The organism is Microbispora sp. H10670 (assembly GCF_014161385.1).
Lineage (GTDB): Bacteria > Actinomycetota > Actinomycetes > Streptosporangiales > Streptosporangiaceae > Microbispora > Microbispora triticiradicis.
In genome coordinates, this window is record NZ_JABBWW010000001.1 from 506,791 (window position 1) to 562,990 (window position 56,200).

Consider the following 56,200-nt stretch of genomic DNA (forward strand, 5'->3'; position numbering starts at 1 on the left):
GAAAGTGCCCAGGCGAAGGGACACGTCAAGCCGGGCTTGCACCTCCGTCGCCGGCCCGTTGTCGCTCCGCGGTGGGGTCGACGGCAGGCAGACGGGATGGACGTAGGAGTGCTGCTATGCCGCAGGCCGCCCAGCTCCTTAGTGTCTCAACGCTGGTCGCTCTGATACTGCGGCGGCAGGACATCATCACCGGTCAGGTTGAGGTCATTGACGTTCCGCAGTGGTCGGCGCGATGCGGTCGGCCACCGTGAGAATATTGGCCACCGTGAAAATAAGCGATCGCGTTCACAATCGCCCGCCGGAGATGGCGAGCAAGGCGGCCGCCGCTTCGGGGAAGGAATCAGCGCCTCACATAACCCCCAGCCCGACCAGCTACCTAAACCGGACCACGGCGGACTGCCGTAGGTTCACACCGTGTCACAGAAAGTTCCGCTTGACGCAGTGATCATCATCGTGTTTTACTCCTTAGAGATACCGAGAAAGATAAGGGAGTAATATGCTCAACTATTCTATTCGTCGGGCACTCAAGGGTGCAGGCGTGCTGGCCAGCACTGCGGCCCTTAGCCTCATAGTCGGAGTTCCTGCCCATGCTGACCCCAGTGCCGACGGAGCGGAACAGGCGCCGTTCAAGAACCCGAAGGGGGCGTTCTGCGTAGCACGCCTAGACGCTAATACTTCAGGTTCCACCAAGCAGCAATTGCAGCCCACCTGCTATCAAACCGCAACAGAAGCGATCAAATTCGCTAGCGGCGGCGCGATTGCCGACGCCCCAGCCGACGGCAAGGGACTTGGCTCCTGAGAATTCCATGCCAAGATTCAAGCATACAACGATTCGGTAACACGCAATCGCATCGCTGGCGCTACTGCTTCCGAGTATTTCCTCGGCGCCGTATGGCAGCTCGAATATTATGAGGGAGAAGTACTATACCTAACCGGCCCAACTCTTTGTAGGGACGTATTTAGTTACAGTTACGACTTCACCGGCACCTGGTGGGACAATCGCACTTCATCCGCCCAGGTATGGCAAGACTGCGAGATGACCCTTTACCAGTACCAGTTCTATGGTCTTTCTTATTCACTTCCCCACTTGTGGGTCGCGCCTTACCTCGGTAGCTTCGACAACAGAACGACCAGCGTAACCCTACGGCAAGGCGTATGACTAGACAGCGCTCCGCTAGCGCCATCACCACGTTCAGAGCAGCTCTCCTGACTGCTTGCGTCACGTCATCGATCGCCGCTTGTGGAGGATTGGCAACGCAAGCGGCGACGACCGATGCGGCCCCTTCTTCTAGTTCTCAAGGGACACCAACCCCGCTTGAAAAGCGGTATTCCCAAGTGCGCTGTTACAGCGTGGCCGATCCCGAGGGGCACTTCGCTGAAGTCATGTTCGGCAGCGAGAGGACCAAGACGGCTGAAATGAAGGCGCCGCGACACAGTGCCGAGAGAGCAAAAGACGCATGCGCCGCACTATTCCAACAGGGTCGGCTTGTGGAAGGTGCTGCGCAGAACTACCCCGCCGACGGAAAGGCCCTGCACCAAGTTCCAGCACTCTATGTCTGTAGAATTAATTCTGCCCGTTTTGCCGTTTTCCCTTCTAAATCCTGCAAGCAGCTGAATCTCATCAAAGCGTAACCGTTTTCTCTATTGGCCTCTCTCCTGGGCAGTATCGATGGGTCCCCGCATCTAATACTCCAGCCGCACTTCATGATCAGGGTTTGATTGAGGGGGCTGTCGTCGACGTCGGGCCGACGCGCGACCCACCATGCCAGACGGTGGCGAGCAAGACCGTAACGTCGTCGTACTGCTTTGTGCAAGGGAATCGTGCGCCAGCCCCGTCGGCAGTCGAGGCACACAACCATGACTCACCTCGAGGCTGGGCGCACTTTCCGTACGTCTTCAAGCCGCCTTCGGCGGGGAGTGGCGCGGGGAGCAGGGAGGAGCCCGACCAAAGAGCAGGCAAGGGGAGAGAGCAGAAGGCGAACCAAAGGCCGGGATCACGACGGCCCGCACCGGAGCCCACGCGAGCACGAGCATCAACCGGCCGCGGGCCGCACGCCCCGCCGTCGGCGGGCTGCGGCTCTCCGGCCGGTCCCGCCTCGGCGGTCGCGCACCCCTGCCGGCAAGCGGCGCAACGTCGGCGAACCGGCGGCAAACGTTGGCACTGATGAAGATCTCTCCAAAGACGCAGGGACGACCTTGGGGCGCTGCCCCAAACCCCGGGGCACTCCGGCTCCGAGAGGGGGCCGCGCATAGCTCACGCCGTAGCTGGCTGGGGTGGAAGTCCTGATCGCTCGCCCGCCATCGACCCAGGTAGAGCCCAGCAACCCGGCTCCTCCAGGTCAAGCCCAGCCGTGCGGCCAGGACAACCAGCGGGCGAGGAAGCTCACTGGGAGCAGGTACACGCGAGGCAGGGCTTGACCCTCCGTCCCCGGCCCGCTGTCGCTTCGCGATGGGTCGACGGCAAACGAGAGATCAGGCCAGCGGATAATGTGCGGGTCCGCACGAACGTGGGAGAACCCGGTGGTTCGAATGCGAATTTCCGCGCAGGAGGCCGTCATAGGCCTGATGAGCTTGGCATTCATAGAGATCCGCACCATTAGTTACCGTCGCGATCTGACGCTCCTGGGGTGGATTGACGGCCCGGAGGATTACCACGAGCAGATACGAGTAATCGCGGACATATGCCACAACTTGCCCGGAAGTCTTAGCTCGCGCAGCAAGCGGCAACGGGAGCGAAGGGCTAGTGAGAGCCTGAGACTCCTTCTGCTGGGAGCAGACGACGCACATACTCAATGGGTCCGCACCCGTCTTGACGAGCTCGGATATGACTACCACTCGTTGCTCGGGAAGCCTGATCGAGAGGTCAGGGAAGAGCCAAAGGTATAAAGCTTATGCCACCCGCCACCTTTGACGATTACGCCTGGCAGAGCGATTGGGAGGAGATATACACGGTCACGTTCGTCTGCGGCCACGATGAGCGGGAGACGCTGCGCAGGTTCGGGGTCGCCCAGGCGGACATGCGGCCGTACAACTGGGAGGACGTCTGGGAGCGTGTCGAGGAGACCGACGGAGAATCCGACCTGGTCGTCGTGACCCACGTGAACGGGTGGACGATCGCCTTTGAGGCTTGCGGTTGGGAAGGCAACCGGCCGGAGACGTTGCGTGAGCTGTCCCGGGGAGGCGAGGCGGTTTCTGTCATGCGGCATGACTACGCCGCATCCCACCACTTCGCGCATGCGGTCGACGGTGAACTGCGCACAGCCTTCCGGCTGGAGTCGCCCCAGGAACGCTGGGGAGCCCGGCCCGACGCCCTGAACGCAGAAATGCGCGAGCTCGGACTCACGCCTTCAGGACCGCAGGAGAAGTCCCGGTACCGGCACGAGATCGTGGCGCTCGCGCTCGCGCTGGCCAGCCGCCTCTCCGGGGTCCTGTTCCACCGGGACATGGTCGAGAGTGACTCTCTGCTCGGCGGGGTTATCACCGCTCCCGTACCCGATGACCCGCAGTAAGCTCCCCGCGGATCCGCCCTGCGTGTCCAACTGCGTGACAACGCCCACGGACACCAGCGGACGCTAGCGGACGACGATGGAGCAGCCGTCGCAGGTCAGTCGGCAGGACGGATCAGATCTACGACTTGTGATCCCGTGGTGTGCGAGAGGATGAGCCTGTGCCCTCCGACTCCAGTTCTGCTTCGGCAAAGGCGCGAGGCCGAGAAGCTGTCGAGCGTATCCCTGGTCGCCCTCTGAGTCAGACATGGCCTGCCGGCGCGTTGCCGCCTGGAAGCCGGGTCACGGTCCTAGGCGACCCCGCCAGGGGCCGGCCATGGCAGGAGGAGTTCCTGGGAACGATCGACGACATGGGCGCGCCCGAGCCGGTTCAGCATCCGCACGCACACCCCGAAGAACTGGAGTACTGGGTTACGTTCGATGAGGCTCAGAAAGACAGCGATGGGTGTGGGCCTTATCGCAGAGCCCGGATTTGGGGCCGCCATCTGAGGCATGAGCCACCCGCCGATTGTCTCTAGCGGGCCGGGGCACCTTGGGGAAAAGCGTTGGCAGGCAATGGCGACGAACGGAAGTGTTCTCGCAGGTCGTATGTGGTGCGGGGCGATTCACCGCAGGTCGGGAGCGCGTGAAATTTGAACCCGACCTACAGGCTGACTACGCAGATCGACGTGGCGAACCGAGCGCGATGAGGCTGCCGGCCAGCACTCGCTCGTTCAACGTCCAACCAAGCGACTTACGAAGCCGGCAGCTACTAGCCGTTGGAAGGCCCCATCGACGCCATCCGGGTACGGCTGCTCGACGGCGAAGCCCTTCTTGGCATACTCGGTGATCCGCTAGGTGTCGCCGACCAGCATGTTGATTACGCGGTCTACATCCCCGTTTTCCTACGCGACGTAGGGGTTCCCTCCGGTTTCGCTCACCATCGGGCGTCCGGCGGCGGCCCAGGACATCATCCCGCCGTCCACGTTGACGGCCTCCCGACCGATGTGGTTGAGCCACATGGCGGCGTGCGCCGACCGCCCGCCCACCCGGCAGACGACGTACACCGGCCGGTCCGGCGGCACCTCGTCCACCCGCGCCTGCAACTCGCCGAGCGGGATGTGCACGGCCTCCGGGGCGTGTCCCGCCCGCCACTCCTCGTCCTCGCGGACGTCCAGCAGGTACGCGCCCTCGGGCAGGGCGTCGGGGGCGATTTCCGGCAATGTCATGCGCCCATTCTGGCGGCACACCACGCATGCCCGGGCCCGCGCCGGGAGCTGTGACCCACGGTGGTCCACGCGCCGCCCGCACGAGGGCCACCAGACTCCCCAAACTTCCCTATACATCCCTTTATGACGTATGTTTGAGGAGTGATGGTCTACAAATCCGAAGCAGGTCGACGGGAGATCCTCGACCACTACCGGCGGGTGCTGGACGCCTGGCCGGTTCCGGCCGAGCACGTACGGGTGCCGACGCGCGAGGGCGAGACGTTCGTCCTCGTCTCCGGCCCCCGCGACGCGCCGCCTCTCGTGCTGCTGCACGGCTCGGGCGCCAACGCGTCCATGTGGCGGGGCGACATCTCCACCTGGTCCCGTCACTTCCGCACGTACGCCGTGGACCTCGTCGGCGAGCCTGGCCTGAGCGCACCCTCGCGCCCCGCCCTGGACTCCGACGCCGTGGCGCTCTGGCTCGACGACGTGCTGGACGGGCTCGGGATCGCCGGCGCCGCGTTCGTCGCCACCTCCCTCGGCGGCTGGATGGCTCTGGACTACGCCGTCCGCCGCCCGGAACGGGTGACCCGCCTGGCCCTGATCTGCCCCGGCGGCGTGGGACGGCAGAAGGTCGGCTGGATCCTCAAGGCCCTGCTGACCCGCCCGTTCGGGGGTGGCGGGGTGCGCGAGTCGGCGATGGCCGTCGCGGGCCTGGACGGGGAGCGGGACCGGCAGGCGCTCGACGCCGTCGTCCTGACCTTCACGCACTTCAACCCGCGCAGGGAGAGGCTTCCGGTGTTCTCCGACGACGCGTTGGGCGGCCTCGCCATGCCGGTCCTCGTCATCGCGGGCGACCGCGACGCGATGATCGACTCCCGCCAGACGGCGCGACGGGTCCGTAAGTCGGTCCCGCATGCGACCGTCCGCCTGCTCCCCCAGGTCGGTCACGCCGTCTTCGGCCAGGCCGGGCCGATCGCCGAGTTCCTCCGGGCCTGACACCGGCCCTGGTGGAGCGGCTCCGCCGGGGCCGGCCCTCCTGGCGGGCCTACTTCAGCAGGCGCGACAGCCGCCGGTCGGCCAGCGGCTTGCCGCCCGTCTGGCAGGTCGGGCAGTACTGCAGCGACGAGTCGGCGAACGCCACCTCCCTGATCGTATCGCCGCACACCTCGCAGGGCTCGCCCGTGCGGCCGTGCACGCGCAGGCCCGACTTCTTCTCCGACTTGAGGTCCTTGGCCGCCAGGCCGCGGGCCCGCTCGACCGCGTCCCGCAGCGTGCTCACGATCGTGTCGTGCAGGTCGGCGATCTGGCCGTCGGTCAGCGTCCCGGCGACCTTGAACGGGGACATCCGCGCGACGTGCAGCACCTCGTCGGAGTACGCGTTGCCGATGCCCGCGATCACCTTCTGGTCGCGCAGCAACCCCTTGATCTGGGCCCGGCTCCCGCCGACGATCGTCTTGAGCAGGTCGGGCGTGAACTCCTCGGCGAGCGGGTCGGGCCCGAGCCCGGCCACCCCGGGGACGTCGCGGGGGTCCCGCACCACGTACACGGCCAGGCGCTTCTGCGTGCCCGCCTCGGTCAGCTCGAACCCGGGGGCGCGGCCGTCCTCGCCGGGCGACAGCCGTACCCGGACCGCGAGCGGGCCCTTCCCCGGCCGCACCGGTCTCGCGCCCGTGAGGTCGTCGCGCCAGCGCAGCCAGCCGCCGCGGGCGAGGTGGGTGACGAGGTGCAGGCCGTCGCAGTCGAGGTCCAGGAACTTGCCGTGCCTGGCCACGGCGGTGATCGGCAGTCCGCCGAGCGAGGTGACGGGCGGGTCGACGGTCTTGAGCGCCTGGAAGGCGGTCACGTCGACCCCGATGATCGCGTGGCCGACGGCGTGCTCGCGGAGGAACCCGGCGAGCGCCTCGACCTCGGGCAGCTCCGGCATGTCCCCACACTAATCGCAGCCGTCAGGGCACGTCCCAGAACGCGAGCTCGTGCTCCATGCCGCGTACGAACAGTGCCCGGGCGCGCGCCGGGTCCGGGGCCGCCTCGTCGATCATCTCGCCGATCCGGGCGGCGAGCGCGGCGAAGCCGGGGTCGGCGTAGGTGTCCACCCACGCCCGGTAACGCGGCTCGGCGGGCGGGTCCTCGGCGAGGAGCCGCCCGAGCGTCGAGTAGCCCCACATGCAGGGGTAGAGCGCCGCCAGCCCCTCGCCGTAGCCGGCCGCCGCATCCAGCAGGAACGACGTGTACGCCGCGCAGGCCGGGCCCTTCACCGCGCCGTCCAGGTCCGCGCCGAAACCCGCGGCCAGCGACCGGTGCAGGTCGAGTTCCTCGTGCCAGGTCGCGTGGGCCAGGTCGACCAGGTCGCCGAGGTGGCCGTCCGGCGCCTGCCAGGCCAGCCGGGAGAACACCCTGACGTAGTCGAGCAGGAACAGGTAGTCCTGTTCCAGCCACGACCGGAAGACCGGCTCGGGCAGGTCTCCCGCCGCGATGCCGCGCACGGTCGGGTGGGCGAGCTGGGCGTCGAGCATCGGCCGTCCGATGGCGTGCAGGTCCGCTGATATCCCCATAAGTACTCATTTTCGCGGTAAGGGAAGAGTTAGGCTCGATGCCGTGACTCTGACGATCGCCGAGGAAGTGCTGCTGCTGGCCTACCGGGAGGACACCGGGAAGCCGGTCATCGGGTCCGTGGAGCTCGACGCCGCCCTGGCGGGAGCCGTGGTCGCCGAACTCGCCGTGACCGGACGCGTCGATTTCGACGACAAGAAGCTGGTGGTCACGGACAACGCGTCGCTGGGGGACGAGGAGCTGGACCAGGCGCTGGCCCGGATCTCCGGTGAGTCCCGGCGGCACAAGGCGGACTGGTGGGTGGGCAAGCTCCGCATGGGCGGGCTGCGCAAGCGGCTGCTGACCCGACTCGCCGTACGCGGCGTGCTGAGCGAGCAGAAAGGCAAGATCCTCGGGATCTTCCCCACCACCCGTTATCCGGAGCTCGATCCGAGCCATGAGCAGGCGGTGCGGGACCGCGTCCGGAACGTGCTCGCCGGGGCGCGGCCCGACGAGCGGACCGCGGCGCTGATCGCGGTCGTCCACGCGGCGAAGCTCGACCGCGAGGCGTTCCCGGACGCGCCGAAGGGCCGCGTCAAGGAGATCGCCCAGGGCGAGTGGGCCGGCGAGGCCGTACGCAGGACGATCGCGTCCGTGCACGCGGCCGTCCTGGCGGCCACGACCGCGGCGACCACCGCCGCGACCACCGCGTCCATCAACTGACGCCGCGTTCAGGCCTCCGCCGGACCCGGCCGGGTGCCGGCGGGTGTCGGCCGCGCCTCGGCCGAGCCGCGCCGGGTCTCCACCGCTTTCGCCAAGCCTCCGCTGGGCCGCGCCGGAACCGGCGCCGAGGAACGGCGCCGGGGACGGCGCGGCGGCCGCGGCGTCACTTCGTGATGACGTCCTTGGGGACCTGCTTGTCGGCGGCGAGCGCCTCGAACAGGCGCAGCGCCTTCTGCGTGTCCCACTTCACGACGGCCTGACCGCCGATGGTCGGCAGCGAGCCGATCGGGACGGCCGTCGTGACGGGTCCGCCGCGCATGGCGAGGCCCACCGACAGCAGGTCGAACAGGCCGGTGCCGGGGTCGACGGCGACCGAGTCGGCCGCGTTCAGCGCCAGCGGCACCGAGGTGAAGGGGTTGAGCAGCGTGCCGGGGCTCGCCGCCTTCTGGACCACCGCGGAGAAGAACTCCCGCTGCCGCTGGGTGCGGTCGAAGTCGGGAATGGCGCCGGTCTTCCTGGTGCGCACGTAGCCGAGCGCGGTGCCGCCGTCCATGTCCTGGCAGCCCTTCTTGAGGTTGATCCCGGCCTTGTGGTCGTTGATGTCCTGCTTCACGCAGATGTTGACCCCGCCGATCGCGTCGACGATGCCCACGAACCCGCCGAAGCCGATCTCCATGTAGTGGTCGATCCGGATGCCGGTCACCCGCTCGACCGTCCTGGTCAGCAGCTTCGGCCCGCCGAAGGCGTAGGCCGCGTTCAGCTTGCCGCTGCCGTGCCCCTCGATGGGGACGTACGAGTCGCGGGGAAGGCTCACCAGCGTCGGCCGGCCGTCCTCCGGGATGTGGAGCAGCATCATCGTGTCGGTGCGCTTGCCGACCGCCTTGCCGGTGGCCAGCTTCCTGCGCTGCGCGGCCGTGAGGCCCGCCCGGCTGTCGGAGCCGACCAGCAGCCAGTCCTCGCCCGGCGTCTCGGCGGACCGCCCGTCGTAGTCGGTCATCGCCTCGACCGAGTGGAGCCTGGCACTGATCAGGAAATACCCGGCGACGGCGGCGACCAGCAGGAGCACCAGCAGCACCACGACGATCCGGACGACGGCCCTGCCGGTCACCCGGGGGCCACGTCTGCCGCCGGACCCACCGCCACGCCCGCCACCGGACCCGCCACCGAATCCGCCACCGAATCCGCCCCCGGACCCGCCGCCGTCCCTGTGCGGGGCGTCCTCCGGGCCCCTGGGCGTCCGCCCGCTCCCCCCGATAGGGCGGACCGGCGCGCTGCCCGAGCGCGGCTTGCCGTACACCTTGGAACGGGCGCGGGGGACCGTGTCGTCCCTGCCGGACCCCTTCCCGGACGCTCCGCCCGGCCCCTCGGCCCGGTTCCCGGACCCGGGTGCCCCGAGCGGGGCAGCCTGGGGCTCCGCCGGGCGGCGGATCGCCCGGGTCGCCTCGTTCTCGTCGGCCACGTGAAATCCCCAGCCCCTCAGCGTCCTGACCACCGCTTTGACCTCACCGGCGGAACTCTTTGCCGATGGGCCCCCTCCTTCACGGTACTCAGGCGGCTTCTAAGCAGCCAGTAAACGCCGCCGGGAAACACAGGAGAGATTCCAGCCGTTACGGTGGTATACGAACCACGCGAAAGGATCGACGTGTCCGTTCCGGACCCCTGGAGTACCGGCCCGTGCCTCGGCACGGGCTCTCATGATCATACGGCGGCCGCCCGATGAGCGCCGCCCTCGGTCTTCTTGCCGTTCTCGTCCTGACCCTCGCCACCGGATTCTTCGTCGCGCAGGAGTTCGCCTTCGTCGCCGCCGACCGCGGCGCGCTGCGCGAACAGGCGGCGGCCGGCGACGACGCCGCCCGCCGTGCCCTCGACGTCACCGGACGGCTGTCGTTCATGCTCTCCGGCGCGCAGCTGGGGATCACCGTCACCACCCTGCTGGTGGGCTTCATCGCCCAGCCCGCGACGTCGGGCGTGCTGCGCGGCCCCCTGGAGGCGGCCGGGCTGCCCGGCGCGGCCGTGCCCGGGGTCGCCGTGGCGCTCGGCGTCGTGATCGCCACCGTCGTCCAGATGATCATCGGCGAGCTCGCCCCCAAGAATCTCGGCATCGCCCGGCCCGAGGAGGTCGCCAAGGCCCTCGGCCGGCCGACGGAGATCTACCTGGCGGTCGCCGGGCCTGTCATCCGCCTGTTCGACACGGCGGCGACCAGACTGGTCCGCCTGTTCGGCATCGAGCCGGTGGAGGAGCTCGAACACGGCGCGACCCCCGAGGAGCTCTCGCGCATCGTGTCGGAGTCCGCCGCCTCCGGGGAGCTGCCGCCCCGGCTGGCCGAGACGCTGGAGCGGGCGCTGGAGTTCGGTGACCGCACCGCGGAGGACGTGATGGTCCCCCGCCCGCGCGTGGTCTCGCTGCGCGCCGAGTGGCCGGTGTCCGACCTTCTCGACGCCCTGCGGACCCAGGGTCACTCCCGCTACCCCGTCCTCGGCACCGACGCCGACGACGTCGTCGGCGTGACCGGGCTGACCGAGTATCTGAAGGCCGGATCCCCGGCCGACGGGCTCGTCGGCGGCATCACCCGCGCGCCGGTCCTCGTCCCCGCGACGCTGCCGCTGCCCGAACTGCTGCGCCGGATCACCTCCGCCGGCGAGACGTTCGCCTGTGTGATCGACGAGTACGGCGGGCTCGCCGGCGTGGTCACGATGGAGGACCTCGCCGAGGAGCTGGTCGGCGAACTGGTGGACGAGAACGACCCCGAACCCCTCGGCGTCGTGCGGCGCGGCGACCACGTCTGGGACGTGCCGGGCACGCTCCGTCTCGACGAGGTCGAACGCGCCACCCATGTCCGGCTGCCCGAGAGCGAGGACTACGAGACCGTCGCCGGGCTCGTCCTCGCCGCCCTCGGCCGCATGGCGGAGCCGGGCGACGAGGTCGTCTCCCCCCTCGTGCCCGAGCCGCACCTCTTCGAGGACGAGGAGGAGGACACGCGGCACGCCGTGCTCACGGTCCAGAGCGTGCGCCGCCGGGTCCCCGAGTGGATCCGGCTGTCGACGGAGGCGGGGGAGCGGCGGGAGGCCGAGGACGCCCGCGTGGCGGCCCGTGAGTCCTCCGGCGGCGCCTACTACGCCCCCGAGCTGTTCTCCGCGTTGTTCCAGGGCAGGCCGGCATGAGTTCGCTGACCGGAGTCCTGCTCGGAATCGTCCTGCTCGCCGCCAACGGCGTCTTCGTGGCGGCCGAGTTCGCCCTGGTGTCCGCCCGCAGGCACCGGCTGGAGGAGATCGCCGCCGGCGGCGGCCGGCTGGCCAAGATCACGGCTCGGGCGGCGGTGCGCGGCGGGCGCGAGCTGTCGCTCATGCTCGCCGGGGCGCAGCTCGGCATCACGCTGAGCTCGCTGGGCCTCGGCATGGTCGCGGAGCCCTCCATCGAGCACCTGCTGGAGCCGGTGCTCGCGCTGCTGCCGGAGTCGCTGCGCACGCCGGCCGCGTACGTCGTGGCGCTCGCCCTGGTGACGTTCCTGCACATGGTCGTGGGCGAGATGGCGCCCAAGTCGCTGGCGCTCACCCACCCCGAACGCGCCGCGATGGGGCTGGCGCTGCCGTTCCGCGGCTTCGCCTGGATCGTCCGCCCGGTCCTGGCCACGCTGAACGCGGTGACCAACGGCATCCTGCGGCTGCTCGGCGTGCACGCCCGCGACGAGCTCGCCACCACCCGGACGCCCGGGCAGCTCGCCATGCTGGTGGCCGAGTCGGGCCGGATGGGCATGCTCGACCGCGACGAGCACGACCTGCTCACCCGCGCGCTGCGGGTCCACTCCCAGCCGGTGGAGCGCCTCATGGTGCCCGTGAGCGAGGCGCCGTCGGTGCCCGCCGGGGCCGACGCCCAGCTCGTACGGCGGACGGCGGTACGGGTCGGGAGCCTGCGCATGCTGGTGGTCACCCCCGACGACGTGGTCGGGGTGTGCCACGTCCGCGACGCCGTCGTGCGGCCCGATCACCGGGCCGGTGAGCTGGCGACCCCGGTCCCCCGCATGGCGAAGGGCACCACGATCTCCGACGCCGTGACCCTGCTGCAGGAGGCCCACGCCCAGCTGGGGCTGGTCACCGACGCGGGCGGCGCCCCCGTCGGTGTGATCGATCTCACTACCCTGCTGGGCGAGCTGCTGGTGGCCTGACCCGCCGGACTCGCAAGCGCGCGGAAAGTGGTTTGAAAGCCGGTCTCCGGAGAATGTGCAGTGCGCGATCGAGGGGCCCCGGTCATCGGGGCCCCGGCGCGTCACGACCTGTGGACCGGGGCCCGACGCCGTACGGGCCGGAAGGAGATGCCCGACGTGTGTTCACTCCCGACCACGTGGGGCCAGGGCTCTTCCAAGCGAGGGGTCGTCCCCCTGGGTGGCGCAAAGAGAAAGCCCCGCCGGGAGGAAGCTCTGCTTCCGACCACGCGACGCGGCTTGTCCGGCCGGGGGTTCCAGGGGGTTGCCCCCCTGGGTGGCGCAAAGAGAAAGCCCCGCCGGGAGGAAGCTTTGCTTCCGACCGTGCGAGGCTGCTTTCTCGTGGGCAAGGGGGGAGTTGAACCCCCACGTCCTTTCGGACACACGGACCTGAACCGTGCGCGTCTGCCATTCCGCCACTTGCCCTTGCGGTTGGCCCCCATCTCTGGGTGCCTGGAAAGGTTAGCACGTATCCGCCCGTGCTACCGAACCCGGATACGATCCTCATCAACGACGATGCGATGGAGCTCAGCGAAGCACCGGAGCGGTCGCGACCATAGACGCGAGTGGAAGGGAGGTATCCGGTGGGAGTCCTTCAGCGCTTCGAGCGCAGGCTCGAAGGGATGGTTGAAGGGGCCTTCGCGCGGGCGTTCAAGTCCGACCTCCAGCCGGTCGAGGTTGCCAGCGCCGTGCAGAGGGAGATGGACGAGCGCGCCGCGATCGTCGCTCAGGGTCGCACGCTCGTGCCGAACGACTTCGTGGTGGAGCTGTCGACGACCGACAGCGAGCGCCTGGAGGTGTACGCCGACAGCATCAGCCACGAGCTCGCCACGCTCGCCCGGGAGTACGCCAAGGAGCAGGGGTACTCGTTCGTCGGGCCGGTGCGGGTGCGCTTCGAGACCGCCGACGACCTCGCGGTCGGGCTGTTCCGCATCCGGTCGGGCGTGATCCGTGGCGCCACGGTCGAGCAGGACGAGATCCGGCAGCCTCCGAGCGACCTGCCCGCCAGCCGGCCCAGCGCGTTCCAGGGCCGCCCCCGGCTGCTCGTCTCGACCCAGGACGACCCCCAGGGGCAGCGTTCGTACGAGCTGACCACACCGGTGACGTTGCTGGGACGCGGAACCGATTGTGATCTACGACTGGTGGATCCCGGCGTATCGCGGCATCATGCCGAGCTACGGGTAGAGGGGCCACAGGTCGTGCTCGTGGACCTGGGGTCGACCAACGGCACCTTCGTCAACGGCCAGCCGGTCCGCAGAGTCGAGATGCAGGATGGGACGAGGGTGACCCTCGGCCGCACGACACTGGTGTTCCGGCGCGATTAGAGGTAACAAACGGTCCATGTCCGAGCTAACGCTGCTGCTGATCCGGCTCGCCTTCCTGGCGGTGCTGTGGTTCTTCGTGATCGCCGCGGTCGGCGTCATCCGGACAGACCTGTTCGGTTCGCGCACGGCTCCCGCCCCCCCACGGAAACCGGCCAGGCAACCACGACCGGTGTCCAAGCCCAAAAAGGGCGAACCACGTCAGCTCATCGTCACCGGTGGCCCCCTGCAAGGGACCATCATCAACCTCACGGAGACGCCAATCACCATCGGCCGGGCGAACGACGCCACGCTGGTACTCAGCGACGACTACGCTTCGAGTCGGCACGCCCGGCTCTTTCCGCAGGACGGCCAGTGGATCGTGGAAGATCTCGGATCCACCAACGGCACGTACCTCGAACGTTCGAAAGTGACCCGCCCGACCCCGGTGCCCCTCGGAGTTCCGATCCGCATCGGCAAGACCGTCATCGAATTGCGCAAATGACCATCGCACTCCGCTACGCCGCTCGCTCGGACGTCGGGCTCCTCCGTGAAGGCAACGAGGACTCGGCGTACGCCAGCGGCCGCCTGCTGGCCGTCGCCGACGGCATGGGCGGGCATGCTCACGGCGAGGTGGCCAGCTCGGTCGCCATCGCCGCAATGTCGTCCCTCGACCGGGACGCCTCCGGCGGTGACCTGCTCGGCGCCATCGAGGCGGCGGTCCGGGACGCCAACCACCAGTTGCACGCGATGGTGGCCCGGGACCCGAGCCTCAAGGGCATGGGCACCACCCTCACCGCGATGCTCTGGAGCGGCCCGCGCTTCGCCCTGGTCCATGTGGGCGACTCCCGGGCCTATCTGCTCAGGAACGGCGAGCTGTACCAGATCACGCACGACCACACGCTGGTGCAGTCGCTGGTGGACGACGGGCGGATCACCCAGGAGGAGGCCGCCAACCATCCCCAGCGCTCGATCCTGCTGCGGGCGCTCGACGGCAGCGGCGAGGTCGATCCCGACCTGCAGGACCGGGAGGCCCAGGTGGGCGACCGGTACCTGCTGTGCTCGGACGGCCTGTCCACCGTGGTCAGCGCCGAGACCCTGCATCTCACCCTGACCACGATCGACGATCCCGAGGACGTCGTCCGGCAGCTCATCGACCTCGCCAACCGGGGCGGCGGGCCGGACAACATCACCTGCGTGGTCGCCGACGTGATCGAGGTGGACGACGTGCAGCCGCCGCCGCTGGCCGCGGCGGTCGTGGGCGCGGCCGGCTCCGGCCGGGGGCGTTCCACCGCGCCGCCCGACACGCCGGCGGGCCGGGCCGCCACGGTCACCGCGCCGCAGCCGGTGATCACCGACGACGACCTCGGCGACGAGCCCCTACGGGACCCTCAGTCGTCGGGGCGTCGCGCCCGGAAGCGCCGCTCGGGCCCGAAGGTCGCCGCCGGCGTGCTGGTCGTCGCCGTCGCGCTCGGGCTCGGCGGCTACTTCGGCTACGAGTGGACCCAGAGCCAGTTCTACATAGGCGCCAACGGGGACAGGCTCGTCGTCTTCCAGGGCGTCGACGCGGAGGTCGGGCCGGTGTCCCTCAAGAAGGTCGCCTACACCGACGACATCCGCGTCTCGGCGCTGCCCGCGGTCCAGCAGGACCAGGTCCGCACCGGCATCCCGGTCGACGACCTCCAGACCGGGATAACCAGGATCAAGAACTTCGGCGCCTCGGCGACGTCCACGACGGACACCGGGGCGACACCGACCCCCACGAGGTCCGCTAAGTGACTGCTGTCGAAGCCACGCCCGTACCGATGACCGCGAAGCGGCGCGGCGCCCAGCTGGGCATGCTCGCCTTCGCCGTACTGATCGTGATGGGCGCGTACGCCAGCGTCGGGCTCGGGATCAACGGCAAGGTCCCGTCCGGCATGCTCGGCTACGGCCTCGGCCTCGGCGGTCTGATGCTCGCGGCCTACCTGGTGCTGGCCAAGTTCGCGCCGTGGGCCGATCCTCTGCTGCTTCCCCTCGTGACGCTGGTCAACGGCATCGGCCTGGTGATGATCTATCGGCTGGAGGAGGGCGGCATCAAGGACGCCTCGGCCTCCAACCAGCTCATGTGGACGGCGCTCGGTGTGGTGATGTTCTCCGCGACGCTGATCGTGTTGAGGGACCACCGCGCCTTGCAGCGCTTCACCTACACCGCCGGCTTCGCCGGGATCGTCCTGCTCGTCCTGCCCGTGCTGCCGGTGGTCGGCTCCGAGCACTACGGGGCCCGGATCTGGATGAACCTCGGTCCGTTCTCCCTGCAGCCGGGCGAGTTCGCCAAGCTGGCCCTGGTCGTCTTCTTCGCCGGCTATCTCGTCGCCAAGCGCGACGTGCTGGCTCTGGCCGGGCGCAGGCTCCTGTTCATCGACCTGCCGCGCGCCCGCGACCTCGGCCCGGTGCTGATCACCTGGGGCGTCAGCATCGCGGTCCTCGTCGCCGAGAAGGACCTCGGCACCTCGCTGCTGCTGTTCGGCGCGTTCATCGCGATGCTCTACATCGCCACCCAGCGCACGTCCTGGGTGCTCATCGGCCTGCTGTTGTTCGTGGGCGGCGCCGTCCTCGCCGGGCAGGTCTTCGGCCACGTCCAGGCCCGCTTCGAAGGGTGGCTGCACGCCGACTCCACGGCGGTCTACGACTCGGGCACGAGCTACCAGCTGATGCAGGGCCTGTTCTCGCTCGGCTCGGGCGGCATCCTCGGCACCGGGCTCGGCCAGGGTTACCCGGGCCTGACCCCGTTCTCGTTCTCCGACTTCATCTTCGACGCCGTGGGCGAGGAGCTGGGCCTCACCGGCCTGATGGCCATCCTCATGGTGTACGCGCTGATCGTCCAGCGGGGGCTGCGGACGGCGCTGGCGTCCCGCGACCCGTTCTCGAAGCTGCTCGGAGGCGGGCTGTCGTTCATCCTCGCCTGGCAGGTGTTCATCATCGTCGGCGGAGTGACCCGGCTGATCCCGCTGACCGGTCTCGTGACGCCGTTCATGTCCGCGGGAGGCTCGGCCCTGCTGGCCAACTGGATGCTCATCGCCCTGCTCGTACGCATGTCCGACGCGGCCCGCCGGCCGCCGCCACAGGCGATCCAGGACGAGGGAATGACCCAGGTGATGCAGCGATGAACAGCACGCTCAAGCGCGTCGCCGTGGCCTGCCTGCTCATGTTCGGCCTGCTCATGGCCAACGTGACCTATCTGGGCACGGTGCAGGCGGAGAGCCTGCGCAACGACTCGCGCAACGTCCGGATGCTCTACTCCAGGTACAAGGTCGACCGGGGCTGGATCACCGCCGACAACACCAAGACCACCCTGGCCAAGACCGTCGACACCGGCGACCCGAAGTTCCGGTTCGAGCGGGAGTATCCGCTGGGCAAGCCGTTCACGCACGTGGTCGGCTGGTTCGCGCCGGAGAGCGCCTCAGGCATCGAGAGCGCGATGAACCGCTACCTCGACGGCTCGCACCCCGACCTGGTGGTCCGCCGGGCCATCGACATGGTCAGCGGCAAGCCCGCCAAGGGCGCGAGCGTCGACCTCACGCTGAACACCAAGGCCCAGGAGATCGCGTACAAGGACCTGGCGGGCACGGGCAAGCGCGGCGCGGTCGTGGCGATCGAGCCCAAGACGGGCAAGATCCTGACGATGGTGTCGGTGCCGTCGTACGACCCGAACCCGCTGGCCACGGCCAGCAAGGACAAGGTCAACAAGGCGTACAACAAGCTCGACAAGGACGGCGACAAGCCGCTGCTGAACCGGGCGATCGACCTGACGTACGCCCCGGGGTCCACGTTCAAGACGGTGACCTCGGCGGCCTACCTCAGCGACGACTCCTCCCGGGACGAGAACACCCAGGTCGACGCGCCCGACTCGCTGCCGCTGCCGGGCACGAGCATCTCGCTGCCGAACTACCACGGGGAGTCCTGCGGCGGGCGGGCGACGCTGGTGGAGGCGCTGACCATCTCCTGCAACACGCCGTTCGCGAAGATGGGCATGGAGCTCGGCTACGACAAGCTCAAGGAGCAGGCCGAGAAGTTCGGCGTCGGCCAGCCGCTGGCGATCCCGCTGTCGGTCGCGGGCAGCAGCATCGGCAAGGAGGAGGGCAAGGCCGAGCTCGCCAAGACCGCGATCGGCCAGCAGAGCAACCAGATGACCCCGCTGCAGATGGCGATGGTCGCGGCCGGCATCGCCAACCAGGGCACGGTGATGAAGCCGTACCTGGTCAACAAGGTCCTCGGGCCCGACGGCGCGGAGATCGACGGAACCGACCCGGAGCCGCTGAGCGAGGCCGTCACCCCGGAGGTCGCCGGAGAGCTGACCAAGATGATGATCAGCGTAGTCGAGAACGGCACGGGCGGCGCGGCCAAGCTCCCCGGCAAGACCGTGGCGGGCAAGACGGGCACGGCGGAGACCTCGCCGGGCAAGCCGTCGCACGCGTGGTTCATCTCCTTCGCCCCGGTCGACGACCCGCAGGTCGCCGTGGCGGTCTTCGTGGAGTCGGGCAGCGCGGGCAACGACGCCACCGGTGGCGCGGTGGCCGCGCCGATCGCGCACGACGTCATGCAGGCGGTGCTCGGACAGTGACCGAGACGGTGCTCGGCGGCCGGTACCGGCTGACCTCCCCCATCGCCGCGGGCGGGATGGGCGAGGTCTGGCGGGCCGACGACGAGTTGCTGGGCCGGGAGGTGGCGGTCAAGCTGCTCGGCCGCCACGTGGCGGGCGACTCGACCTTCCGCGACCGGTTCCGCTCGGAGGCCCGGATCACCGCCGCCCTGACCGATCACGGCATCGCGCAGGTCTTCGACTACGGCGAGACCGACGACGTGGCCTACCTGGTGATGGAGCTGGTGAAGGGCGAGCCGCTGTCGGCGGTCCTCGCCCGCAACGGCGCGCTCGGGCCGGAGGTCACGCTCGACGTCGTCGAGCAGACGGCCCGGGGCCTGCACGCGGCCCACCGGGCCGGGGTGATCCACCGCGACGTCAAGCCCGGCAACCTGCTCGTCACCGAGACCGGCCAGGTGAAGATCACCGACTTCGGCATCGCCCGCGCGCTGGAGGCCGCGCCGCTGACCGCGACCGGCCTCGTGCTCGGCACCGCCCAGTACGTGAGCCCGGAGCAGGCGTCCGGCGACACGCTCACCCCCGCGAGCGACATCTACTCCCTCGGAGTGGTGGCGTACGAGTGCCTGGCGGGCCGTCCGCCGTTCACGGCGGAGACCCCGGTGGCGCTCGCGCTGCGGCACCTCAACGACACACCCCCGCCGCTGCCCGGCAACGTGCCCGCTCCGGTGGCGGCCCTGGTGGTGTCCATGCTGGCCAAGGATCCCGCCGCGCGGCCGGAGACCGGGCAGCCGCTGGTCGACCGGGTGCGCGGGCTGCGCGGGAACCTCGCGGGCACGGCCGCCTCGACGGCGGTGCTCGGCTCGCTCACCGACCCCCGCGGGTTCCCCGCCGCCGGAGGCCACACCATCGGAGGCGGCACCGCCGGAGACGCCGCCGGCGGGACCCGGCCCCTGGGGGCGGTGCCGGTCCCGCCCGCGCCCGGCCGGACGACGCCGCTGAACTCGCCGCTCAACCCGTCGCCGGGTCCCGCGACCCCGGTGTCCGCGCGGCCCACGAGCCCGGGCAGGGCGCCCGCCGCGGGCGTCCCCGGAGCCGGCGTCCGACAGCCGGCCGGAGCGGGCGGGCCCGCGGCGAGCGGGCGCAGGCGGCGCCCGGCGGCCCTGATCCTCGCCGCGGCCGGCTGCGCCGCCGCGGTCGGCATCGGGGTGCTGGCGTTCACCGCCGGACAGATCGGCGACGCGCCGCCGGACACGGGGGAGACCACCGTGCCCACGACCTCGTCGTCCACCTCGCCGACGCCGTCCGAGTCGCCGGCGCGGGAGTCCGAACCGGCGGCGCCGCCGTCGCACCGGCCCACGGCCCGGAGGACGTCGGCTGAGCCGACCGCCGTTCCGTCGGCTACCGTAAGCAGGTCGGCACCATCCACCCGGACGCCCGAACCGGACCCGTCCCCGACCTCTTCCTCGACCTCGGAACCGACGTCCACCCCGGCCAAGGAAACCACCGAGACTCCGCGCCCCACGGAACCCCCGCCCGACACGAACCCTCCGGCTGAGGGGGAGTGATGAGGAAAAAGGTCGATGATGGACACCGGCGGCACCCCACGATGAACGGCAAGGGACTGTGCAGGAAATGACTCAGCCACGACTACTCGGCGGACGCTACGAGCTCGACGGCGTCGTGGGGCGTGGCGGCATGGCCGAGGTCTACCGCGCCCGGGACATCCGGCTGGACCGTGTCGTCGCCATCAAGACGCTCCGCTCCGACCTCGCCAGGGACCACACGTTCCAGGCGCGCTTCCGGCGTGAGGCGCAGTCGGCCGCCTCGCTCAACCACCCGTCCATCATCGCCGTGTACGACACCGGCGAGGACATGATGGACAACACGCCCGTGCCGTACATCGTCATGGAGTTCGTCGACGGGCGGACGCTGCGCGACGTGCTGCGCGCCGACCGGCGGCTGATGCCCGAGCGGGCCGCGGAGCTCGTCGACGGCATCCTGCGGGCGCTCGACTACAGCCACCGGGGCGGCATCGTCCACCGGGACATCAAACCGGCCAACATCATGTTGACGGTCAACGGCGAGGTCAAGGTCATGGACTTCGGCATCGCCCGGGCGATGGCCGACTCCGCGGCCACGATGACCCAGACCGCACAGGTGATCGGCACCGCGCAGTACCTCTCCCCCGAGCAGGCCCGCGGCGAGCGCGTCGACGCCCGCAGCGACATCTACTCGACCGGCTGCGTGCTGTACGAGCTGCTCACCGGCCAGCCGCCCTTCACCGGCGACTCCCCCGTCGCCATCGCCTACCAGCACGTGCGGGAGGACCCGATCCCGCCGTCGCGGATCGACCCCGAGATCCCCCAGTGGGCCGACGCGATCGTGCTGAAGGCCATGGCCAAGGACCCGGTTCACCGCTACCAGAGCGCCGCCGAGATGCGCGGCGACCTCCAGCGGGCCATGTCCGGCATGCCCGTCGACCCCCAGACGATGGCGATGGCCACCCAGCAGTACAACTCGTACGGCGCGCCGGACCGCACCCGGACGATGACCACGGCGGGCGGCGCCGCCACCCAGGGCACCCGCGCGATCCCCCAGTACGACTACGGCCCCGAGGAACGCGGCGGCCGCTACGACGGGCGGCGACGCGGGGGCGGCGGCAACACCGCGCTGAAGACGGCCGCGTGGATCCTGATCCCGCTTCTGGTGATCGGCGCGATGATCGGGGTAGGGTACGCCTTCCTCGGCGGCGGCGGCTCGTCCACGGCCGACAAGGTCGCCATCCCGCAGGTGACCAACCAGACGAAGGCCGCGGCCAAGCAGGCGCTGGAGGCGAAGGGCTTCAAGGTCGAGTTCGGGCCCGAGGAGTTCAACGCCGACGTGCCCAAGGGCTCTGTCATCAGCACCGAGCCCGCCGAGGGCGAGGAGGCCGACCCCGGCTCCACCGTCACCGTCATCGTGTCGAAGGGCGAGGAGAAGATCTCCATCCCCGACGTGACCGGTCTGGCGCCGGACGAGGCCCGGGCGAAGCTCGTGGAGATGGGTCTCAAGGCCAGCGTCGTGGCGAAGGCCTCCAGGCAGCCCCAGGGCAAGGTGTTCGACACCGACCCGAAGGCGGGCGAGGAGGTCGACAAGGGCTCCCTCGTCAAGCTCTACGTGCCCAAGGAGATGACGGAGGTGCCGAGCGTCGTCGGCCTCACGCTGGCGGACGCCAAGAAGGCGATCGAGGGCGCCGGCTTCAGGGTCAAGACGACGGAGCGGCCGAGCGACGTGGTGGCGCCGGGCAACGTGATCGACCAGTCGCCGCAGCCGGGGGCCAAGCTCAACCCCGGCACCACGATCACGCTGACGGTCTCCAGTGGGCCGGAGCAGACGGAGGAGCCGACCCAGCCGCCGGTCGACGACCTACCGACGGCCGAGCCGACGGACGACGGCGGCGGCGTCGACCTCGGGGACGGCGGCGACGACCCCTTCGGCAACGGCTGAGCAGCGCCACCGACCGAACCGACAACGCTGCGAGAGGACGGCGGCCACCGCACGGCGGTGGCCGCCGTCCGGCTTTCATGAACGGTTCACGCACGGCGCCGGGCGCGGCAGGCAGAGCGCGGCGGGCAGGCCGGGGCGGCTGAGAGATCGGGCGGAAACGGCCCGTACACGCGAGAAGGGCTTCCGCCACTCGGGGGCAATGGCGGAAGCCCTCACTTTGGTCTTCGTAACAAGAGCGGAAAGCGTTACACGATCCGCGCGAGCCAGTTTCCGAGAAGCCGGTGGCCGTGTTCCGACACGACCGACTCGGGATGGAACTGGACGCCCTCGACGGGGGCGGCGCGGTGACGCAGGCCCATGATGACGCCGTCGGGGGTGGTGGCGGTGACCTCCAGCGCGTCCGGCACGGTCCGCGGGACCACGGCGAGCGAGTGGTAACGCGTCATCGTGACCGGCGAGGGGATCTCCGCGAAGACCCCCCGCCCGTCGTGCCGGACCGGGCTGGTCCTGCCGTGCATCAACTCGGGGGCGCGGCTCACCACCGCGCCGTACGCGACGGCGATGGCCTGGTGCCCGAGGCAGACCCCCAGCAGCGGCAGGCCGCGCCCGGCGCAGTGCCGTACGAGGGGGACGGACACGCCGGCCTCCTCGGGCGTGCCGGGGCCGGGCGAGACGAGCACGCCGTCGAATCCGTTGGCGTCGCCCACCGTGACCCGGTCGCGCGGCCGCACGTCGCAGTCCGCGCCGAGACCACGCAGATACTGCACGATCGTGTGGACGAAGCTGTCGTGGTTGTCCACGACCAGCACCCTCGGCGGCGCGCCGTGCGGTGCCGTTCGCTGTGTCTCCCGCTCTGTCTCCGGCTGCGTCATCGGCTGCGTCATCGGCTCGTTCGGCGTTCTCGGGTGTGGAGAAATCGGACTTTCAGCCTAAGGCAATGCCGTACGGGGATCGCCCCGGCGGGCCCGCGCCGACTATCCTTGCTCGGGACTTCGCCGCCATGGCGACTACGCTATTGACACCAGCCCGCACGACCGCGCGGGTACCCACCAGGAGACGCTCCCGTGCCCAAGTCGAAGATTCGCAAGAAGCCCGTCTACACGCCGCCGCAGAAGACGCAGACGGTGAAGGTCAGCCCCCGCTGGCTCGCCCCTCTGATGGTGGCCTGCTGGATCGTCGGCATCGTCTGGATCGCGGTCTACTACATCGCGCCGAACGTTCCCGGTATCTCCGCGCTGGCCAACTGGAACCTGCTGATCGGGTTCGGGCTCATCATCGTGGGTGTCGTGCTGTCCACCAAGTGGCGTTAGCCGTTTGAGATTTTTTCCACAGTCTTTGTCCACAGGCTGTGGGTAAAGTGCGACGCGCGGTCGATCCGCCGGGCCCGCTCCCGTACGGCGAGGCCCGGCCGACCAGGTCAGACGCGCGACGCGCTCAGGTGCGGATGCCCACGGGAGGATATCCGTACGGCGGAAGCGCGGTGACGAGCAGGACCAGCGCCACCAGCACGACCGCCGCGACGCCGACCTGGACGAGCACGCGGTTGCCGCGGGGCGCGTAGGCGAAGCCCGCCGCGACCAGGGTGCCGGTCAGCAGCCCGCCGAGGTGCCCCTGCCAGCTGATGCCGGGCACGACGAACGTGAGCACCACGTTGATCCCGATCAGCCACAGGACGCCCCGGGCGTCGTACCCGAGTTTGCGGGAGACCACGAACAACGCGCCGAACAGGCCGTAGATGGCTCCGGACGCGCCGACCGCCACGGTGCCGAACAGGTAGATGGCGACCGAGCCGCCGAGCGCCGACAGCAGGTAGAGCGCCGCGAACCGGGCCGAGCCGAGCCTGCGCTCCAGTTCGGGCCCGATGACGTACAGCGCCCACATGTTGAACAGGATGTGCCAGAACGACGGCGGCGGCGAGTGCAGGAAGGCGCCGGTGATCAGGCGCCACCACTCGCCCAGGTGGACGCCCAGCGAGTACATGGCGAACCGCTGGATGACCTCGTTCTGGTTCACGACCTCGGCCGCGTACGCGAGCACGTTGAGGGCGAGCAGCGCCCAGGTGACGCGGGGCGCGGCGACGACCGCGCCGCCGAAGGTCGTGCGGGCCTGCCGGACCTCCCGGTTGCCCTCCTGGACGCATTCGGGGCACTGGTGGCCGACTGCCGCCTCACGCATGCAGTCGGGGCAGATCGGGCGCGCACAGCGCTGGCAGCGGACGTAGGTCTCGCGCTCGGGGTGCCGATAGCAGGTGGGTACGGCGTGCGCCCCCGGCTGCGGGGGCGGCGGAGGCTGGGAGGTCATGGAATCCTTCCTGGGGCGGGTCCCGGTGCGGGCACATCCACGACAGCCAGCCTATAAGCCGGAAACGCCCCGGCCGCGCGCGTTCGCGCGGCCGGGGCGCCGTGATCGCCGGACGCTGTGCGCCGTGATCGCCGGAAGCGTCAGGACCGCTCGATGGTGACCTCTTCGAGGACCACGTCGTTGACGGGCCGGTCGCCCCGGGCGGTGGGGGTCTTGGCGATCGCGTCGACGACCTCGGTGCCCTCGATCACCTCGCCGAAGATCGTGTGGCCCTGGTTGAGGTGCGGCGTCGGCGAGACGGTGATGAAGAACTGGGACCCGTTGGTGCCCTGGCCGAACCGCTTGCCGGCGTTCGCCATGGCGAGCAGGTAGGGCCGGTTGAACTGGTTCTCCGGGTGGATCTCGTCGTCGAAGCTGTATCCCGGGCCGCCGACGCCCTGCCCGAGCGGGTCGCCGCCCTGGATCATGAAGCCGTTGATCACCCGGTGGAAGATGGTGCCGTCGTACAGCTTGTCGGTCGTCTTCTCGCCGGTCTCGGGGTGGGTCCACTCACGGGTGCCCTCCGCGAGTTCGACGAAGTTGCGCACCGTCTTCGGCGCCTTGTTGGGGAAGAGCCGGACCCGGATCGTGCCGTGGTTCGTGCGCAGGTTCGCGATGAGGTTGTCAGCCACGAGGGCCGCCCCCTTAGGTTGCTCGTGTTAGTTGTCCGGATCACAGGGTATCGAGCATGCCTTCAAGCACCGCCCGTGATTGAGCCCCGACCATCCGGGAAGGGGACGGTCCGGGGCCCCTGTCGATTGGGGAGGTTGATCGTGTCCCTGACAATGAACAGAAAGCGCCGTGCCGAAGTGATCATCCCGCAGACGTGGCTGAGCAGGGTGAGAGATCAGGCGATGAAGGCCGGCGGGCGGGTGAGTCCGATGGCGGAGAACGCCAGAGACCTCGCCACGCACCGGATCGAGGACGCAAGGGTCTGGGCGGCGCCGAAGCTCGACCAGGCGGCGCAGTCGGTCGAGGAGCAGATCGCTCCGATCGTCAGCGCGTTCCTGAGCGAGTTGGCCCGCCGGATCGAGGTGTCGACCGGCACCCGGCGCACCCGGCGGCGCTGGCCCGTCGTCGCGCTGCTCAGCGGTGTCGCGATCGGCGCGGCCGGAGTGGCGATGTACCGCAACAACGCCCAGAAGTGGGCCGACACGATGCGGGACAGTGTGCGGCACACGGGTGCCGACGCCGGCAGGTGGGTGGGAGACAAGGCCGAGGAGGTCGGAGAGAAGGCCGACAAGGCCGCCGACGAGATCTCGGGGAAGATGTCCTGAAACCGGTGGCCGCGCTGTGCGCGGCACACGGCCGCGCTGATACGGCCGGCGTCCTCCACGCCGGCCGTTCGCGTGTCCGGAGTCCCCCGAGCCCTCCGAGGACGCCGGGCCGCCCCGTCGCCGGCGGCCCGGCGTGCTCTAAGGCGGCTCAGAGGCGGCGGCCCGGGTCCTCCAGGGGCGCGGCGTTGCCAAGCGGCCCGGCGTTCTCAGGCTGCCCGGCGGGTTCCAGGCGGTGCAGCATGGCGGGCAGCGCGCCCTCGTGGACCACGGTCAGCCGCCGCGTCGCCCGCGTGGTCGCGACGTACAGATCCTGGCCTCCCTTCGGGGACTGACGCAGGATGCCCTCGGGGTCGACCACGACCACGGCGTCGAACTCCAGACCTTTGGAGCCGCGCACGGTCAGGACGGCCACCCGGCTGTCCAGCGGATCGACGGCTTCGGGAAACAGCGCGCCGATCTCGGCGTGCCGGGCGTCCGGCGTGACGACGCCCACCCGCCCCTCCCCGATCTCACCCCCCTCCCCGATCTCACGCAGTTCCGCGTCCACCAGCCGCCGCAGATCGGTCCCGGCGGCCGGTACGGCGCGGGGGCGGGCGCCGCCGTGCCTGACCGACTCGGGCGGCTCCTGCCCGGGCTCCACCGCCCGCAGCACGTCCGCGGCCACCTCCATGATCTCCGCCGGGGTGCGGTAGTTGACCAGCAGGCGCTCCTCCCGCCAGCGCCCCTTCACGTACGGGTCGAGCATCTCGCCCCAGGACCGGGCGCCGGCGGCCGCGCCGGTCTGCGCGATGTCGCCCACGACCGTCAGGGAGCGGGCCGGGACCCGCCGCATCACCGTCCGCCACGCCATCGCCGACAGCTCCTGCGCCTCGTCCACGATCACGTGCCCGTACGCCCAGGTGCGGTCACGGGCGGCCCGGTCCGCGGTCGTGACGTACGGCCCGTCGTCGCGGTTGCGGCCGGCCAGCGAGGCCGCGTCCAGCACCGAGGCGGCGTCGGTGATCGTGAGTACCTCCCTGGCGTACAGCTCCTCCTCACGCCGCTCCTCCTCCGCGCGGCGCCGTCTCGCCTCCGCCCCGTGGTCGTGCTCGCCGAGCAGTTCGGCGGCCTCGTCGAGCAGCGGCACGTCGCCGACGGTCCAGGGCGCCTCCCGTGGCCGCAGCAGCACCGCGCGCTCGTCCTCCGTCAGGTGCGGCCCGGCGGCGGCGCGCAACCGCTCCTCGTCGGACAGAAGCTCGCGGACGAGCCGCTCCGGACTGATCTCCGGCCACAGGGCGTCGAGTGCGTCACGTACCGATCGGTGCTCCCACAGGGCCGTGGCCGCGTACCGCAGGTCGCCGTCCTCCAATGGCCGGTCGAGCCGCTCGGCCTCGTCGCGCGCCAGCGCCGGCAGGATCCGGCGGACGAAGGCCCAGCGGGCGATGTTGTGCGGCCGCCGCAGGCCGCGGGCGTGGTCCCGGGCCCGCAGGCAGGTGGCGTGGTCCACCCGCAGCGTCATCTCCTCGACCACCACCTCCACGCCGCCGCGCAGGGAGGTGCGGACGGGGATCCGCACCTCCAGGTCGCCCTCCGGCACCCGCTCCCGGTCCCGTACGGCCTCCTCGATCACCCGGACCATGCGCGGGTCGCCCTTCACGACGGCGGTGGCGGGCGCGTCCTCGGCCTCGGCCCGCACGCCGGGGTGGAGCCCGCCCAGGCTGGTGAGCACCACCTGGGTCTCGCCCAGCGCCGGGAGCACCTGGCCGATGTACCGGGAGAAGGTCGCGTTGGGCGCGACGACGAGGATGCCGCGCCGTTCCAGCGTGTCGCGGTGCGTGTAGAGCAGGTACGCCGCGCGGTGCAGCGCGGCGACGGTCTTGCCGGTGCCCGGCCCGCCCTGCACGACCAGCGCCCCGGCCAGGCCCGAGCGGATCACCCGGTCCTGCTCCCGCTGGATCGTCGCGACGACCTCGCCCATGCGTCCGGTGCGCCCCCGCCGCAGCGCCGCGAGCAGGGCCGCCTCGCCGACGAGCGTACGGCGGTCGGCGTCGGCCATCCGGTCGAGGTCGAAGACCTCGTCGTCGATCCCGACGACCCTGCGGTCCCGGATATGGAGGTGACGGCGGCGCACGAGACCCTCGGGGTCGCCGGGCGTGGCGACGTAGAAGGGGCGTGCGGCCGGTGCCCGCCAGTCCACCAGCACGGACGTGTGGTCGTCGTCGCGGAGCCCGACACGCCCGATGTAGAGGGTGCGGCCATCGCCGTCGTCGACGCGGCCGAAGCAGAGGCCGCGTTCGACGGCCGACAACCGCGCGAGGCGGTCGGCGTGCTCGGCCGCCGTCACCTCCCGCTCCACGAGCGCCTGCCTGGTGCCCGAGGCGCCCCGGGCCAGAACGTCGCGCATCCCGCGGCCGGCCCGGTCGCGGGCGACGTCGAGACGTTCGTACAGCATGGAGACGTACTCCTGTTCACGCCGCAGGGCCTCGGCGCGAGCGGCGTCCGGTTGACGATCACTCATTCCTGTGATAAACTCCTAACGAGGGAATCTGTTTTTCAGATATTTTCGAACCTCTCACTATAGGCCATGTCCGGCCGTTTCCCCGCCTGCCTTCCGGCTCTCTTCCGCTTCTTCTCGGCCACCACTGATGCCGCAGTCGATCTGTGTGACGGATGTGAGTGAGGCCGCGCCTCTTCTGGGTAGCCGTTCTCGCGGCGGAGGAGCCGCCCGCGTCCCGTTCCGGATTCGTGCGGGCGCCCGGTGAACCACCGCGCACCGCGGGACGTCTTGGAAACAAGGAGGCCCGGATGGACGTCCTCGACAGCCTCGTGGACGAGGAGCTCCGGCTGGAGTTCGTCCTCATCGAGGCGCTGCACCAGGAGGCGGAACGGCTGGCCGCCCCAGCCGTACGCTGAGATCGCGCGCCCGCCGTCCCATCAGGGGACGGCGGGCCGCCTTCACGCCCGCCCGCGCCGGGTCCGGAGTCTCAGATCCAGGGGCGGAACACGGCCCGCACGCAGCCGTCCTTCTTGTTCTTGAACAGGTCGTAGCCCCTGGGCCCCTCGTCGAGCGTCATGGTGTGCGTGGCGAGGTGGGACGGCTTCAGGTCCCCCCTGCCGATCAGTTCGAGCAGCTTCGGGATGTACCGCTGGCCGTGCTGCTGCGCGCCCCGCAGTGTGAGGCCCTTGTTCATCAGCGCGCCGAGCGGGAACTTGTCGACGAACCCGGCGAAGACGCCGAGCACGAACACCGAGCCGCCCTTGCGGCAGGCGTGGATCGCCTCCCGTACGGCGGCCGGGCGGTCCTGCTCCAGGCGGAGCCGCTGCTTCACCCCGTCGTAAAAGCGCTGCAGGCCGGTGCTGTCCGCCTCCATGCCGACGGCCTCGATGCACACGTCCGGTCCCCGCCCCCCGGTGCGCTCGCGCAGTTCGGAGACGACGTCGGTGGTCGTGTAGTCGACCACCTCGCAGCCGACGTGGCGGGTGGTCATGGCCAGCCGTTCGGGGTAGCGGTCGATCGCGACGACCCGTTCGGCGCCGAGGAGCATCGCGGCTCTGGCGGCCATCTGGCCGACGCCGCCGCAGCCCCACACAGCGACCACGTCGCCGGGCCGTACGCCGCCGAGGTCGGCTCCCATCCATCCCGTCGGAACGGCGTCGGAGGCGAACACGGCGTCCATGTCGGAGACGCCCTCGGGCACGGTGAACGCGTTGTGGTCGGCGAAGGGCACCCGGACGTACTCGGCGTGGCTGCCTCTGAAGCCCCCCATCGCGTGGGAGTAGCCGAAGATCCCGGCCGTCGACCCGCCCCACATCAGGTCCGTGATGCCCGGGTTGGGGTTGCTGTTCTCGCACAGGGACCAGTCGCCGTGCCGGCACGACCAGCAGCGCCCGCAGCCGATGATCGAGCAGACGACCACCCGGTCGCCCGGCCGGTGCCGGGTCACCTCCGGGCCGGTCTCCACGATCTCGCCGAGGAACTCGTGCCCGATGACGTCGCCCGCCCGCATCGCCGGGATGTGACCGCCGAGCAGGTGCAGGTCGGAGCCGCAGGTGGTGCTGGCCGTCACCTTCACGATCGCGTCCTGGGCGTTGAGGATCGCGGGGTCGGGCACCCGCTCGACCGACAGCTCGTTCACGCCCTGCCAGCAGACCGCCTTCACAGCCGTCCCCCTTCCGACGCCCGGCCGAGCGCCAGGTCGAGGACCTTCCCCGGCAGGGTGGGCCGGGTGGTGACGATCTCCTCGTCCGACCGCAGCACGTCGCCCGTCTCCAGCAGGGACTTCGCCTCGCGCAGCGCCGTACGGACCGCCGTGCGGGAGTCCTCGCCGCGCAACCGGGTCAGGGCGCCTTCGGCCCGCGCCGTACGCCCCCTCGGGCGGGCGTAGAGTTCCGTGCCCCGGCCGCCCGGCGCCCGGTTCATCCGCACCTCCGCGTCCACGCGGGTCAGCGGCTCGGGCAGCCTCTCGCCGGGGGCGACCTCCTCGGGCGGCCGGTTGATCGTGACGCCGAGCCAGCGGCCGGCCGCGAGGGGGTCCCTCGCCGAGACGGGCATCCGCCCGCGTGCCGCCGCCCATCGCGCCGCTCCGAGGCCCGCGGCCGCGAGTGCCGCGGCGGCGATGAGACGTCTCATGACCTCGCCCCCTCCAGGCCCCCAGGCTCCGCTCCCCGGCCCGGCCGTCCTGTGGGGGTGCTACCCGGGCCCTGTGGCCCTATCCCGCCCGTGGCGGCACGTGAGGAGGAGTTGGGGAGGTCTTGGATCGGCTCGCGGAGGCTTCGGTGGCCCCAGGCCGGTCGCGAGAGCCTGTCGCGGGGGCCTGTCGCGGGGGCCTACTGGGAGGCGCGCGGCGGAGCGGCGGCGAGAGCGGCCTCGACGGTGGGGAAGACCGGGACGTGGGACGCCAGGCCCGTGATCCACAGGGCGCGCGCCGCACCCTTCTCCAGCGCGACGAGAGCCAGCCAGCCCCCTTCGTCGAGTGCGCGCTTCCAGCAGCTCACCAGCAGGCCGGTCGCCCTGGAGTCGAGGAAGTCGAGCCCCAGGAGGTCCATGACCAGGTGCGGCCCGTACTGCGCGAAGGCCTTGTCGAAGAGCCCGGAGGCCGTCTCGTGGGTGATGAAGTCGAGCGTCCCCCGCACCGTCACCACTCCGAGGATGCCGCTGCTCCCACTGTCTCCGGCGTCGGGCGTGATCGGCTCTGTCGAGATATGGAGTTCGGACATCAGGACACTTCCAAAGCGTTCGGCATGATGCGCGCGACGAGGATGCAGGTGTCGTCACCGGTGTTGCTCGGAGCGAGGACCCCCATGACGGCCGCCACCCTCTCGTCCGGAGGCACCTTCGGCACCACCTCCGCAATGGCCTCGCTGAGGATGTCCAGACCCTCGAACAGGTCCCGGCCCGGTCGTTCGATGAGACCGTCGGTGAACATCAGAAGCAGGTCGTCCGGCTCCAGCCGGACCTGTGCGCACGTGTAGCTCACGCTCTCGAAGACCCCGAGGAGGACTCCGGGATGCAGCAGCCGGTGCACCTTGTCACCCCGCACCAGCAGCATCGGAGGGTGACCCGCGTGGGTCCACGTGAGCGTGCGGTCCTCGACCCGGTAACGCGCCAACACCGCCGTGGCGAGCACGTCGGGCCGCATCCGCCGCAGCAGCCGGTTCAGCGCGACCAGGATCTGCGCCGGGTCGTGGTCGGCGAAGGCCAGCCCGGTGATGGCGTGCCGCAGCTTCGCCATGGCGGAGGCGGCGGCCAGGCCGTGCCCGGCGACGTCGCCGACGGCCAGCAGCGCCTCCTCGTTGTCGAGGTGGATGGCCTGGTACCAGTCGCCGCCCAGCGGGGCCGTCTCGGCGGGGAAGTAGCGTACGCCGAGCTGCAGCCCGGGCACGGCGTCCTGCACCGGGAGGATGATGCTCTGCAGGCGCGCGGTGAGCTGCGACTCCTCCTCCAGCCGCTGGCTGACCTCGGCCAGCTCGTCGGCGGTCCGGCGCCAGTCGGTGACGTCCTGGAGCACGCCGTGGATCTCGACGGGCCGCCCCGCCGCGTCCCTGGTGACCTCGGCCGTGGCCCTGATGTGCCGGTGCTCCCGGCCGACGCGGATGCGCAGCTCGAACTCGTGCGGCCCGCCGTTCTCGATGAGCGTGGAGAGCGCGTGGTCGACGACGGGCACGTCGTCGGGGTGGGCGATCTCGCGGTAGTACTCCAGGGGGAACGGGCCGTCGGCCGGGTCGCGCCCGTGGATGACGTAGAGCTGGTCGGACCACTCGACCTCGCCCGTCACCAGGCTCCAGTGGCCCCAGCCCAGGTGACCGAGGCGCTCGGTGTGCAGCAGCCGGGCGGCCAGCCGCTCCTCCCTGTCGTGACGCACCCAGGACAGGAAGATGCCGCCCTGCAACGGGGCCACGCGGACGCTGTAGGTGGACAGGTAGGGGACGCCGTCGTCGTCCTCCCGGTGAATGTAGGGAGTGACGTCCTCGGCCTCCCCGGTCGACACGACCCGCAGGCAGGCCTCCCAGAGCGGGGAGCCGGCGACGCTGGGGTATCCCTGCAGCATGCGCAGGCCGACGAGTTCCTTGCCGACCCGGTCCTTGATGTCGCGGGCCTCCGGGCTCGCCGCGAGCACCTCGAAGTCGACGACGACGCCGGCCGGATCGCGGATCGGCAGCTGCCAGACGCCCTGGGTCGGCATCGCGTCGAGCGTGGCCTGCACGAGGGCGGTGACGGCTTCCCGCGGGAGTTCGCCGGACCCGCCAGGCGAACTGTTCACAGGGGTCAGCCGCAGAATGCGATCACCTCCACCCATGAACCCGCCGTCCGCCTTCCACCAGGGCACAAGAGCGGACTGTCGGAAGGATCGCTCTTGTCTTCCCGCCGAGACTACCCCTCCCCGCCAAGGATAGGTGCTGGGCCCCACTTGGTCTCCCCCCGGAAAGTCCCGACGGATCTACCGAGGTGAGCGGGGGCGGGGAGTCTCCGGCAGCGGTGAACGCGGTGGTAAATGAGGTGACGGGCGCGTCCCGGAGCGGCACGATGGACTGTCACCTCATCCTGTGCACCCCTCCTCCCCGTGCACCCTTCTCCACCGCCACCCCGTCTCCCGGAGTTCTCACATGAATGGCGTCCGCCGCGATCTCGGCCTGCTCGGAGATCGGCGGTTCGCCCTGCTGCTGGCGGCCCGCACGATCTCCGTGCTCGGCACCGCCTTCGCGCCGGTGGCCCTCGCCTTCGGCGTGCTCGGCCTCCCCGGCGCGACCGCCACGACGCTGTCGGCCGTGCTCACCGCCGAGGCGCTGCCGATGGTGCTGTTCATCCTCGTCGGCGGCGTGATCGCCGACCGGCTGCCGCGCCACCGGGTCATGATGGTGGGCGAGTCGCTCAACGCGGCGGCGTACTTCTGCCTGGCCGCGATGATGCTCACCGGCTGGACGCCGCTGCCCGCCCTCGTGATCGCGAGCGCGGTGAGCGGCATCGCCGCCGCGGCCCTGTTCCCCGCCCTGACCGGCATCATCCCGGACGTGGTGCCCGCCGACCGGCTGCAGACCGCGAACGCGCTGCTGGGGCTGGGCCAGAACGTCTCCCGCGTGGCCGGCCTGGTGCTGAGCGGCGCCGCCGTGGTCCTGCTGGGGAGCGGCTGGGCGCTGACCGTGAGCGGGGCGATGTTCGCCGTGGCCGCCGTACTGGTCGCGTTGCTGCGGCTCACGCCGGCCGAGCGGACGGCGGGCGTCGGGCACTCGGTGCTGGCCGAACTGCGGGACGGCTGGCGCGAGTTCGTCTCCCGCCAGTGGCTGTGGGTGGTCGTCGCCCAGTTCTCGGTCCTGGTCATGGCGCTGCAGGCCGCCCACGGCGTGCTCGGGCCGCTCGTCGCCAAGGAGTCGCTCGGCGGGGCGCCCGCGTGGTCGGCCGTCCTCGCGGGCGAGGCCGTCGGCATGATCGTGGGGGTGGTCGTCACGCTGCGCCTGCGCCCCCGGCGGCCCATCCTGGTCGCCACGCTGCTCACACTGCCCACCGCCGCGCCGTACGTGCTGCTCGGCCTGGACGCGCCGTTGTGGACGGTCGTGGGCGGGGCGTTCGTGATGGGGGTGTGCTTCGACATCTTCGGCGTGCTGTGGCAGACCACGATGCAGCGTGAGATCCCGGCCGAGTCGCTGTCGCGGGTGAGCTCCTATGACGCGCTCGGGTCTCTCATGTTCGGGCCGCTCGGCCTGCTGGTGGCCGGGCCGGTGGCCATCGGGGTGGGGCCGCGGCCGGCGCTGGTCGCCTGCGGCGCGATCATCGTCCTGGTCACGCTGGCGGCGCTCCTGGCCCCCGGCGTGCGCGGACTGCGGGTCGCCGAGGAGGAGACCACGCCCGTACCGGCCTCGTCCTGACCGCGCGTGCTCCGGGGCGGGGCGCTCCGGGCCCCGCCCCGGGCCACGCGGCCTACCGGGCCGGTCTGGTCAGCCGGACCTCGACGCTGATGCCCTCCGTACGGATCTCGCAGGTCCCGAACGCGCTCTCGGCGGCGAGGCGGGCGAACAGGTCCCGGGAGTAGGCGCGGCGGCGCAGCGCGAGCAGCGGCACCTTCGTCATCAGGGCGTTCAGCGGCGTGAGCCCCATGCCCCTGATCTCCTCGTCGACGGCGGCCCGGGACGCCTCCCGGCTCATGTCCTGGATCACCGCCCGGCCGCCGGGGCGCAGCACCCGGTGCATCTCGTCGAGGGCGCGCACGGGCCGCCCGAAGTTCTTGAAGGCGGCCTGGCAGACGACCAGGTCGAAGGAGCCGTCGCGGAAGGGGAGGTCGGCGGCGTCGCCCCGCAGCACGTCGACGTGCACCCCCGCCCGGCGGGCGTTGCCGGTCGCGATCTCCACGAACGTGCGGCTGAGGTCGAGCCCGGTCACCGCGAACCCGAGCCGGGCCGTCTCGACGGCCAGGTGACCCGGGCCGGGGGCCACCTCCAGGACGGCCGCCCCCGCGGGCAGCCCCACCGTGACCTCCGCCGCGAACCGCCGTACGGCGGCCAGCTGGGGTGCGGAGGCGCGCTGGCGGGCGTACCACCGGGCCACCGCGCCCTCCATGCCGGCCGCCTGCTTCTGTGTGATCTTCTCCATGGTCTTCTCCGGTGTCGGTTCGTACGGGTGTCCGAACCGGCCCGTGGAGGGAGCCCGGCTATCCTTGCGGTTGCCAACCTTGCGACCGGATCCGTCCGCGGGTTTCGGTTCGAGGGTCGCGACCCCGGCGAGGTGTTCCCGCACCACGCCGGGGTTCGCTCATGGGGTTCAGTCCGAGGTGAGGCCCCTTTCGGCGAGTTCGGCCATCTCGGGCGGCATCCGCCCCGACTCGTGCCAGGCCCGCCACATGGGCAGGTCGGGGAAGGCCCCACTGGTCAGTTCCTCGACGAAGGACCGGATCCACGCGGCCTCCGCCTCGCGGACGGCCAGGTCGTACTCCGCCTCGACGAGGAACAGCCGCGGCGTCTCCCGGCGCCACTCGGCGAGGGCCTCCCGCTGCGCGGCGACGTCCTCCTCCAGCCGGGCCAGCCGGCGCCGCAGCAGGCCGGTCAGCTCCTCCGGCGGAAGCACTCCGCACACCGAGAGGGCGGCCTCGAACCTCGGCCGCTCGGGCTCGGGGTCCGCGATCAGGTCGCGTACCCAGTCGGCCATCTCTGCCCGCCCGGCGTCGGTGATGCGGTAGATCGTGCGCTCGGGGTGCGCCCCCTCGCGCACGGTTCCCGCCACCTCCAGGAACCCGTGCTTCTCCAGGTTGCGCACCACCGTGTAGAGCGACCCCCACTTGACGCCCATGTCGCGGTCCTTGCCGCGGGCCCGCATCAGGGTGGCCATCTCGTACGGATGCATGGGGCGCTGGACGACCGTCGACAGCACCGCCAGGCCCAGCAGGTTGTTCACCTTCCGCCGCCCGGCCATCGCCCTCACCTCGTCTCTGCTACTCGTAGACAAGTATACGCAGACGAGTATTGCCAACGTCGAGGTCTATAGGTTGCATTCCTAACTAGCTCGCTTTATCGTCTAGATCGTTACCTGATGTAGAAAGGGCGGCTGGTCATGACCGTTCCGAGCTTCACGGTCCCGAGCCTGTTTCTGGCGGTGCCGCTGACGGCCTACCTGGCCTTCGTCTCCCCCTGGCTCGGCAGGCGCCAGTACGCCCGGCTGGCGCGGCGCCGCGCCGACGACCCCCGGGCTCTCGTGCGGGCGTACCGGATCTGGATCGGCGAGGAGTGGGCCTGGATCGCCGTGACGGCGCTGATCCTGGCGCTGTCGCCGGACGCCGGCCTCCGCGACCTGGGCTTCACCCGGCCCGACGACTTCGGGAAGGTCGCGGCGATGACCGCCGGCCTGGGGGGCGCCCTGCTGGCCGGCTCCCTGGCGCTCCGCCACGCGTCCCGGTCCGGCCGCGCCTTACCGGGTCAGGAGGCCGTGGCGGCACTGCTGCCGCGCACCCCCGCCGAGCGGTGGCACGCCGTCGCGATGGCGGTCACCGCGGGCGTCTGCGAGGAGGTCGTCTACCGCGGCCTGCTCATCGCGCTCGGCGTCGGGGTCCTGGGCCTGAACCCGAACGTGGCCGCGGTTCTCGCCCTGGCGGTGTTCGTGGCGGGACACCTCTACCAGGGCTGGAGGGGGATGGCCGGAGTGGCCCTCCTCGGTCTCTGGTTCACCGCGATGTACCTGGCCACCGACAGCCTGCTGCTGCCGATCGTGGCGCACGTCCTGATCGACGTCCGGGGCCTGGTGCTCGTGCCCGCGCCCTCACCGGAGAAGGTCGGCCACGCCGCCTAGGTAGCACCGCTACCGTGCGAGGATGAGCTCATGGCGACCGACCGCCGGGCGAGCTGGCTCAAGGGAGTCCTCGATCTGCTGGTGCTGGCCAGCCTGACCGAGGGCGAGAACTACGGCTACGAGATCGCCAAGATGCTCGCCGCCTCGGGACTCGGCCAGATCAGGGGCGGCACGCTGTATCCCGTGCTCAACCGGCTGGAGGAGGCGGGCCTGGTGTCGGCCGAGTTCCGGGTGACCGAGCGCGGCCCCGGGCGGCGCTACTACCGGCTGACGGAGCAGGGCCGCCAGACGCTCGCCGAGCAGGGCCGCCTGTGGCTGGCGTTCGACGAGTCCGTACGCACCATGCTGGCCACGGGAGGGCTGAAGTGACCGGCTACCTCGACGAACTCACCGCGCTGCTGCGCGCCGGCGGCGTGCCGGACGAGCAGGCCGAGGCCATGGTCGCCGACCTCACGTCGTACGCCGCCGAGACCGGCGCGGACCCGGAGGAGGAGTTCGGGCCGGTCGGCGGGTTCGCGGAGCAGCTTCTGGCGGCGCGCTCGCCCGAGGCCGACGCGGCGGACGCGACCGAGTGGCGGTGGACCGCCGACGTCTTCGCCGACCGGCAGATGCTGGCCCGGCTCGGCGACCAGGGCTGGGAGGTCGACCGGGTCGACTCCCTCGGCAGGTTCGTCAGCCACCGCGACCCGGAGCGTCCGCAGCGGTGGGAGTACCGCAGGGAACGGGTGACACCGGGTGGCGCCCGGGCGCTCGCCGAGCGGTTGGCGCCCGAGGGCTGGGAGCCCTGCGGCACCTGGGTCTGCTTCGGATACTTCAAACGGCCCAAGGCCGCCAGCGTGGGACCGGCCGCACAGATCGACTCCCCGCCCGCGGCCCCGGGGCGGAGCATCTTCTTCAGCCGTCGGTTCTATGCCGTGACGGCCGCGCTCCTGATCGTCCTGGTCGCGCTGTGGGCCCTGTGGGGGCGGTCCGAAGGCGGCGAGGGGGCGGGCTTCTTCGCCGGGATGGCCGTCGGAGGCTGCACCGCGATCGCGGTCCTGGCGCTGGTGCTGTGGTGGAACGCGCGCCGCCGCGGCTGAGTGGCCCCCCGTACCGGCGACACCGCGCGCACCACACCGTGCCCCGGCACCGGCCCTCCGTGTGTTCTTCAGGACGGGCGCGGCCCGGCCAGGAGCTCGCCGACCTGAACGACCGCGAACTCGACCTGGCCCTGCCCCTCTTCCCAGTTGGCGATCAGCGTGCAGCCCTCGTCGGAGAGCAGGTCGCCGCCCGACCGCTCGGTTCGCAGATACATCAGCCCCTCCTCGCCGTCGGTGCAGAAGAAGCTCAGGTGAGCGAACAGCTCGGGCGGCGTGAGGCCGGCCAGCGCCTCCTGCCACTCCTCGGCCGCCTCCACCTCGAGGGGAAGGACGTTTTCGGGGCCGGTGCCGAGCGCGGTGGCGACCCGCATCGCGTCGAAGAGCGTGCCGTCCGAGACCAGCCGCGGGTGGCAGACGGTCCAGGTCCCGCGCAGATCGGACGCGGCGAGGTCGTGCCGCGTCAGCAGGGGGGCCAGTTCACCGCCCAGGACGAGCCGGCCCGCGAAGCACGCCGCCGCCAGATCCGCCTCGAACTCCGGCGGCAGCCCGGCCTTGTCGAATTCGAAGACCGACCGGCTCGCGTCGAACTCCAGCAACGGCTCGTCCAGATCGAAGATCGGGCAGTCCCAGACGATCGGCTCGGCGCCGCTGAGGGCGGCCGGGTTCACCCAGGCGGTGTCCCGAGCGAAGCCGAGCTCGTTGATGAGGTTGCCGCCGAAGAACGTCGCATAAACGGCGTCGGCGTCGAAACTCGCCAGCGGACGGCCGAGCAGGATCTCGAAGGCACCGGTCAGCTGTTCCCGCCACGGGCCCGGAATGTTCGCAGAAGCGGAGATCATGCCGGGACCATACAGGCTCCGTCATCCCCGACCAGATTCATCGGAAGCGGACCGGCTCGCCCGGCACGGCGCCAGTGCCGGGAGGGGCACTAGCCTGGGGCGCGATGGAGCGTCTGACCACAGCGCGCGGGACTTTCGGCCTCGCCCGCTTCCCCGAGGATCCCCGCGACCCGCTGCGCGCGTGGGACGCCGCCGACGAATACCTGCTGCGTCATCTCGACGAGCGCGAGGACGGGCCGGTGGACCTGTCGGGGAACGTGGTCGTGCTGGGCGACCGGTGGGGCGCCCTGGTCACCGCGCTCGCCGGGCATGGCCCGATCCAGATCAGCGACTCCTTCCTCGGCCGCCGGGCGACCGTCGCCAACCTGGAGCGCAACGACCTGCCCGCCGACGCCGTACGGCTGCTCACCACCAGGGAGGCGCCGCCGGAGCGGATCGACGTGCTGCTGGTCCGGGTGCCGAAGAGTCTCGCGCTCCTGGAGGACCAACTGCACCGCCTCGCCCCGGCCGTGCGTCCCGGCACCGTGGTCGTCGGCGCGGGGATGGTCACCGAGATCCACACCTCGACGCTGCGGCTGTTCGAACGCATCCTCGGGCCGACCAGGACCTCCCTGGCCGTGAGGAAGGCCCGGCTGATCTTCTGCGCGCCGGAACCCGGGCCGCTCCGGAAGGACGATCCGTGGCCGCGGAGCCTCCGCCTGCCCGCCGACGCCGGGGTGGTCTCCGGCCTGACCGTCGTGAGCCACGCCGGGGTCTTCAGCGCCGACCGCCTCGACGCGGGCACCCGTCTGCTCCTCCGCAACCTGCCCACGCGTACGGGGGCGGAGCACGTCGTCGACCTCGGCTGCGGCAACGGGGTGATCGGGCTCGCCGCGGCGCTGTCCAACCAGGACGCCGAGGTGACGTTCGTCGACGAGTCGTACCAGGCGCTGGCCTCGGCGGAGGCGACGTTCCTGGCGAACGCCCCGGCGGGCGCGGTCGCGCGGTTCACGGCGGCCGACGGCATGGCCGGTTTCCCGCCGGGCACGGCGGACCTGGTGCTCAACAACCCGCCGTTCCACAGCCACCGCGGCCGGACCGACGCGACCGCCTGGCGGATGTTCAACGGCGCCCGCGCCGGGCTGCGGCGGGGCGGCGAACTGTGGGTGGTGGGCAACCGCCACCTCGGCTACCACGTCAAGCTGCGCAGGCTCTTCGGCAACTGCGAGGTCGTGGCGAGCGACCCGAGGTTCGTCCTGCTGCGGGCCGTCAAGAAGTGATCAGAACAGGGTGAGCGGCTCGTCCTGGGCTTGGTCGCCGAGTTGCCCGGACAGCGGTTCCGGCAGTGGCTCGACGCCGGGCACCTCGGCCCGTACCGCGTCGTGGAACAGACGGGCGAGCACCGGCGCGTCGGCGTTGTCGGGAGTGTGCACGAACACCGTCGGGGAGCGGCCCTCGCGCAGCCACCCGGCCACGGTGTCCACCCAGTGGCGCCAGCCCTCGACCGTACGCGCCTGGTCGTCGCGGCCGAGATAGCGGACCACCGGCCGGTCGGTGAGGGCCGTGGTGCGCAGGGGCACGCGCGGCTTCTTCGTCCAGGCGTCGCGCTCGGCGTCGCTGGTCGGCGGGCTCCGGAACAGCACGGTCGTGTCGAACGGGATCCACTCCGCACCGGCCCCCGCCAGGACGGCCTCCAGCAGCCGTACGGCCCGCGGGTCCTCGAAGAAGGCGCGGTGCCGCACCTCCACGCCGTACCGGTGGGAACGGGGAAGGCGGGCGAGGAAGGTCCCGAGGACCCCGGTGTCGGCGGGCCCGAACGAGCCGGGAAGCTGGATCCACAGCGTGTGGGCGCGCGGCCCCAGCGGCTCGATCGCGTCGAAGAACGCGCGCACCTCGTCCTCGGCGCCGGTGAGACGGCGTTCGTGGGTGATCGACTTGGGCAGCTTGACCACGAAGCGGAAGTCCGGGCCGGTCTGCCCGGCCCAGGTCTCCACCGTGCTCCGCGCGGGCGTCGCGTAGAAGGTGGTGTTGCCCTCCACCGCGTTGCACCAGGTCGCGTAGGCCCGCAGGCGCTCCCCGGGCGGGAGCGGGTGCGGCAGGAGGCGCCCCTGCCACGGCTTGTGCGTCCACATCGCGCATCCCACATGAACCCGCATGCCCCGACGCTATCGAAGCGTCACCGAAAAGCGTCAGGTGTAGTAGCCCTCGACGGGGACCCGCGCCTCGTCGAACAACGCCGGCCCCTCCTGACGGAAGGACGACGGGCCGGTCGGCGGCTTCAGCGTGCCGAGTTGCTCGGTGGAGAGCGCGAAGACGACACGGCCGAGCCCGGAGCGCTCGATGGCCCCCGCGCACATGCCACACGGCTGGCAGCTCGTGAACATGGTCGTGCCGGCCGCGGTGGCGGGGTCGAGCTCGCGGGCGGCCCAGCGCGCGAGCTTCAACTCCGGATGGGCGGTGATGTCCGAATCCGTGAGCGAGGTGTTGCACTCCTCGGCGAGGACGCCGCCGTCCGGGCCCACGAGCAGCGAGCCGAACGGCGGGTTCCCATCCTCCCGGGCCGCCGCGGCCAACTCGATCGCCCTGCGGAGGAGGTTTTCTTCGTCCGGTGTCACGGGTGCTCCGTTCTCGTACGGGCGGCGGCCACCGTCGCGAGCATGCGCCAAGCCGCCTCCGGATGGTTTGTCTCATCGGGGTCCCCGCGGAAGGGATCGAGCAGGACAGTCTCGGCGCCGAGGAGGCGCAGCCGTTCCAGGTCGTCGAGGACCTGGCCGACGGTGCCCTCGCCGGCCCGGCGTTCCGCGCCCTTCACGGGGGTGTCGGTGAGCCGCAGCAGGATGCGCGGGGCGAACGCGGGGGCGGGACGCCCCAGGCCCGCCGCGATGGCGGCCAGCCGGTCCATCCGCTCGTCCAGCCACGGGAGGGTGAAGCGCAGCGGGTGCCACGCGTCGCCGAGGAGCACCGCCCTGCGGAGGGCGGCGTCGCTGCCGCCGCCGATCCAGATCGGGATGTGCCCGGCCCGGTAGTCCTCCTCGTCCCGCCACGCCCGGCGGATCGCCCGCAGGTGCTCGTCGGTCAGCGCGCCGCGCCGCTCGTACGGCACGCCGAGCGCCTCGAACTCCTGCCGCGCCCAGCCCACGCCCACCCCGAGGGTCAGGCGGCCTCCGCTGAGCTGCTGGAGGTTGGCCGCAATCCGGGCCGTGAGCAGCGGGTGCCGGTAGGGCACGATGAGCACGGTGGTGCCGAGCCCGATCCTCGTGGTGATCCCGGCCAGCCAGGACAGCGTGGTGAACGGCTCGTAGAACGGCGCCGGATACTGCCCGGCGACATCGGGGGTCACGACGACGTGATCGGAGACCATGAGCAGGTCGAACCCGAGATCCTCCGCCGTCTCCGCCCAGCCGCGCAGCACGTCCGGCCGGGTGCCCGGCCCGAAGTTCGGGACGTTGACACCTAGTTTCACCGGTCCAGGCTATTGTGCGGCCACGCCATCGGGAAGGAAGAATTCCCTGCTTGACGGTGGTTCCGCCGTGGATTCCCCGGTAGATTCGGCGAATGGCCGAGAGTCTTGACGCGACGGACTGGTCCATCCTCGCCGAGCTGCAACGCGACGGCCGCGTACCGCTCACCGAGCTGGCCCGGCGGGTGAGCCTGAGCGCCTCCGCGACGACCGAGCGGGTGCGCCGGCTGGAGGCGGTCGGCGTCATCAGGGGTTACCGCGCCGTCGTCGATCTGGGGCAGGCCGGATACGCCGTGCTCGCCGTGGTGCGGCTCAAGTATCCGGGCAGCAGGCACGAGCCGCTGCACCGGCTGCTGGGCGAGCGCATGGAGATCCTGGAGTGCCTGCGCACCACCGGCGATGACTGCTACACGCTCAAGGTCGCGGCCACCTCCATGGCCCACCTGGAGAAGGTCGTGGACGAGCTGGCGCGGTTCGGCAGCACCACCACCAACATCGTCTACAGCGAGACGCTCCAGTACCGCGGCCCGCACGCCACCTGAAAACGGCACAGCGGCGGGCGAGTCCGGCGCGACGGACACCCCGGGCCGTCTGCGGCGCGCCGCCCTGATCAAAAGATCCGCTCCACGGCGGCGCGTGCGGCGGGCACCGATCGGCGGACGGCGGTCAGCCGGCGTCGGGGATGTAGGACAGGTGCAGCACCCCGGTCTTGAACGTCTCGGAGCCGACCAGCTTCAGCTTGTGCGTCGGGGTGTCCTCGAAGAGCCGGTGGCCGCGGCCGACGACGATCGGGTGGACCAGCAGGTGCAGCTCGTCGAGCAGCCCGTTGGCCAGCAGCCATCGCACGGTCGTCGCGCTGCCGGACATCTGGATGTCGCCTTCGGTGGTCTGTTCCTTGAGCTCGCGCAGCCTGCCCGCGACGTCACCGGAGACGAGGGTCGTGTTGGACCAGTCCGCCTTCTCCAGGGTGTTCGACACGACCCACTTGCGGGCGTTGTTGAACGCCGCCGCCACCTCGGGGTCCTGGTCGGTGGTCGTCCAGTAGGCGGACCACTCGTCGTACAGCCTGCGGCCCATCAGGAAGCCCGCGGCGTTCTGCATGCCCGCCTGGACGACGGCGCCCATCTCGTCGCTCCAGTACGGGAAGTGCCACTGGTCCGGCGACTCGACCACGCCGTCCAGCGAGATGAAGAAACTCGAAACGATCTTCGCCATTGCTCTGCTCCCCTTTTCCTCTTCCTCGGCGGCGCCCCGTTCACGCCGGCCGCGCGACCCTTCGCCGTCACGCCGGCCGCGAAGGGAAGATTAGAAGAGCGTCGGCAATCAGGTCTTGTACAGAAGCGACAGCGGCTCCACCGGATCGCGCTCGCCCAACCGCGTGGCGGTCTGCCCGACGTAACGGGCCAGTGACCTCGCCAGATGCGGCTGGTCGAAGTAGCCGAGCCGGTGGACCACCTCGGTCGCGGGCACGCCCTCCCGGATCAGCACGGCCGCCCGCCGGGCACGCTCGATCTGCCGGACCGTGCCGCGGGTGAGGCCGGTCGCCGCGAGGAAGCGCCGCTGGAGGGTGCGCTCCGACAGGTCCGGCGACGCGCCGCCGAGCACCGCGGCGACGACCGGGTCACAGGCCAGGACGTCCTCGCGGACCATGCGGCGCACGAACATCTCGGCGTTGTCGTAGTCCGGAAGGCACCAGGCGGACCCCTTGAGGTGGAACGTCCTGCGGGTCGCGTCGGGTATCTCCGCCGAGGCGTCGACGAGGCGGTTCGCCGGAAGATGCGGCATCGAGGTGCCGAGCGCGAAGACGATCCCGAAGAACGTCGCGTCCTCGGGCACGGAGGCCCGTGCCGCCCTCGTCTCCGGCCCCTGCACGGACACGCTGACCTGCCCGCGGTGTTCCCAGAAGACCAGGTCCCAGTGCGCCGTCGCCACGGACGTCATCTCGCTGACGTCCTGGCTGGTGCTCCGCCACACCCGCTCGATGTACGGCGAGTCGGACGGCCGGCTCTCGATCTCCAGAGCCATCTCGCCTTCCCCCTTGTCCTGTCACCGACGGCGCCGGGAGCTTACCGCACATGAACGTTTCACCCCCGGCGGGGCGGCGGGGACGCCGCAGCAGGGAGCCGGGCGGGGAGGGCGGCAGGAGACTTGACGGCCCCTGAGATGTCGTATTCGCTCCCTTCGGCACCACCACCACCTGCCTCTCCATCGGGGGAAGGTGCCGGCACGGAAATGTTAACGCTAACACCCGACCGAACTCTGGCTCACCCGGTCAGCCGCGGAGTGAGTGGAACGCCGCGCTTCCCACTCGCCGAGCCGCACCGGCACGAGCACCTCAGAGACGAGGAGGCACGATGCGACAACGCGGACCCGTACGGCGACGCCGTTCCGACGACGCCGGGAATGGTCACCCGGCCCCGGCGCCGTTTCTCACCCGGCCCCTGTCGCGACTGCTCGTCGCCGTACAGGTCGTGGTCCTCGCCCTGGCGTCGGCGGGATGGGCCGTCCCGGACGGCGTGGCGCGAACGGTCGCCATGCCGGCCGCGGCCGTCGCGGCCGTGGCGACGCCTCCCTTGGGCTGGGCCTCCTGGAACACCTTCGCCGCCCAGATCAACTACAACGTGATCAAGGCCCAGGTGGACGCGATGGTGTCCTCGGGGATGAAGGACGCCGGCTACGAGTACGTCAACATCGACGAGGGCTGGTGGCAGGGGACGCGGGACTCCTCCGGCAACATCACGGTCGACACCGCCGAGTGGCCCGGCGGGATGAAGGCGATCGCCGACTACATCCACAGCAAGGGCCTCAAGGCGGGCATCTACACCGACGCCGGCCGCAACGGCTGCGGTTACTACTACCCGACCGGCCGCCCGGCCGCCCCGAACAGCGGCAGCGAGGGCCACTACGACCAGGACTTCCTGCAGTTCTCCCGCTGGGGCTTCGACTTCGTGAAGGTCGACTGGTGCGGCGGCCAAGCCGAAGGGCTCAACGCCCGCACCGCCTACCAGGCGATCAGCGCCGCGATCGACCGCGCCACCGCGCAGACCGGACGGCCGCTGGTGCTGTCGGTCTGCAACTGGGGCGCCCAGAGCCCGTGGGACTGGGCGCCGGCCATCTCCACCATGTGGCGCACCAGCGGGGACATCATCTACTGGGGCGAGAACGCCTCGATGGACCGGATGCTGGCCAACTTCGACTCCGCCCAGCACCCGAACGCGCAGAGCCCCGGCCACTACAACGACCCCGACATGCTCATCGTCGGCATGAACGGCTTCTCCGCCGCGCAGAACCGTACGCACATGGGCCTGTGGGCGATCTCCGGGGCGCCGCTGCTGGCCGGCAACAACCTCGCCACGATGAGCGCGGAGACCCGGGCGATCCTCACCAACCGGGAGGTGCTCGCGGTCGACCAGGACCCGCTCGGACGGCAGGGCGTGAAGGTCGCCGAGGACCAGAGCGGACGCCAGGTCTACAGCAAGGTGCTCTCCGGCACCGGCCGCCGGGCCGTGCTCCTGCTCAACCGGACCACCTCGTCCGCGTCCATGACCGTCCGCTGGTCGGACCTCGGCCTGAGCGGGGCGGCCACCGTACGGAACCTGTGGACGGGGACCGACGCCGGGACCTTCACCAGCAGCTACGCCACCACGGTGCCCGCCCGCGAGGCGGTCCTGCTCACCGTCACCGGCACCACCGCCTCACCCACGGCTACTCCTACGGCCACCCCCACATCCACGCCCACCGCCACGCCTCCGGCCACGGGTTCGATCAGGGGTGTGGCGTCGGGCCGCTGCCTGGATGTCAACGGCGCCTCGCAGTCGAACGGCGCCACAGTGCTGATCTGGGACTGCAACGGCCAGAACAACCAGAAGTGGACCTCCACCAGCGCCGGTGAACTGCGCGTGTACGGCAGCAAGTGCCTGGACGTCAACAACGCCGGCACCGCCGACGGCACCGCAGTGATCATCTGGGACTGCAACGGCCAGAACAACCAGAAGTGGCGCCTCAACTCCGACGGCACCATCACCGCCGTCGGCGCGAGCAAGTGCCTGGACGTGTCCGGCAGCGGCACCGCCAACGGCACCAAGGTGCAGATCTGGTCGTGCAACGGCCAGAACAACCAGAAGTGGACCCGCGTCTGAACGACGCGGGTGACGCGGTGACGCGCCTTCGCCGGAGACGACCCCGTCCCGGCGAAGGCGTACGGCAGGGTGTCCCTTGTGCCGGGCTATCCGGCGGCGCGCAGGCGTACGGGGAGTGCCCTGTGCCCGTTGCTGATGAGGGTGGGCAGCGGCCGCAACTCGGCGGCCGGCACCGCGAGTGACATGGCGGGGAAACGCTCGAAAAGCTGACGCAGGGCCTCCGCGACCTCCAGCCGGGCCAGGGGCGCGCCGAGGCAGAAGTGCACGCCGTATCCGAACGCCAGGTGGTCCTTGACCCGGCGGGTGACGTCGAAGGCGTCGGCGTCCGGCCCGTGCCACCCCGGGTGCCGGTTGGCGGCCCCGTACGCCGCGAGGATCGGCTCTCCCGCGGAGATGACCTGGCCGTCCGGCAGCCGGAGATCGGTGACGGCGAAGCGCAGCGGGAGGTACTTGACGGCGGGCTCGTGGCGAAGGGTCTCCTCCACCACGTCCTCCCAGGCGGCCTCGCCGGTCCGGACGAGACGGAGCTGTTCCGGTGACGTCAGCATCGCGAAGACGGCCTGGTCGATGACGTTGACGGTCGTCTCGTACCCCGCGTTGATCATCAGGCCCAGCGTGTCGCGCAACTCCTGGTCGGTGAATCCGGAGCCGTCCGACTCCTCGTCACGCGCGGCGATGAGGAAGGAGGTCAGGTCGTCGCCGGGGTCGGCGCGCTTGGTCGCGATCAACTGGTCGATGTGCTCGTAGAGACGCACGGTGTTGGCCTGGGCCTGCTCGGGCGTGAGCGTGCTGTCGAAGACCCGGTCGACGATCTGCCGGAACCCGCCGCGCTGGTCCTCCGGCACGCCCATCAGGTGGCCGATCACCGCGATGGGCAGCGGTAACGCCAGTCGCTCCCGCAGGTCCACCACCTGGCCGGCGGGCAGCGCGGCGAGGTCGTCGACCAGCCCGGTGACGATGGACCGGATGATCGGCTTCAGCTCGGCGATGCGGCGTGCGCTGAACGCGGGTGAGATCATCCGGCGTAACCTGCGGTGATCCGCGCCGTACGCGGTGAACATGTTCTCCACCAGTATCCACAGGGCGAGCGGCCACGTGCCGGCCGTCTCCTGGAAGGCCGGGTAGTGCGCACGGCCGTCCTTCGAGACGTCGGGGCTGGTGAGAAGAGTCCGGAGAACGGCGGGGTCGGTGACCGCCCAGGCGCGCAGGCCGAGGATGTCCACCGGAGTGGCCGGGCCGCGAGCCCGCAGGGCCCGGTACTCGGCGTGCCGGTCGGCGCCGGTGGGATCGATGACGAACGGGAGGAGCTCGGGCATGTGACTTCTCCTTATCGCGCTGTGGATACTCATCATCGACCGGGCGGCCCGGCCATGTGTGACACCTGTGGGAAGCGGTCGCGGTGTCTTCCCGGTGTCTTCCCGGTGTCTTCTCGGTGCCGGCGGTGCCCCGGAAACTGTCGTAGGGATCGCGTACCGTCCCTGAGAGTCGTCGCCCAGCGGCGGAGCGGACATCGCGGAGGGAGCCGTCAATGCCGGAACTGCGTACGTGGCTCACCGGTCTCGGGCTGGTCGAGTCGCCACGCTGGCACGACGGCCGCCTCTACTTCTCCGACTGGACCGCGCACGAGGTGATCGAGCTCGATCTCGACGGCAAGCACGAAGTGGTGGCCCGGGTGGACTCGCTCCCCCTCTGCACGGAGTGGCGAGCGGACGGGCGGCTGATGATCCTCGACTCCGCGCGGGGGCTGCTGCTACGACGGGAACCCGACGGCTCCCTGGTGGCCGAGACGGACCTCACCGGTCTCGGGCGCGGCTGGAACGAGATCGTCGTCGACGGCCGCGGCAACACCTACGTCAACCGGATCGGCTTCGACATGGCCGGCGGCGGGGCGTTCGCCCCCGGGTCCGTCGTGCACGTCAGCCCCGGCGGTGCGGCCCGGCAGGTCGCCGGCGACATCGCCTTTCCCAACGGCATGGCCGTGACGCGGGACGGCTCGACGCTGATCGTCGCCGACTCGTACGGCAACCGGCTCACCGCCTTCGACATCGAGGCCGACGGCGGCCTGGCGGGCCGCCGGGTCTGGGCCGATACCGGCGAGGACCACCCCGACGGCATCTGCGTCGACGCCGAGGGCGCCGTCTGGTACGCCGACGTCGGCAACAGGCGCTGCGTCCGGGTCCGGGAGGGCGGAGAGGTCCTGCAGACCGTCGACGTCGACCGGGGATGCTTCGCCTGCGCGCTCGGCGGCGATGACGGAAAGACCCTGTTCATCCTGGCGGCCGAGTGGCGCATGCCCGAGATGGTGCCACCCGGAACCGGCCAGGTGCTCTCGACCCAGGTCGAAGTCCCCGGCGCAGCCTGGCGGTGACCCCCCGGCACAACGACGGGCACAAGCACCCTGGCTTCTGCGCTCAGGCGGTGGTGGAGCGGGCTCCTACCCCCGGACGACGGTCAGGCTCCATGCCGCGTGACCGGGGACGTCATCCTCGTACGACCATCGAAGTCGGCACGGCTCAGCTCATTCCCTGTTCCTGGCGGATGCGCCGAGGACGAATTCCAGCTTGAGTTTCGAGTGACTCGAAGGTGCAGGCTCGTCCTTGTGAGTGACGGAACGGGGTTCTACACCGTAGGCCAAATCGCTCGGCGTACCGGTCTTTCTGTGCACACCATACGCTTCTGGTCCGACGGCGGCCTGATAGTCCCCACGGGCCGCTCGGCCGGCGGGTACCGCCTCTACGACGCCGCCGCCGTGGCCCGGTTCGACCTGGTCCACGCCCTGCGCGACCTCGGTATCGGGCTGGAGGCCGTCCGGAAGATCCTCGCGCACCAAACCACGGTGGCGGAGGTGGCCGAGGTACACGCCCGAGCGCTGGACGCGGAGATCAGGGCTCTGAAGCTTCGCCGCGCCGTACTCCGCGCGATCGCAGCGCGGGGCGGCACAACCGAGGAGACGATGATGACGCACAGACTCGCCCGTCTGTCCGCCGCGCAGCGGCAGCAGGTCATCGACGAGTTCATCGAGAACACGTTCTCGGATATCCCGCTGGACGACGACGCCAAGGTGATCGCCGATTGGATGCGGGAGCTGCCCGATGAGTTGCCGGACGATCCGGCGCCGGACCAGGTCGACGCCTGGATCGAGTTGGCCGACCTGGTCGCCGGCGAGGACTTCCGGCAACGGCTCCGGCGGATCGCGCTGGCCGGTGCCTCATCGGTGACGTCTCGCTACGGCTATGAGCTCCGGTCACCGACCCTGGAGCACGCCAACCGGGCGATAGCCGCATCGATCACACCGGACTCGGTCGAAGGCCGGTCGGTTCTCCATCGCATCATCAAGCCCGACATGCCGGCCGGCGAACGCACCGAGCTGCTTCGGTGGCTTGAGACCGTCGCCGACGCCCGGGTGGAGCGCTATTGGCACCTGATAGCCGTGCTCAACGGACATGAGCCCTCTCCGTCGGCCGTACCCGCCTTCACCTGGCTGATCGCCGCTCTGCGCGCCCACGGCTGAGCCGCCCGCCCGCATGCCCACCGGTGCCGGGTCAGAGCGGTGGATCTCGCCTGCCGGCACCGCCGTCTCCGACCGTCCGGGGTTTCGCCGCAGGACAGGACACGCACGTCAGGTAATTGATCAGTGACACGGAGTAGTGACATGGTGCTTGCGACTCGATCAACTTCCTCGGGAGGCAAACCATGCTCGCTCGCCGTCTGCTGGCCGTCGCCGCCATCTCCGCCGCCGTGGGTGCGGTCACCACTCTGCCCGCCTCGGCCTCCGCCGACCCGCACGCCGACCGCACGGCCCTGGTCGGCACCCCGGCGTGCGTCGACCTGAGCAACGGCCGCGGCAACGGTACGCAGATGTATCTGTGGCAGTGCCAGGACAACAACCCCAACCAGAAGTTCGTCTTCCAGGACGGCCTCATCAAGGTCGAGGACACCATCGGCACGGGGCGGGAGATGTGTCTGGACGCCTCCAACAACCGCGCCAACGGCACCCGGGTGTACCAGTGGCAGTGCCTCGGAAACGCCAACCAGCTCTGGGTCGTCCAGAGGGGCCTGATCATCCTCAAGTCCACTCTCAACTCGGGCAACCGCATCTGCCTGGACGTCACCAACAGCCGCGCCAACCTCTCGCCGGTCTACCTGTGGCAGTGCCTGCCCAACAACAACCAGAAGTTCGTGATCGACAACGGTCAGATCGCGGTCAGGGACACCCTCCTCTGAGCGCGAAGTCCGGGACCGTCGATCGGTCCGATCCCGCGTGACCTCCTGCCCGCAGCAGGGCGTCGGCAGCACGGCAGCGGTGTGGCGGCGCGCGAGCGCCGCCACACCCTCCGCTCCCGCGCGAACCACGCTACGAGGATCAGGCCCGGCCTCTGAGCCGGGCGTAGGCCGCGGGAGGAATGCCGACGGCAGCGGTGAAGTCCCGGGTCAGGTGAGCCTGATCGGTGTAGCCGAGCTCGGCGGCCAGCGTGGCGAGGTCGAGGCCCTGGTAGACCCTCTCCGCGGCCTCGTGGAGCCGGAATCGGCGGATCACCCACTTGGGGCCGATGCCGACATAGTCCCGGAACAGCCTCTGCAGCGAGCGCACCGATCGCCCCGATCTGGCGGCCAACTCGTCGACCCTGGTCACGGACACGTCGTTCTCCACCATCGCCGTCAGTGCGGCGACCTCTTCCGACAGCGGATCCTGATCCGGTTCGAGGCTCAGCAGGAACGCCTCGACGAGCGCGATGGCGGCCTGGGCGTCAGGCTCGGCCAGGACCTGCTCGACCAGGGTCGCGCCGGCCGCGCCGTACATCTCGCTGATCTCCACGAACCGGCCGGTCAGCCGGGACACCGGACCACCGAGGAACGGCCGGAAGCCACCCGGGCGGAAGCGCGTGCCGAGCACCCGGCCACCGCCCTGCATCGTGTAGGAGAACCCGCCTCTGATCACTCCCGCGATCCGGCGGAAGTCCCGGGCGATCGTCATGTTCACGGTCGGGTGCGAGACGATGCGCTGCTCGTACGGCTCGGCGAGGCCGGTCCACGTCACGACCCAGAAATGGTCCACGTACGGCGCGATCCCGGGCGATGGCGCCTGCCGGACGAAATCGAAGGCGTCGAGCCCCGCGTACGGATCGACCCAGCCGCGCTGTCGCGTTTCTACAAGCCGCCCTGCGGGCAGGCGGGGCAGGGTGGTCGCCATGGAAGACATGATGCCGCTGATGACGCGGGCCACCGAACGGACCGCGGAGTTGGTACGCGCGGTGCGGCAGGAGCAGCTCGGGTTGTCCACGCCATGCGCGAAGTTCGACGTCAAGGACCTGATCAGCCACCTCGAGTGGGTGGCGGCGTTGTTCGAGTCGCTGGCTCGCAACGGGCCGCGCGTCGAGCAGGGGCCTTACGCGGGCGACTTCCCCGAGAGAGCGAAGGCCACGCTGGCCGCCTGGTCGCGACCCGGAGTGTGGGAGGGGACCAGCCCCGCCATGGGCCTGCCGATGACCACGCTGGGCCACATGTACCTCGTCGACATGGTCGTGCACGGCTGGGACCTGGCCAGAGCGACCGATCAGGAGTACGAGCCGGACCCCGAGGCCGTCCCGCGGGCGCTGCACTTCACCGACCGGATGGTGGAGATGGGCAGGCAACGCGGCGCCTTCGGGCCGCCGGTGCCCGTGCCGGACGACGCCCCGCCGTTCGACCGCCTGCTCGGCGTCATCGGGCGGGATCCGGCCTGGACAGCGTGAGCCGCCGGAGCCCGGTGACCGGCGGCGGCCTCAGCCCTTGAAGGCGCCGTCCATGATCCCGGCCACCATGCGCCGCCCGACGAAGACGAACAGGACGAGCAGCGGGAGGGTGGCGAGGAAGGAACCGGACATGGCGAGCCCGAGGTCGATGTTGAAGCTGTTCTGCAGCGCCTTGATCGCGATCTGAACGGTGTACATCTCCGGCGACTTCAGCACCACGAACGGCCACAGGAAGTCGTTCCACGCGGTGACGAAGCCCAGCAGGCCGAGCACGAAGGCGGCGGGACGCACCAGCGGGAACGCGACGCGCCAGAAGATCTGCCAGGTCGACGCCCCGTCGATGCGGGCCGCCTGGAGGATCTCGTCGCTGATGGCGGACGATATGTGCTGGCGCATCCAGAAGATGCCGAAGGCGTTGGCCAGGCCGGGGACGATCAGCGCCTGGAGCGTGTCCACCCAGCCCAGCCACGAGGTGATCATGTACTGGGGGACGATGGCGAGCTGGGTCGGCACGGTCATCGTCAGGACGACGAGCAGGAACAGCGCGTCGCGGCCACGGAAGCGCAGTTTGGCGAACGCGAAGCCCGCCAGCGCGCACAGCACCGCCTGGCCCACGCCGATCGTCCCGGCCACGACCAGGCTGTTGACGACCGACCGGACGAACGGCACGGTCGAGAACACCAGACCGGCGAGACGGAAGAAGTTGCCGCCCGGCACGATCTCGGGCGGCAGCGTCGTCGCCGTCGCCGTGTCGGTGGTGGCGACGATGAACATCCAGTACAGAGGGAACAGGCAGGCGAAGGCGGCGAGCGCGAGCAGCGCGTAGGTCCACCATCGGACACGATCGCCGGAGCGTGGTCTCGTCATGCTCATGATCGCCCCCTCAGCCCTTGACCGGGCGGATCCGGGTGGACAGGAAGTAGTTGAGGCCGGCGAGCCCGACGACCATCACGAACAGCGCCACGCCGATCGCCGCGGCGTAACCGAACTTGAACTGGATGAACCCCTGCTCGAACAGGAAGAGAGTGAGCGTCTGGCACTGACGGATCGGCCCGCAGGTGTTGGCCGCGCCGCGGTTCACGAGCAGGGCCTCGGTGAAGATCTGCAGCCCGCCGATCGTCGAGGTCACGATCGTGAACACGATGACCGGCCGCAACGCGGGGAGGGAGATGTGCAGGAACTGCCGCACATCTCCGGCCCCGTCGACGGCGGCCGCCTCGTAGATCGCCCGGGGAACGGCCTGCAGGGAAGCCAGGTAGAGGAGCGTCGTGTAGCCGAACCACCGCCAGGTCACCATCACCGCGATCAGCACATGGCTGCCCGTCACCGACTGGGTGAAGTCGATGTGCTCGACGCCCACCAGGCCGAGCAGCCAGTTCAGCAACCCGTAGTCGCGGTCGAACATCTGGACGAACACGATGGCGGTGGCGGCCACCGAGGTGATGTACGGCACGAGCATCGTCATGCGGAAGAACACCGCGAGGCGCAGCCGCGCGTGGTTGAGCAGATGCGCGAGCACCAGCGCGACCAGCAACTGCGGCACGGTGGACAGCAGCCAGATGCTCACGGTGTTGCGGGCCGCGTTCCAGAACCGCACGTCCCCGAGCAGCCGGTCGAAGTTGTCCAGGCCGACGAACACATGCTCGCCGATCGGGTTCCAGTCGAACAGCGCCACGTAGAAGGTGAACAACAGCGGGATGAGACCGAACACCGCGAAGAGCGCGAAGAACGGGGCGATGTAGGCGTATGGGGCGATGATCTCGGTGAAACCGCGCCGCGCCGCCTCCACCGGCGGGGCGGGGGGCAAGCCCGCCGTGGTGGGGGTGATGCTCGTCGTCACGGTCTGCTCGCTTCCCCGCCGCCGGCGCCGCGCCGTGGGAACGGCCCGGCGCCGGTGGCGCTCGTGAAAAGTCCTAGCCGCCGATCGCGTTCTTGATGTTGGTCACCGCCGCGTCCCACGCCTTCGCGGGATCACCCTTGCCCTGCTCGACGTTGGTGATGGCGTTCGTGAACTCCGTGCCGATCGTGGTGCTGTCCGGCCCGATGAGGAACGGCTTCAGGCCGAGCAGCGAGTTGGTGTAGATCGTGCCGATCGGCGCGCCGGTGAAGAACTCGTCCTTCGCCGAGGTGAGCTTCGGGTCCTTGTAGACCGACGGGGTCGCGGGCAGCGACCTGGCCTTCGAGAAGTGGTCGAGCTGGCCCTGCGGCGACTGTGTGGCGGCGATGTAGTCCCAGGCGGCCTTCGGGTTCTTGGCGCCCTTGGGGATGGCGAGGAAGCTGCCGCCCCAGTTGCCCGAGCCGCCGGGGATCGTGGCGATGTCCCACTTGCCCTTGGTGTCGGGGGCGTTGTCGCGGATGGAGCCGAGCATCCAGACCGGTGCGGCGATGACGGCGAAGTCGCCCCTCTTCATCGCGGCGCTCCAGCCCTCGGTGAAGGTGCTCTGCTTGGCGGTGATCCCGGCGGCCACGGCCTTGAGCGCCAGGTCGAAGGCGGCCTTGACCTGGGGGCTCCGTTCGTACACCAGATTGCCCGCGGGGTCGTAGTACTTCTCCTGCCCCTGGTTGACCACCTGCGAGTACACACTCCCGCCGGCGTTGTCGACGAACGCCTTGCCGGTGGCCGCCGTGTACTTCTTGCCGGTCTCGATGAAGGCGTCCCAGGTGGGCCAGAGCTTGCTGACCTCCTCACGGTCCGTCGGCAGCCCGGCCTTCTTGAACAGGTCGGCGCGGTAGGCGATGGCCATGCCGCCGACGTCGGTCGGGATGCCGATGATCGAACCGTCCTTGGCCGTGGGCTGGCTGATCACCCAGTCGAGGTAGTCACCCTTGATCTTGTCTGCGCCCATCGTGCGCAGGTCGACGAAGTTCTGCGGCTGCTGGACGAACTTGGGCAGGTCGTCGCCCTGGATCAGCACCAGGTCGGGCACCTTGCCGCCGGCCAGCGCCGTCGTGAGCGCCTGCGCCGTCTCCTGCGCGTTGCCCACCTCGGTCAGCTTGATCTGGATGTCCGGCCTCTTCGCCTTGTACTCGGCGGCGGACCCCTTCGCGTCGATCCCGGTGAACGACCAGAACTCGAACGACGAGGCGTCCGACCCGCCGGAGGAAGTCCCGGACGACGAGCCTGAGCACGCTGCCATGCTGAGGGCCGCGGTAGCGGCGAACACGACCGCTGAGACGTTGCGGAACTTCACGGCGACCTCTTTTCGCTTGCTGTGGTCAGGGATGTGACGTACGGCCTGGTGCGAGAGGATGCGCTGCGCTCGCCGGGCATCTCCTACGTTTCGGTCCCGCTGCGTGCCTGAGACGTAGGACGGCGACGATGCCGTGCTACTTCAGGCTCCGGACCGCGGGTGCCGGGCAGGTCCAGCACCGCCATGCCGACCTGGTGTCTTACCTGCAGAGCCTTCTGACCTCACTCTTGGCAGCTCGAAAGTTTCGGCGACGTCACGTCGATCGTTTCTCCGGGACAGTAGGCCCCTGCCAACCTGACCGTCAATATTCTGACGGTCATGTGTCTGAAACTATCGGCCTGCCCGTTTTATGTTTCGGGACGCAGCTCGCCCGTCACCGAGGGGCTGCCGCCGCTGTACACGCATGGTCCGCCCTCGGGGGAGGTCGCGGCGGTGCTGGGCCGGTTCCTCGGCGCGACGGCCGGCCCTCCGGCCTCGGTGATCACGGCTGGCCGAGACCTCGCCGCTCAGCAGCCGTCTCCGCCGCCGGAGCCGACCGCTTCTGAGTGGAATGAAAATCTCACTCGTCATGCCGGTATTACGGCTCCGCAGGACCGGTCCCCGACCTGGTGACATACCTGGCCCACCGTCGAGAGAGCCGCCTTGGAAATAGGTTAACGCCGGGCCGAATCAGTGTTCTCAATTGGCCGCCTGGACGCCTGGAGGCCCCGAGAATAATCTCCTGTGTGCTCCACCGTCATCATGAAAGAGGTGAGGTTGGAATTGGCACGTTCGAAAGCACGTAGTGCGGTCAGCTCTGTCGCCATGGTCATCGCAACACTCGCGGCGATCCTGATGCCAGTCGCTCCCGCGCACGCCGCCTACGGCCCGGACCAGACCGTCTTCCTTTCGGTCAGCTCGAACTCCGGACCGTCGATCACGCTTGCCCAGCTGACCGGCACGCTGGCCTTCGACGACGGAAACACGAAGTTCAGGTATTCGCTCCGGCTGTGCTGGGGGAGCGGGTCCTACCCCCAGCCGAACTTCTACGTCGCGGTCAACGGCAGCACCTACCTCTATCCGGCCCAGACAGGCACGGCGACCGCTCCCTCCGGGTGCCAGGTGTACCTGTTCCTCTACGACGGTGAATACACCCACTCCACCACCCTCAGGAACGTCACCTTGTACGTGACGGGCGGCTGGTTCTACCCCGGCAACACGTACAACAGCCGCACCAAATCCGTGACCTACGACAACCCCTACAACTGAGCGTCCGGAAAGCCGCGGGCCCACCGCCACACTGCGTACGCGACTGGGACGGTCAGCCCAGGGTGACAGCCGGACGTGCGCTCTCTCGCTGAGCCACTTCTGGGCAGGCACCGGCTCACCGGACCGTTCGTGTGGCTGCCGTGGCCATTTCCTACCTACCGCGGAACGGCCTCCGCCGAGGGCAGCCGGGCTACCCTGCCCCGGCGGCCCAGGCGGAGGCCGATCCGCTGAAAAACTTGATCAGTCCACGCACACCGCGTAGTGGGTGGACCGGAAGACCCATGTGCCGCCACCTGGAGAGGAATAGATCATATACGTGTAATAGGTACCAGGGGTGCAGTCGTGGCCGACCGCGAGAACGGCCTGCCGGGCCCGCTGCTCGGCCGACGCCAACCCGGCCGCGTAGGTGCTGCCCGCCCCATCAGCAGTGGCGCTGCGGGGAGTGTCATAGCCGTCGGCGTGCGCGGCCACGGACGTGGTTGCCAGGCCGGCCGCCACCACCGCTGAGACGAGGCCGAGCCGGCGGAGCCAAGTGACTTTTCGCATGCTTCTCCTTACCAGGGACGGGCATTTGATCGATCAACAGAGATTTAGCGCAGATCGATATGGCGGCGATATTAACCAATTGGTCACAATAATCTGGCGGCCGTTGT

At 70.3% G+C, this 56,200-nt stretch carries 53 protein-coding genes and 1 tRNA gene; 27 read left to right on the forward strand and 27 right to left on the reverse strand.

From position 1 onward, the window contains the following. The first annotated feature begins 496 nt into the window (after positions 1-496). Together HHX33_RS02440 and HHX33_RS02445 are read left to right on the forward strand one after the other, a co-directional pair. On the forward strand, positions 497-799 hold the full coding sequence (locus tag HHX33_RS02440; protein ID WP_182873087.1) for a hypothetical protein: 303 nt from the start codon (positions 497-499) through the stop codon (positions 797-799). A gap of 2,092 nt (positions 800-2,891) precedes the next feature. After that, positions 2,892-3,509 carry a DUF6461 domain-containing protein gene (locus HHX33_RS02445; RefSeq protein WP_182873088.1) on the forward strand — a complete coding sequence of 206 codons (618 nt, stop codon included), beginning with the start codon at positions 2,892-2,894 and terminating at the stop codon, positions 3,507-3,509. 881 nt (positions 3,510-4,390) lie between these two features. On the opposite strand, the gene HHX33_RS02450 is transcribed toward HHX33_RS02445, so the two are convergent. Continuing rightward, complete coding sequence (locus HHX33_RS02450; RefSeq protein ID WP_117409868.1) at positions 4,391-4,714, reverse strand: rhodanese-like domain-containing protein; 324 nt, start codon at positions 4,712-4,714, stop codon at positions 4,391-4,393. A gap of 144 nt (positions 4,715-4,858) precedes the next feature. Here HHX33_RS02450 and HHX33_RS02455 point away from each other — a divergent pair, with 144 nt between their 5' ends. Then, positions 4,859-5,692 (forward strand): alpha/beta fold hydrolase, encoded by an 834-nt coding sequence (locus tag HHX33_RS02455; protein ID WP_182873089.1) that lies wholly within the window; start codon positions 4,859-4,861, stop codon positions 5,690-5,692. Between the two features lie 49 nt (positions 5,693-5,741). Here the strand turns inward: HHX33_RS02455 and HHX33_RS02460 are convergent, their stop codons facing one another. Further along, the gene (locus tag HHX33_RS02460) at positions 5,742-6,620 is read right to left on the reverse strand and encodes an Fpg/Nei family DNA glycosylase (RefSeq protein ID WP_182873090.1); all 879 of its coding nucleotides are present in this window, start codon (positions 6,618-6,620) and stop codon (positions 5,742-5,744) included. Positions 6,621-6,642: 22 nt separating this feature from the next. Further along, positions 6,643-7,248: a TenA family protein gene (locus HHX33_RS02465; protein WP_182873091.1), complete on the reverse strand. Its 606-nt coding sequence runs from the start codon at positions 7,246-7,248 to the stop codon at positions 6,643-6,645. 43 nt (positions 7,249-7,291) lie between these two features. On the opposite strand from HHX33_RS02465, the gene HHX33_RS02470 reads away from it, so the two are divergent. Continuing rightward, the gene (locus tag HHX33_RS02470) at positions 7,292-7,948 is read left to right on the forward strand and encodes a GOLPH3/VPS74 family protein (RefSeq protein WP_182873092.1); all 657 of its coding nucleotides are present in this window, start codon (positions 7,292-7,294) and stop codon (positions 7,946-7,948) included. A 163-nt stretch (positions 7,949-8,111) separates the two neighbouring features. Here the strand turns inward: HHX33_RS02470 and HHX33_RS37030 are convergent, their stop codons facing one another. Then, the gene (locus HHX33_RS37030) at positions 8,112-9,407 is read right to left on the reverse strand and encodes an LCP family protein (RefSeq protein WP_310741175.1); all 1,296 of its coding nucleotides are present in this window, start codon (positions 9,405-9,407) and stop codon (positions 8,112-8,114) included. Positions 9,408-9,664: 257 nt separating this feature from the next. On the opposite strand from HHX33_RS37030, the gene HHX33_RS02480 reads away from it, so the two are divergent. Both HHX33_RS02480 and HHX33_RS02485 read left to right on the forward strand, forming a co-directional pair. Further along, a complete protein-coding gene (locus tag HHX33_RS02480; protein WP_182873093.1) occupies positions 9,665-11,110 on the forward strand; it encodes a hemolysin family protein in 1,446 nt (481 codons plus the stop codon). Continuing rightward, complete coding sequence (locus tag HHX33_RS02485) at positions 11,107-12,111, forward strand: hemolysin family protein (protein ID WP_182873094.1); 1,005 nt, start codon at positions 11,107-11,109, stop codon at positions 12,109-12,111. The genes HHX33_RS02480 and HHX33_RS02485 overlap by 4 nt, the downstream gene beginning before the upstream one ends. A gap of 379 nt (positions 12,112-12,490) precedes the next feature. Here HHX33_RS02485 and HHX33_RS02490 read toward each other — a convergent pair. Beyond that, a tRNA-Leu gene (locus HHX33_RS02490) sits at positions 12,491-12,573 on the reverse strand. A gap of 158 nt (positions 12,574-12,731) precedes the next feature. Between HHX33_RS02490 and HHX33_RS02495 the strand changes: the two genes are divergently transcribed. From HHX33_RS02495 to pknB, 7 genes are all read left to right on the forward strand, one after another. Beyond that, positions 12,732-13,472: an FhaA domain-containing protein gene (locus tag HHX33_RS02495; RefSeq protein WP_117409875.1), complete on the forward strand. Its 741-nt coding sequence runs from the start codon at positions 12,732-12,734 to the stop codon at positions 13,470-13,472. A 16-nt stretch (positions 13,473-13,488) separates the two neighbouring features. Beyond that, complete coding sequence (locus tag HHX33_RS02500; RefSeq protein ID WP_117409876.1) at positions 13,489-13,953, forward strand: FHA domain-containing protein FhaB; 465 nt, start codon at positions 13,489-13,491, stop codon at positions 13,951-13,953. Further along, positions 13,950-15,227: a Stp1/IreP family PP2C-type Ser/Thr phosphatase gene (locus HHX33_RS02505; RefSeq protein WP_182873095.1), complete on the forward strand. Its 1,278-nt coding sequence runs from the start codon at positions 13,950-13,952 to the stop codon at positions 15,225-15,227. Before HHX33_RS02500 ends, HHX33_RS02505 begins: the two co-directional genes overlap by 4 nt. Positions 15,228-15,253: 26 nt before the next feature. Next, the gene (locus tag HHX33_RS02510) at positions 15,254-16,597 is read left to right on the forward strand and encodes an FtsW/RodA/SpoVE family cell cycle protein (RefSeq protein WP_182873320.1); all 1,344 of its coding nucleotides are present in this window, start codon (positions 15,254-15,256) and stop codon (positions 16,595-16,597) included. Further along, positions 16,594-18,051: a peptidoglycan D,D-transpeptidase FtsI family protein gene (locus HHX33_RS02515; protein WP_182873096.1), complete on the forward strand. Its 1,458-nt coding sequence runs from the start codon at positions 16,594-16,596 to the stop codon at positions 18,049-18,051. The genes HHX33_RS02510 and HHX33_RS02515 overlap by 4 nt, the downstream gene beginning before the upstream one ends. Then, entirely contained in the window at positions 18,048-19,595 is a 1,548-nt protein-coding gene (locus HHX33_RS02520) for a serine/threonine-protein kinase (RefSeq protein ID WP_310741176.1), read from the forward strand. The genes HHX33_RS02515 and HHX33_RS02520 overlap by 4 nt, the downstream gene beginning before the upstream one ends. Positions 19,596-19,662: 67 nt before the next feature. Further along, positions 19,663-21,516, forward strand: coding sequence for a Stk1 family PASTA domain-containing Ser/Thr kinase (pknB, locus tag HHX33_RS02525; RefSeq protein WP_182873097.1), 1,854 nt, complete (start codon positions 19,663-19,665; stop codon positions 21,514-21,516). 245 nt (positions 21,517-21,761) lie between these two features. Here the strand turns inward: pknB and HHX33_RS02530 are convergent, their stop codons facing one another. Continuing rightward, complete coding sequence (locus tag HHX33_RS02530; RefSeq protein WP_182873322.1) at positions 21,762-22,388, reverse strand: anthranilate synthase component II; 627 nt, start codon at positions 22,386-22,388, stop codon at positions 21,762-21,764. A 192-nt stretch (positions 22,389-22,580) separates the two neighbouring features. Here HHX33_RS02530 and HHX33_RS02535 point away from each other — a divergent pair, with 192 nt between their 5' ends. Continuing rightward, positions 22,581-22,826, forward strand: a complete 246-nt coding sequence (locus HHX33_RS02535) for a cell division protein CrgA (protein ID WP_111697511.1) — start codon at positions 22,581-22,583, stop codon at positions 22,824-22,826. A gap of 124 nt (positions 22,827-22,950) precedes the next feature. Here the strand turns inward: HHX33_RS02535 and HHX33_RS02540 are convergent, their stop codons facing one another. Both HHX33_RS02540 and HHX33_RS02545 read right to left on the reverse strand, forming a co-directional pair. Beyond that, positions 22,951-23,817: a rhomboid family intramembrane serine protease gene (locus HHX33_RS02540; RefSeq protein ID WP_182873098.1), complete on the reverse strand. Its 867-nt coding sequence runs from the start codon at positions 23,815-23,817 to the stop codon at positions 22,951-22,953. Positions 23,818-23,957: 140 nt separating this feature from the next. After that, positions 23,958-24,488: a peptidylprolyl isomerase gene (locus tag HHX33_RS02545; RefSeq protein WP_182873099.1), complete on the reverse strand. Its 531-nt coding sequence runs from the start codon at positions 24,486-24,488 to the stop codon at positions 23,958-23,960. A gap of 153 nt (positions 24,489-24,641) precedes the next feature. Here HHX33_RS02545 and HHX33_RS02550 point away from each other — a divergent pair, with 153 nt between their 5' ends. Continuing rightward, positions 24,642-25,133, forward strand: coding sequence for a hypothetical protein (locus HHX33_RS02550; protein WP_133305864.1), 492 nt, complete (start codon positions 24,642-24,644; stop codon positions 25,131-25,133). Between the two features lie 148 nt (positions 25,134-25,281). On the opposite strand, the gene HHX33_RS02555 is transcribed toward HHX33_RS02550, so the two are convergent. The 5 genes from HHX33_RS02555 to HHX33_RS02575 form a co-directional block, all read right to left on the reverse strand. Beyond that, the gene (locus HHX33_RS02555) at positions 25,282-27,630 is read right to left on the reverse strand and encodes a HelD family protein (RefSeq protein ID WP_182873100.1); all 2,349 of its coding nucleotides are present in this window, start codon (positions 27,628-27,630) and stop codon (positions 25,282-25,284) included. A gap of 466 nt (positions 27,631-28,096) precedes the next feature. Further along, positions 28,097-29,272, reverse strand: a complete 1,176-nt coding sequence (locus HHX33_RS37035; protein ID WP_182873101.1) for a zinc-dependent alcohol dehydrogenase — start codon at positions 29,270-29,272, stop codon at positions 28,097-28,099. After that, positions 29,269-29,742, reverse strand: coding sequence for a hypothetical protein (locus HHX33_RS02565; RefSeq protein WP_182873102.1), 474 nt, complete (start codon positions 29,740-29,742; stop codon positions 29,269-29,271). The genes HHX33_RS37035 and HHX33_RS02565 overlap by 4 nt, the downstream gene beginning before the upstream one ends. Before the next feature lie 197 nt (positions 29,743-29,939). Further along, on the reverse strand, positions 29,940-30,329 hold the full coding sequence (locus tag HHX33_RS02570; protein ID WP_182873103.1) for an STAS domain-containing protein: 390 nt from the start codon (positions 30,327-30,329) through the stop codon (positions 29,940-29,942). Beyond that, a complete protein-coding gene (locus HHX33_RS02575; protein ID WP_182873104.1) occupies positions 30,329-31,873 on the reverse strand; it encodes a PP2C family protein-serine/threonine phosphatase in 1,545 nt (514 codons plus the stop codon). Before HHX33_RS02575 ends, HHX33_RS02570 begins: the two co-directional genes overlap by 1 nt. Positions 31,874-32,216: 343 nt before the next feature. Here HHX33_RS02575 and HHX33_RS02580 point away from each other — a divergent pair, with 343 nt between their 5' ends. Next, a complete protein-coding gene (locus HHX33_RS02580) occupies positions 32,217-33,473 on the forward strand; it encodes an MFS transporter (protein WP_182873105.1) in 1,257 nt (418 codons plus the stop codon). 52 nt (positions 33,474-33,525) lie between these two features. Here the strand turns inward: HHX33_RS02580 and HHX33_RS02585 are convergent, their stop codons facing one another. Both HHX33_RS02585 and HHX33_RS02590 read right to left on the reverse strand, forming a co-directional pair. After that, a complete protein-coding gene (locus HHX33_RS02585; protein WP_182873106.1) occupies positions 33,526-34,194 on the reverse strand; it encodes a class I SAM-dependent methyltransferase in 669 nt (222 codons plus the stop codon). A 168-nt stretch (positions 34,195-34,362) separates the two neighbouring features. Continuing rightward, positions 34,363-35,010: a PadR family transcriptional regulator gene (locus tag HHX33_RS02590; protein WP_182873107.1), complete on the reverse strand. Its 648-nt coding sequence runs from the start codon at positions 35,008-35,010 to the stop codon at positions 34,363-34,365. A 138-nt stretch (positions 35,011-35,148) separates the two neighbouring features. On the opposite strand from HHX33_RS02590, the gene HHX33_RS02595 reads away from it, so the two are divergent. From HHX33_RS02595 to HHX33_RS02605, 3 genes are read left to right on the forward strand one after another with little or no spacing between them, the layout of a single operon-like run. Next, positions 35,149-35,880 carry a CPBP family intramembrane glutamic endopeptidase gene (locus tag HHX33_RS02595; protein ID WP_182873108.1) on the forward strand — a complete coding sequence of 244 codons (732 nt, stop codon included), beginning with the start codon at positions 35,149-35,151 and terminating at the stop codon, positions 35,878-35,880. Positions 35,881-35,910: 30 nt separating this feature from the next. After that, positions 35,911-36,249, forward strand: coding sequence for a PadR family transcriptional regulator (locus HHX33_RS02600; protein WP_182873109.1), 339 nt, complete (start codon positions 35,911-35,913; stop codon positions 36,247-36,249). Then, on the forward strand, positions 36,246-36,959 hold the full coding sequence (locus tag HHX33_RS02605; protein WP_220501385.1) for a hypothetical protein: 714 nt from the start codon (positions 36,246-36,248) through the stop codon (positions 36,957-36,959). The genes HHX33_RS02600 and HHX33_RS02605 overlap by 4 nt, the downstream gene beginning before the upstream one ends. 68 nt (positions 36,960-37,027) lie before the next feature. Here HHX33_RS02605 and HHX33_RS02610 read toward each other — a convergent pair whose 3' ends face one another. Beyond that, entirely contained in the window at positions 37,028-37,798 is a 771-nt protein-coding gene (locus tag HHX33_RS02610) for a hypothetical protein (protein WP_182873110.1), read from the reverse strand. Positions 37,799-37,902: 104 nt separating this feature from the next. Here HHX33_RS02610 and HHX33_RS02615 point away from each other — a divergent pair, with 104 nt between their 5' ends. Next, positions 37,903-39,057, forward strand: coding sequence for a methyltransferase (locus HHX33_RS02615; protein ID WP_182873111.1), 1,155 nt, complete (start codon positions 37,903-37,905; stop codon positions 39,055-39,057). Here the strand turns inward: HHX33_RS02615 and HHX33_RS02620 are convergent, their stop codons facing one another. Genes HHX33_RS02620 through HHX33_RS02630 form a run of 3 tightly spaced genes read right to left on the reverse strand, consistent with a single transcriptional unit; the run spans position 39,058 to position 41,240 of the window. Then, positions 39,058-39,933 (reverse strand): DUF72 domain-containing protein, encoded by an 876-nt coding sequence (locus HHX33_RS02620; RefSeq protein WP_182873112.1) that lies wholly within the window; start codon positions 39,931-39,933, stop codon positions 39,058-39,060. Between the two features lie 33 nt (positions 39,934-39,966). Further along, entirely contained in the window at positions 39,967-40,392 is a 426-nt protein-coding gene (locus HHX33_RS02625; protein ID WP_111697494.1) for a nucleoside deaminase, read from the reverse strand. Continuing rightward, a complete protein-coding gene (locus HHX33_RS02630) occupies positions 40,389-41,240 on the reverse strand; it encodes an LLM class flavin-dependent oxidoreductase (RefSeq protein WP_111697493.1) in 852 nt (283 codons plus the stop codon). The genes HHX33_RS02625 and HHX33_RS02630 overlap by 4 nt, the downstream gene beginning before the upstream one ends. A gap of 92 nt (positions 41,241-41,332) precedes the next feature. Here HHX33_RS02630 and HHX33_RS02635 point away from each other — a divergent pair, with 92 nt between their 5' ends. Further along, positions 41,333-41,779, forward strand: coding sequence for an Lrp/AsnC family transcriptional regulator (locus tag HHX33_RS02635; RefSeq protein WP_111697492.1), 447 nt, complete (start codon positions 41,333-41,335; stop codon positions 41,777-41,779). A gap of 124 nt (positions 41,780-41,903) precedes the next feature. On the opposite strand, the gene HHX33_RS02640 is transcribed toward HHX33_RS02635, so the two are convergent. Next, positions 41,904-42,452, reverse strand: a complete 549-nt coding sequence (locus HHX33_RS02640) for a dihydrofolate reductase family protein (RefSeq protein WP_182873113.1) — start codon at positions 42,450-42,452, stop codon at positions 41,904-41,906. A gap of 108 nt (positions 42,453-42,560) precedes the next feature. Next, positions 42,561-43,262, reverse strand: coding sequence for a helix-turn-helix domain-containing protein (locus HHX33_RS02645; protein WP_182873114.1), 702 nt, complete (start codon positions 43,260-43,262; stop codon positions 42,561-42,563). Between the two features lie 329 nt (positions 43,263-43,591). Here HHX33_RS02645 and HHX33_RS02650 point away from each other — a divergent pair, with 329 nt between their 5' ends. Further along, on the forward strand, positions 43,592-45,376 hold the full coding sequence (locus tag HHX33_RS02650) for a glycoside hydrolase family 27 protein (protein WP_182873115.1): 1,785 nt from the start codon (positions 43,592-43,594) through the stop codon (positions 45,374-45,376). Positions 45,377-45,462: 86 nt separating this feature from the next. On the opposite strand, the gene HHX33_RS02655 is transcribed toward HHX33_RS02650, so the two are convergent. Beyond that, positions 45,463-46,692, reverse strand: a complete 1,230-nt coding sequence (locus tag HHX33_RS02655; protein WP_182873116.1) for a cytochrome P450 family protein — start codon at positions 46,690-46,692, stop codon at positions 45,463-45,465. A 212-nt stretch (positions 46,693-46,904) separates the two neighbouring features. Here HHX33_RS02655 and HHX33_RS02660 point away from each other — a divergent pair, with 212 nt between their 5' ends. The 3 genes from HHX33_RS02660 (at position 46,905) to HHX33_RS02670 (ending at position 49,600) form a co-directional block, all read left to right on the forward strand. Further along, entirely contained in the window at positions 46,905-47,744 is an 840-nt protein-coding gene (locus HHX33_RS02660) for an SMP-30/gluconolactonase/LRE family protein (protein ID WP_182873117.1), read from the forward strand. 231 nt (positions 47,745-47,975) lie between these two features. Then, complete coding sequence (locus tag HHX33_RS02665) at positions 47,976-48,887, forward strand: MerR family transcriptional regulator (RefSeq protein WP_182873324.1); 912 nt, start codon at positions 47,976-47,978, stop codon at positions 48,885-48,887. A gap of 182 nt (positions 48,888-49,069) precedes the next feature. Then, on the forward strand, positions 49,070-49,600 hold the full coding sequence (locus HHX33_RS02670) for an RICIN domain-containing protein (RefSeq protein WP_182873118.1): 531 nt from the start codon (positions 49,070-49,072) through the stop codon (positions 49,598-49,600). 139 nt (positions 49,601-49,739) lie between these two features. On the opposite strand, the gene HHX33_RS02675 is transcribed toward HHX33_RS02670, so the two are convergent. After that, positions 49,740-50,567, reverse strand: coding sequence for a helix-turn-helix domain-containing protein (locus HHX33_RS02675; RefSeq protein WP_182873119.1), 828 nt, complete (start codon positions 50,565-50,567; stop codon positions 49,740-49,742). Here HHX33_RS02675 and HHX33_RS02680 point away from each other — a divergent pair. Further along, complete coding sequence (locus HHX33_RS02680) at positions 50,566-51,108, forward strand: TIGR03086 family metal-binding protein (RefSeq protein ID WP_182873120.1); 543 nt, start codon at positions 50,566-50,568, stop codon at positions 51,106-51,108. The genes HHX33_RS02675 and HHX33_RS02680 overlap by 2 nt on opposite strands. 30 nt (positions 51,109-51,138) lie before the next feature. On the opposite strand, the gene HHX33_RS02685 is transcribed toward HHX33_RS02680, so the two are convergent. From HHX33_RS02685 to HHX33_RS02695, 3 genes are all read right to left on the reverse strand, one after another. Then, positions 51,139-51,981 carry a carbohydrate ABC transporter permease gene (locus HHX33_RS02685; RefSeq protein WP_182873121.1) on the reverse strand — a complete coding sequence of 281 codons (843 nt, stop codon included), beginning with the start codon at positions 51,979-51,981 and terminating at the stop codon, positions 51,139-51,141. 10 nt (positions 51,982-51,991) lie between these two features. Beyond that, positions 51,992-52,948, reverse strand: a complete 957-nt coding sequence (locus tag HHX33_RS02690; RefSeq protein ID WP_182873122.1) for a carbohydrate ABC transporter permease — start codon at positions 52,946-52,948, stop codon at positions 51,992-51,994. Positions 52,949-53,021: 73 nt separating this feature from the next. Beyond that, entirely contained in the window at positions 53,022-54,299 is a 1,278-nt protein-coding gene (locus HHX33_RS02695) for an ABC transporter substrate-binding protein (RefSeq protein ID WP_182873123.1), read from the reverse strand. Positions 54,300-55,103: 804 nt separating this feature from the next. Here HHX33_RS02695 and HHX33_RS02700 point away from each other — a divergent pair. After that, the gene (locus tag HHX33_RS02700) at positions 55,104-55,547 is read left to right on the forward strand and encodes a hypothetical protein (protein WP_182873124.1); all 444 of its coding nucleotides are present in this window, start codon (positions 55,104-55,106) and stop codon (positions 55,545-55,547) included. 240 nt (positions 55,548-55,787) lie between these two features. Here HHX33_RS02700 and HHX33_RS02705 read toward each other — a convergent pair whose 3' ends face one another. Beyond that, complete coding sequence (locus tag HHX33_RS02705; protein ID WP_111697479.1) at positions 55,788-56,093, reverse strand: hypothetical protein; 306 nt, start codon at positions 56,091-56,093, stop codon at positions 55,788-55,790. Positions 56,094-56,200: the final 107 nt, after the last annotated feature.

Coding starts and splice junctions, on each gene's coding strand:
- HHX33_RS02675 (WP_182873119.1), bottom strand. CDS start 50,567: ATGGCGACCACCCTGCCCCGCCTGCCCGCAGGGCGGCTTGTAGAAACG.
- HHX33_RS02585 (WP_182873106.1), bottom strand. CDS start 34,194: ATGGAGAAGATCACACAGAAGCAGGCGGCCGGCATGGAGGGCGCGGTG.
- HHX33_RS02530 (WP_182873322.1), bottom strand. CDS start 22,388: ATGACGCAGCCGGAGACAGAGCGGGAGACACAGCGAACGGCACCGCAC.
- HHX33_RS02550 (WP_133305864.1), top strand. CDS start 24,642: ATGAACAGAAAGCGCCGTGCCGAAGTGATCATCCCGCAGACGTGGCTG.
- HHX33_RS02460 (WP_182873090.1), bottom strand. CDS start 6,620: ATGCCGGAGCTGCCCGAGGTCGAGGCGCTCGCCGGGTTCCTCCGCGAG.
- HHX33_RS02660 (WP_182873117.1), top strand. CDS start 46,905: ATGCCGGAACTGCGTACGTGGCTCACCGGTCTCGGGCTGGTCGAGTCG.
- HHX33_RS02555 (WP_182873100.1), bottom strand. CDS start 27,630: ATGAGTGATCGTCAACCGGACGCCGCTCGCGCCGAGGCCCTGCGGCGT.
- HHX33_RS02655 (WP_182873116.1), bottom strand. CDS start 46,692: ATGCCCGAGCTCCTCCCGTTCGTCATCGATCCCACCGGCGCCGACCGG.
- HHX33_RS02640 (WP_182873113.1), bottom strand. CDS start 42,452: ATGGCGAAGATCGTTTCGAGTTTCTTCATCTCGCTGGACGGCGTGGTC.
- HHX33_RS02685 (WP_182873121.1), bottom strand. CDS start 51,981: ATGAGCATGACGAGACCACGCTCCGGCGATCGTGTCCGATGGTGGACC.
- HHX33_RS02590 (WP_182873107.1), bottom strand. CDS start 35,010: ATGGCCGGGCGGCGGAAGGTGAACAACCTGCTGGGCCTGGCGGTGCTG.
- HHX33_RS02505 (WP_182873095.1), top strand. CDS start 13,950: ATGACCATCGCACTCCGCTACGCCGCTCGCTCGGACGTCGGGCTCCTC.
- HHX33_RS02615 (WP_182873111.1), top strand. CDS start 37,903: ATGGAGCGTCTGACCACAGCGCGCGGGACTTTCGGCCTCGCCCGCTTC.
- HHX33_RS02450 (WP_117409868.1), bottom strand. CDS start 4,714: ATGACATTGCCGGAAATCGCCCCCGACGCCCTGCCCGAGGGCGCGTAC.
- HHX33_RS02610 (WP_182873110.1), bottom strand. CDS start 37,798: ATGATCTCCGCTTCTGCGAACATTCCGGGCCCGTGGCGGGAACAGCTG.
- pknB (WP_182873097.1), top strand. CDS start 19,663: ATGACTCAGCCACGACTACTCGGCGGACGCTACGAGCTCGACGGCGTC.
- HHX33_RS02620 (WP_182873112.1), bottom strand. CDS start 39,933: ATGCGGGTTCATGTGGGATGCGCGATGTGGACGCACAAGCCGTGGCAG.
- HHX33_RS02515 (WP_182873096.1), top strand. CDS start 16,594: ATGAACAGCACGCTCAAGCGCGTCGCCGTGGCCTGCCTGCTCATGTTC.
- HHX33_RS02700 (WP_182873124.1), top strand. CDS start 55,104: ATGGTCATCGCAACACTCGCGGCGATCCTGATGCCAGTCGCTCCCGCG.
- HHX33_RS02680 (WP_182873120.1), top strand. CDS start 50,566: ATGGAAGACATGATGCCGCTGATGACGCGGGCCACCGAACGGACCGCG.
- HHX33_RS02645 (WP_182873114.1), bottom strand. CDS start 43,262: ATGGCTCTGGAGATCGAGAGCCGGCCGTCCGACTCGCCGTACATCGAG.
- HHX33_RS02480 (WP_182873093.1), top strand. CDS start 9,665: ATGAGCGCCGCCCTCGGTCTTCTTGCCGTTCTCGTCCTGACCCTCGCC.
- HHX33_RS02540 (WP_182873098.1), bottom strand. CDS start 23,817: ATGACCTCCCAGCCTCCGCCGCCCCCGCAGCCGGGGGCGCACGCCGTA.
- HHX33_RS02600 (WP_182873109.1), top strand. CDS start 35,911: ATGGCGACCGACCGCCGGGCGAGCTGGCTCAAGGGAGTCCTCGATCTG.
- HHX33_RS02580 (WP_182873105.1), top strand. CDS start 32,217: ATGAATGGCGTCCGCCGCGATCTCGGCCTGCTCGGAGATCGGCGGTTC.
- HHX33_RS02510 (WP_182873320.1), top strand. CDS start 15,254: ATGACCGCGAAGCGGCGCGGCGCCCAGCTGGGCATGCTCGCCTTCGCC.
- HHX33_RS02440 (WP_182873087.1), top strand. CDS start 497: ATGCTCAACTATTCTATTCGTCGGGCACTCAAGGGTGCAGGCGTGCTG.
- HHX33_RS02570 (WP_182873103.1), bottom strand. CDS start 30,329: ATGTCCGAACTCCATATCTCGACAGAGCCGATCACGCCCGACGCCGGA.
- HHX33_RS02650 (WP_182873115.1), top strand. CDS start 43,592: ATGCGACAACGCGGACCCGTACGGCGACGCCGTTCCGACGACGCCGGG.
- HHX33_RS02455 (WP_182873089.1), top strand. CDS start 4,859: ATGGTCTACAAATCCGAAGCAGGTCGACGGGAGATCCTCGACCACTAC.
- HHX33_RS02670 (WP_182873118.1), top strand. CDS start 49,070: ATGCTCGCTCGCCGTCTGCTGGCCGTCGCCGCCATCTCCGCCGCCGTG.
- HHX33_RS02705 (WP_111697479.1), bottom strand. CDS start 56,093: ATGCGAAAAGTCACTTGGCTCCGCCGGCTCGGCCTCGTCTCAGCGGTG.
- HHX33_RS02500 (WP_117409876.1), top strand. CDS start 13,489: ATGTCCGAGCTAACGCTGCTGCTGATCCGGCTCGCCTTCCTGGCGGTG.
- HHX33_RS02465 (WP_182873091.1), bottom strand. CDS start 7,248: ATGGGGATATCAGCGGACCTGCACGCCATCGGACGGCCGATGCTCGAC.
- HHX33_RS02595 (WP_182873108.1), top strand. CDS start 35,149: ATGACCGTTCCGAGCTTCACGGTCCCGAGCCTGTTTCTGGCGGTGCCG.
- HHX33_RS02635 (WP_111697492.1), top strand. CDS start 41,333: ATGGCCGAGAGTCTTGACGCGACGGACTGGTCCATCCTCGCCGAGCTG.
- HHX33_RS02485 (WP_182873094.1), top strand. CDS start 11,107: ATGAGTTCGCTGACCGGAGTCCTGCTCGGAATCGTCCTGCTCGCCGCC.
- HHX33_RS02445 (WP_182873088.1), top strand. CDS start 2,892: ATGCCACCCGCCACCTTTGACGATTACGCCTGGCAGAGCGATTGGGAG.
- HHX33_RS02565 (WP_182873102.1), bottom strand. CDS start 29,742: ATGAGACGTCTCATCGCCGCCGCGGCACTCGCGGCCGCGGGCCTCGGA.